At 45.4% G+C, this 56170-nt stretch carries 68 protein-coding genes and 1 pseudogene (2 of these 69 running past the window's edge); 5 read left to right on the forward strand and 64 right to left on the reverse strand.

Annotation, left to right across the window (positions count from 1 at the left end; translation table 11 throughout):
• From feoB to OF158_RS08640, 14 genes and pseudogenes are all read right to left on the reverse strand, one after another.
• Positions 1-1022: the 5' portion of a ferrous iron transport protein B gene (feoB, locus tag OF158_RS08575; protein WP_014098241.1), read on the reverse strand. 973 nt of this gene lie to the left of the window's left edge; only the first 1022 of its 1995 coding nucleotides appear in the window; the start codon lies at positions 1020-1022; its stop codon lies off the left edge, out of view.
• Entirely contained in the window at positions 1022-1249 is a 228-nt protein-coding gene (locus OF158_RS08580) for a FeoA family protein (protein WP_026104508.1), read from the reverse strand. The genes feoB and OF158_RS08580 overlap by 1 nt, the downstream gene beginning before the upstream one ends.
• 205 nt (positions 1250-1454) lie before the next feature.
• Positions 1455-2639, reverse strand: coding sequence for an LL-diaminopimelate aminotransferase (locus OF158_RS08585; RefSeq protein WP_014098239.1), 1185 nt, complete (start codon positions 2637-2639; stop codon positions 1455-1457).
• A gap of 238 nt (positions 2640-2877) precedes the next feature.
• The gene (gene argH, locus OF158_RS08590; RefSeq protein WP_026104509.1) at positions 2878-4260 is read right to left on the reverse strand and encodes an argininosuccinate lyase; all 1383 of its coding nucleotides are present in this window, start codon (positions 4258-4260) and stop codon (positions 2878-2880) included.
• Between the two features lie 186 nt (positions 4261-4446).
• Complete coding sequence (locus OF158_RS08595) at positions 4447-5661, reverse strand: argininosuccinate synthase (protein ID WP_014098237.1); 1215 nt, start codon at positions 5659-5661, stop codon at positions 4447-4449.
• A gap of 68 nt (positions 5662-5729) precedes the next feature.
• Positions 5730-6683, reverse strand: coding sequence for an ornithine carbamoyltransferase (argF, locus tag OF158_RS08600; RefSeq protein ID WP_014098236.1), 954 nt, complete (start codon positions 6681-6683; stop codon positions 5730-5732).
• A gap of 17 nt (positions 6684-6700) precedes the next feature.
• A pseudogene (gene carB, locus OF158_RS08605) lies at positions 6701-9905 on the reverse strand (carbamoyl-phosphate synthase (glutamine-hydrolyzing) large subunit).
• Positions 9892-10968 (reverse strand): carbamoyl phosphate synthase small subunit, encoded by a 1077-nt coding sequence (locus OF158_RS08610; RefSeq protein WP_014098234.1) that lies wholly within the window; start codon positions 10966-10968, stop codon positions 9892-9894. Before OF158_RS08610 ends, carB begins: the two are co-directional and overlap by 14 nt.
• A gap of 30 nt (positions 10969-10998) precedes the next feature.
• Positions 10999-12195: an acetylornithine transaminase gene (locus OF158_RS08615; protein ID WP_014098233.1), complete on the reverse strand. Its 1197-nt coding sequence runs from the start codon at positions 12193-12195 to the stop codon at positions 10999-11001.
• Positions 12188-12976, reverse strand: a complete 789-nt coding sequence (gene argB / locus OF158_RS08620) for an acetylglutamate kinase (protein ID WP_014098232.1) — start codon at positions 12974-12976, stop codon at positions 12188-12190. The genes OF158_RS08615 and argB overlap by 8 nt, the downstream gene beginning before the upstream one ends.
• 64 nt (positions 12977-13040) lie before the next feature.
• Positions 13041-14279 (reverse strand): bifunctional glutamate N-acetyltransferase/amino-acid acetyltransferase ArgJ, encoded by a 1239-nt coding sequence (gene argJ / locus OF158_RS08625; RefSeq protein ID WP_014098231.1) that lies wholly within the window; start codon positions 14277-14279, stop codon positions 13041-13043.
• Positions 14280-14318: 39 nt separating this feature from the next.
• Entirely contained in the window at positions 14319-15356 is a 1038-nt protein-coding gene (argC, locus tag OF158_RS08630) for an N-acetyl-gamma-glutamyl-phosphate reductase (RefSeq protein ID WP_014098230.1), read from the reverse strand.
• A 163-nt stretch (positions 15357-15519) separates the two neighbouring features.
• Positions 15520-15846, reverse strand: coding sequence for a P-loop NTPase family protein (locus OF158_RS08635; protein WP_014098229.1), 327 nt, complete (start codon positions 15844-15846; stop codon positions 15520-15522).
• Between the two features lie 15 nt (positions 15847-15861).
• Positions 15862-16323, reverse strand: coding sequence for a hypothetical protein (locus OF158_RS08640; protein ID WP_014098228.1), 462 nt, complete (start codon positions 16321-16323; stop codon positions 15862-15864).
• A gap of 155 nt (positions 16324-16478) precedes the next feature.
• Here OF158_RS08640 and OF158_RS08645 point away from each other — a divergent pair, with 155 nt between their 5' ends.
• Positions 16479-17303 (forward strand): manganese catalase, encoded by an 825-nt coding sequence (locus OF158_RS08645; RefSeq protein WP_014098227.1) that lies wholly within the window; start codon positions 16479-16481, stop codon positions 17301-17303.
• Between the two features lie 49 nt (positions 17304-17352).
• On the opposite strand, the gene OF158_RS08650 is transcribed toward OF158_RS08645, so the two are convergent.
• The 5 genes from OF158_RS08650 to dacB all read right to left on the reverse strand — a co-directional run bounded on the left by OF158_RS08650 (position 17353) and on the right by dacB (position 21354).
• Positions 17353-17820, reverse strand: coding sequence for a hypothetical protein (locus OF158_RS08650; protein WP_017550441.1), 468 nt, complete (start codon positions 17818-17820; stop codon positions 17353-17355).
• Between the two features lie 161 nt (positions 17821-17981).
• On the reverse strand, positions 17982-18182 hold the full coding sequence (locus OF158_RS08655; protein WP_013859436.1) for a cold-shock protein: 201 nt from the start codon (positions 18180-18182) through the stop codon (positions 17982-17984).
• 320 nt (positions 18183-18502) lie between these two features.
• A complete protein-coding gene (locus OF158_RS08660) occupies positions 18503-18748 on the reverse strand; it encodes a hypothetical protein (protein ID WP_014098225.1) in 246 nt (81 codons plus the stop codon).
• Positions 18749-18955: 207 nt separating this feature from the next.
• The gene (locus OF158_RS08665) at positions 18956-19870 is read right to left on the reverse strand and encodes a S66 peptidase family protein (RefSeq protein WP_014098224.1); all 915 of its coding nucleotides are present in this window, start codon (positions 19868-19870) and stop codon (positions 18956-18958) included.
• Complete coding sequence (gene dacB, locus OF158_RS08670; protein WP_014098223.1) at positions 19867-21354, reverse strand: D-alanyl-D-alanine carboxypeptidase/D-alanyl-D-alanine endopeptidase; 1488 nt, start codon at positions 21352-21354, stop codon at positions 19867-19869. The genes OF158_RS08665 and dacB overlap by 4 nt, the downstream gene beginning before the upstream one ends.
• A 190-nt stretch (positions 21355-21544) precedes the next feature.
• Here dacB and OF158_RS08675 point away from each other — a divergent pair, with 190 nt between their 5' ends.
• A complete protein-coding gene (locus tag OF158_RS08675; protein ID WP_014098222.1) occupies positions 21545-22129 on the forward strand; it encodes a lysophospholipid acyltransferase family protein in 585 nt (194 codons plus the stop codon).
• A 231-nt stretch (positions 22130-22360) separates the two neighbouring features.
• On the forward strand, positions 22361-22813 hold the full coding sequence (locus OF158_RS08680) for a DUF2621 domain-containing protein (protein ID WP_014098221.1): 453 nt from the start codon (positions 22361-22363) through the stop codon (positions 22811-22813).
• Positions 22814-22852: 39 nt separating this feature from the next.
• On the opposite strand, the gene OF158_RS08685 is transcribed toward OF158_RS08680, so the two are convergent.
• The 9 genes from OF158_RS08685 to OF158_RS08725 all read right to left on the reverse strand — a co-directional run bounded on the left by OF158_RS08685 (position 22853) and on the right by OF158_RS08725 (position 29235).
• Positions 22853-23332: a CcdC family protein gene (locus OF158_RS08685; RefSeq protein WP_014098220.1), complete on the reverse strand. Its 480-nt coding sequence runs from the start codon at positions 23330-23332 to the stop codon at positions 22853-22855.
• 141 nt (positions 23333-23473) lie between these two features.
• Entirely contained in the window at positions 23474-23833 is a 360-nt protein-coding gene (locus OF158_RS08690; protein WP_013859444.1) for a response regulator, read from the reverse strand.
• A 46-nt stretch (positions 23834-23879) separates the two neighbouring features.
• Positions 23880-24587: a cytochrome c biogenesis CcdA family protein gene (locus tag OF158_RS08695; RefSeq protein ID WP_014098219.1), complete on the reverse strand. Its 708-nt coding sequence runs from the start codon at positions 24585-24587 to the stop codon at positions 23880-23882.
• Positions 24588-24787: 200 nt separating this feature from the next.
• Positions 24788-25009, reverse strand: a complete 222-nt coding sequence (locus tag OF158_RS08700) for a YneF family protein (protein WP_161655518.1) — start codon at positions 25007-25009, stop codon at positions 24788-24790.
• Between the two features lie 64 nt (positions 25010-25073).
• A complete protein-coding gene (sirA, locus tag OF158_RS08705; RefSeq protein WP_014098218.1) occupies positions 25074-25511 on the reverse strand; it encodes a sporulation inhibitor of replication protein SirA in 438 nt (145 codons plus the stop codon).
• 286 nt (positions 25512-25797) lie between these two features.
• A complete protein-coding gene (tkt, locus tag OF158_RS08710; protein WP_035184798.1) occupies positions 25798-27804 on the reverse strand; it encodes a transketolase in 2007 nt (668 codons plus the stop codon).
• A gap of 118 nt (positions 27805-27922) precedes the next feature.
• Complete coding sequence (locus OF158_RS08715; protein WP_014098216.1) at positions 27923-28156, reverse strand: DUF896 domain-containing protein; 234 nt, start codon at positions 28154-28156, stop codon at positions 27923-27925.
• Positions 28157-28246: 90 nt separating this feature from the next.
• Positions 28247-28900, reverse strand: a complete 654-nt coding sequence (locus OF158_RS08720; protein WP_014098215.1) for a YneB family resolvase-like protein — start codon at positions 28898-28900, stop codon at positions 28247-28249.
• Positions 28897-29235, reverse strand: a complete 339-nt coding sequence (locus OF158_RS08725) for a cell division suppressor protein YneA (protein WP_014098214.1) — start codon at positions 29233-29235, stop codon at positions 28897-28899. The genes OF158_RS08720 and OF158_RS08725 overlap by 4 nt, the downstream gene beginning before the upstream one ends.
• Before the next feature lie 206 nt (positions 29236-29441).
• Here OF158_RS08725 and lexA point away from each other — a divergent pair, with 206 nt between their 5' ends.
• A complete protein-coding gene (gene lexA, locus OF158_RS08730) occupies positions 29442-30062 on the forward strand; it encodes a transcriptional repressor LexA (protein ID WP_014098213.1) in 621 nt (206 codons plus the stop codon).
• Between the two features lie 449 nt (positions 30063-30511).
• Entirely contained in the window at positions 30512-31228 is a 717-nt protein-coding gene (locus OF158_RS08735; protein WP_035184796.1) for a hypothetical protein, read from the forward strand.
• Between the two features lie 104 nt (positions 31229-31332).
• On the opposite strand, the gene OF158_RS08740 is transcribed toward OF158_RS08735, so the two are convergent.
• From OF158_RS08740 to OF158_RS08915, 36 genes are all read right to left on the reverse strand, one after another.
• On the reverse strand, positions 31333-32172 hold the full coding sequence (locus tag OF158_RS08740; RefSeq protein ID WP_052042174.1) for an N-acetylmuramoyl-L-alanine amidase: 840 nt from the start codon (positions 32170-32172) through the stop codon (positions 31333-31335).
• A gap of 54 nt (positions 32173-32226) precedes the next feature.
• Positions 32227-32466, reverse strand: a complete 240-nt coding sequence (locus tag OF158_RS08745; RefSeq protein ID WP_172653413.1) for a phage holin — start codon at positions 32464-32466, stop codon at positions 32227-32229.
• Positions 32467-32477: 11 nt separating this feature from the next.
• On the reverse strand, positions 32478-32753 hold the full coding sequence (locus tag OF158_RS08750; protein WP_052042172.1) for a hemolysin XhlA family protein: 276 nt from the start codon (positions 32751-32753) through the stop codon (positions 32478-32480).
• Positions 32754-32868: 115 nt separating this feature from the next.
• A complete protein-coding gene (locus OF158_RS08755) occupies positions 32869-33123 on the reverse strand; it encodes a hypothetical protein (protein ID WP_035184794.1) in 255 nt (84 codons plus the stop codon).
• Between the two features lie 70 nt (positions 33124-33193).
• Complete coding sequence (locus tag OF158_RS08760; RefSeq protein WP_164931350.1) at positions 33194-33361, reverse strand: hypothetical protein; 168 nt, start codon at positions 33359-33361, stop codon at positions 33194-33196.
• A gap of 2 nt (positions 33362-33363) precedes the next feature.
• Entirely contained in the window at positions 33364-33654 is a 291-nt protein-coding gene (locus tag OF158_RS08765) for a hypothetical protein (protein ID WP_035184791.1), read from the reverse strand.
• Between the two features lie 15 nt (positions 33655-33669).
• A complete protein-coding gene (locus OF158_RS08770) occupies positions 33670-34398 on the reverse strand; it encodes a hypothetical protein (RefSeq protein WP_035184789.1) in 729 nt (242 codons plus the stop codon).
• Positions 34399-34407: 9 nt separating this feature from the next.
• Positions 34408-35877, reverse strand: coding sequence for a metallophosphoesterase family protein (locus tag OF158_RS08775; protein WP_052042170.1), 1470 nt, complete (start codon positions 35875-35877; stop codon positions 34408-34410).
• Positions 35877-37283: a phage tail protein gene (locus tag OF158_RS08780; RefSeq protein ID WP_052042168.1), complete on the reverse strand. Its 1407-nt coding sequence runs from the start codon at positions 37281-37283 to the stop codon at positions 35877-35879. The genes OF158_RS08775 and OF158_RS08780 overlap by 1 nt, the downstream gene beginning before the upstream one ends.
• Positions 37284-37291: 8 nt before the next feature.
• Positions 37292-38116, reverse strand: coding sequence for a phage tail domain-containing protein (locus OF158_RS08785; RefSeq protein ID WP_035184787.1), 825 nt, complete (start codon positions 38114-38116; stop codon positions 37292-37294).
• A gap of 7 nt (positions 38117-38123) precedes the next feature.
• Positions 38124-42302 carry a phage tail tape measure protein gene (locus tag OF158_RS08790; protein WP_052498231.1) on the reverse strand — a complete coding sequence of 1393 codons (4179 nt, stop codon included), beginning with the start codon at positions 42300-42302 and terminating at the stop codon, positions 38124-38126.
• Between the two features lie 168 nt (positions 42303-42470).
• On the reverse strand, positions 42471-42797 hold the full coding sequence (locus OF158_RS08795) for a phage tail assembly chaperone G (RefSeq protein WP_035184785.1): 327 nt from the start codon (positions 42795-42797) through the stop codon (positions 42471-42473).
• A gap of 53 nt (positions 42798-42850) precedes the next feature.
• Complete coding sequence (locus OF158_RS08800; protein WP_035184783.1) at positions 42851-43459, reverse strand: major tail protein; 609 nt, start codon at positions 43457-43459, stop codon at positions 42851-42853.
• 12 nt (positions 43460-43471) lie between these two features.
• A complete protein-coding gene (locus OF158_RS08805) occupies positions 43472-43858 on the reverse strand; it encodes a hypothetical protein (protein WP_035184781.1) in 387 nt (128 codons plus the stop codon).
• Positions 43855-44286 (reverse strand): HK97-gp10 family putative phage morphogenesis protein, encoded by a 432-nt coding sequence (locus OF158_RS08810; protein WP_035184779.1) that lies wholly within the window; start codon positions 44284-44286, stop codon positions 43855-43857. The genes OF158_RS08805 and OF158_RS08810 overlap by 4 nt, the downstream gene beginning before the upstream one ends.
• A complete protein-coding gene (locus OF158_RS08815) occupies positions 44286-44618 on the reverse strand; it encodes a phage head closure protein (RefSeq protein WP_035184777.1) in 333 nt (110 codons plus the stop codon). The genes OF158_RS08810 and OF158_RS08815 overlap by 1 nt, the downstream gene beginning before the upstream one ends.
• A 2-nt stretch (positions 44619-44620) precedes the next feature.
• A complete protein-coding gene (locus OF158_RS08820; protein WP_035184775.1) occupies positions 44621-44905 on the reverse strand; it encodes a head-tail connector protein in 285 nt (94 codons plus the stop codon).
• A 13-nt stretch (positions 44906-44918) separates the two neighbouring features.
• Positions 44919-46067 (reverse strand): phage major capsid protein, encoded by a 1149-nt coding sequence (locus tag OF158_RS08825; protein ID WP_052042165.1) that lies wholly within the window; start codon positions 46065-46067, stop codon positions 44919-44921.
• A gap of 14 nt (positions 46068-46081) precedes the next feature.
• On the reverse strand, positions 46082-46798 hold the full coding sequence (locus tag OF158_RS08830) for a head maturation protease, ClpP-related (RefSeq protein ID WP_035184773.1): 717 nt from the start codon (positions 46796-46798) through the stop codon (positions 46082-46084).
• Positions 46785-48071: a phage portal protein gene (locus OF158_RS08835; RefSeq protein ID WP_035184772.1), complete on the reverse strand. Its 1287-nt coding sequence runs from the start codon at positions 48069-48071 to the stop codon at positions 46785-46787. Before OF158_RS08835 ends, OF158_RS08830 begins: the two co-directional genes overlap by 14 nt.
• Before the next feature lie 18 nt (positions 48072-48089).
• Complete coding sequence (locus OF158_RS08840) at positions 48090-49658, reverse strand: terminase large subunit (RefSeq protein ID WP_088775930.1); 1569 nt, start codon at positions 49656-49658, stop codon at positions 48090-48092.
• Positions 49648-50184, reverse strand: coding sequence for a hypothetical protein (locus OF158_RS08845; RefSeq protein ID WP_035184770.1), 537 nt, complete (start codon positions 50182-50184; stop codon positions 49648-49650). The genes OF158_RS08840 and OF158_RS08845 overlap by 11 nt, the downstream gene beginning before the upstream one ends.
• 107 nt (positions 50185-50291) lie before the next feature.
• A complete protein-coding gene (locus OF158_RS08850; RefSeq protein WP_035184768.1) occupies positions 50292-50663 on the reverse strand; it encodes an HNH endonuclease in 372 nt (123 codons plus the stop codon).
• A gap of 5 nt (positions 50664-50668) precedes the next feature.
• On the reverse strand, positions 50669-50887 hold the full coding sequence (locus tag OF158_RS08855) for a hypothetical protein (protein WP_035184766.1): 219 nt from the start codon (positions 50885-50887) through the stop codon (positions 50669-50671).
• A 323-nt stretch (positions 50888-51210) separates the two neighbouring features.
• Positions 51211-51510: a hypothetical protein gene (locus tag OF158_RS08860; RefSeq protein WP_035184764.1), complete on the reverse strand. Its 300-nt coding sequence runs from the start codon at positions 51508-51510 to the stop codon at positions 51211-51213.
• A 161-nt stretch (positions 51511-51671) separates the two neighbouring features.
• The gene (locus OF158_RS08865; RefSeq protein ID WP_035184762.1) at positions 51672-52214 is read right to left on the reverse strand and encodes a site-specific integrase; all 543 of its coding nucleotides are present in this window, start codon (positions 52212-52214) and stop codon (positions 51672-51674) included.
• Positions 52211-52666: an ArpU family phage packaging/lysis transcriptional regulator gene (locus tag OF158_RS08870; RefSeq protein ID WP_035184760.1), complete on the reverse strand. Its 456-nt coding sequence runs from the start codon at positions 52664-52666 to the stop codon at positions 52211-52213. Before OF158_RS08870 ends, OF158_RS08865 begins: the two co-directional genes overlap by 4 nt.
• Positions 52667-52768: 102 nt before the next feature.
• Positions 52769-53455 carry a phage antirepressor gene (locus OF158_RS08875; protein ID WP_035184757.1) on the reverse strand — a complete coding sequence of 229 codons (687 nt, stop codon included), beginning with the start codon at positions 53453-53455 and terminating at the stop codon, positions 52769-52771.
• Positions 53456-53517: 62 nt separating this feature from the next.
• Complete coding sequence (locus OF158_RS08880) at positions 53518-53757, reverse strand: hypothetical protein (protein WP_035184755.1); 240 nt, start codon at positions 53755-53757, stop codon at positions 53518-53520.
• Positions 53758-53774: 17 nt separating this feature from the next.
• Positions 53775-53975 carry a hypothetical protein gene (locus OF158_RS08885; protein WP_035184753.1) on the reverse strand — a complete coding sequence of 67 codons (201 nt, stop codon included), beginning with the start codon at positions 53973-53975 and terminating at the stop codon, positions 53775-53777.
• Positions 53976-53980: 5 nt separating this feature from the next.
• Positions 53981-54283 (reverse strand): hypothetical protein, encoded by a 303-nt coding sequence (locus OF158_RS08890; RefSeq protein ID WP_035184750.1) that lies wholly within the window; start codon positions 54281-54283, stop codon positions 53981-53983.
• A gap of 14 nt (positions 54284-54297) precedes the next feature.
• Positions 54298-54480, reverse strand: a complete 183-nt coding sequence (locus tag OF158_RS08895) for a hypothetical protein (protein ID WP_035184748.1) — start codon at positions 54478-54480, stop codon at positions 54298-54300.
• 268 nt (positions 54481-54748) lie between these two features.
• The gene (locus OF158_RS08900; RefSeq protein WP_035184746.1) at positions 54749-54937 is read right to left on the reverse strand and encodes a BH0509 family protein; all 189 of its coding nucleotides are present in this window, start codon (positions 54935-54937) and stop codon (positions 54749-54751) included.
• Positions 54938-55069: 132 nt separating this feature from the next.
• Complete coding sequence (locus tag OF158_RS08905) at positions 55070-55279, reverse strand: XtrA/YqaO family protein (RefSeq protein ID WP_035184744.1); 210 nt, start codon at positions 55277-55279, stop codon at positions 55070-55072.
• A 194-nt stretch (positions 55280-55473) separates the two neighbouring features.
• Positions 55474-55866, reverse strand: a complete 393-nt coding sequence (gene ssb / locus OF158_RS08910; protein ID WP_302469430.1) for a single-stranded DNA-binding protein — start codon at positions 55864-55866, stop codon at positions 55474-55476.
• A protein-coding gene (locus tag OF158_RS08915; protein WP_035184743.1) for a DnaD domain-containing protein crosses the window boundary here: on the reverse strand, positions 55863-56170 show its end. Its footprint extends 655 nt past the window's final position; 308 of the gene's 963 nt are visible here — the last part of the coding sequence; its start codon lies beyond the right edge, outside the window — the gene reads right to left on this strand; the stop codon is at positions 55863-55865. Before OF158_RS08915 ends, ssb begins: the two co-directional genes overlap by 4 nt.

The raw sequence follows: 56170 nt of genomic DNA on the forward strand, positions 1-56170 counted from the left end.
ATCCCGTTTAACACAAGATCACGGATAAACGGTGTTGCCCCCGCTTCTTTCAACCCTGCTTCAATCCAGGCGGTCAGCGGGCCTGAAAAAAACTTGTCAAGCCAATCCGATAAAGGGGTGCCGAGCCAGTTGAATGTAATGCAAAATACCAAATACATCATCACAAGAAAGATCGGCACGCCAAGGTATTTATTCGTGACGACGGCATCTATTTTCTCCGTCAGCGTTTTCTTTTCTGCCGCCGTTTTTTCAACAGCGGTTTCCATTAGCCTGTCAATAAATTGCTGCCGCTTTTTAAACATTTCCTGCTTAATGGAAGTATGCGGGTTGGCGGCACGGAGCCTGCGCTCCACACCCGCGCAAAAATCTTCGAGTTCCGGCTTTACATTCATAAACGCCGGAATTTGGCGAATCACTTCATTGCCTTCCAAAAACTGGAGCGCCAGCCATCGTTTGTTCAATGACCGGAAATCCGGCAGCCGGTCCATGAGATAGGTCGCCGCATGCTCCAATTCATCGCCGTAATCAATACGGAAATCGGGCACAACCGCCTTTTCTTGCATCTGCTCCGATATGGCCTTGCATCCTTTTCCTGTCCTTGCAATAATCGGCACGACTGGAATGCCGAGGGCTTCTGCAAGTGAACGATCGTTCACTTTCATGCCGCGCGATTTTGCAACATCTATCATATTCAGCCCGATCAAAACCGGCTTTCCGTACTCCATCAATTGGATGGTCAAATGCAGGTTCCGTGCAAGCTGGGAAGCGTCGACGATATTCAAAACGGATGTGAAGTCTTCCTCAATTAAGAATCTCGATGCCACCGCTTCATCTTTAGAAAGCGGGTTCAAGGCATAAATACCGGGCAAATCAATCAGCACCCCGGCATTTTCCTTCAGCTGGCCCACCTTTTTTTCAACGGTGACACCTGTCCAGTTTCCAACATATTCATATGATCCGGTAAGCTCATTAAAGAGTGATGTTTTTCCCGTATTGGGGTTTCCAAATAAAGCGACCTGCATTATAAACACTCCACTTGGATCCGCATTGCTTCTTTTTTGCGGATGCCGATGCACTGCCCGCTGACTTCAAGCATGCAAGGCCCGCCGAAAGGCAATCCGCATTTATAACAAACTTCCCGGCCTTCAAGCACACCCAAATCAAGAAGGCGCCTTTGAATACTTTGATCAATGCTTGATAAATCTGTAATAATCCCTTTGCTTCCGGGTTTCAGTTCGGTCAAGACCATGGTATGCCCCTCCCAGAGATAGAGAAATAGCGTCTGTTCATTGATAATGATTATCATTCTATATTCCTATCATACCGCATTTCATTGTGAGCGTCTATCTTATTTTCAGGGAACAAGGGAAACTTTCACATATTTATGTGAAATTATTCACATAATATGCATTGACAGCCGGCTTGGCCGCCCCAACATGCAAAAAGCGGGCCCCTTAAAGGAGTCCCGCTTTTTGCGGCAAATGCACGCCGCTTTTTTCAATGCGGCGGACAGCTTCCATAAGCCTTTCTTCATCCTGTACAAGCGCGATTCTGACATATCCTTCGCCGTGGGGACCAAAGGCGTTGCCAGGCGTAACCACAACACCGGCTTTGTCCATCAGTTCATATGTAAAAGCGAGGGACTTTTTGCCTTCCGGGATTTTGGCCCACAAAAACATCGTAGCATCAGACGGGCGGATTTCCCAGCCGATCCGCGATAATCCGGAAACAAACAAATCCCTTCTTTTCTCATACAGTGCAGCATTGTGGCGCGCGAATTCCTTGCCGTTTGCCAAAGCAGCGGCAGCCGCCCTTTGGACCGGTTCAAAAATGCCGTAATCCATATGCGATTTCATTTGGGCAAACAGCCGGATCACTTCCCGGTTCCCTGCCAGAAAACCGATCCGTGCCCCCGCCAGGTTAAAGCTTTTCGATAAGGAATTAAATTCAACCCCCACATCTTTTGCCCCGTCAACAGACAGGAAACTGATCGGCTTTTTCCCGTTAAAGACGAGTTCACAATAGGCAAAATCGTGGACGACGACGAGATCATATTGTTTTGCAAACCGGACGGCTTCTTCAAAAAACTTTTTCTCAGCAAGCACCGGGATTGGGTTGCCCGGAAAATTCAGCATCATCATTTTCGCTTTTTTTGCGATCTCTTCCGGGATTTTTGACAAATCCGGCATAAATCCGTTCTCTTCCAGAAGTGGCATCGGATAAGGTACGGCTTCCGCCAGTTTTACCCCTGATTCATAGGCTGTATAACCGGGATCCGGAACGAGAATGATATCGCCGGGGTTACAAAAGACGAGTGGAAGATGGATAATGCCATCCTGGGAACCCGCAAGCTGAATGATTTCGTGTTCAGGATCCAGTTTCACTCCGAACTGTTCGTAATACCGGGCCGCCGCCTCGTAGAAAGGTCCGATCCCGGAAATTGTATACCCGTATTGGCGTGGGTCAGCTGCATTTCGGGCCATTTCTTCCATTACAAAAGCAGGCGGTGCCTGATCCGGACTCCCGATGCTTAAGTCAATCATCCGGTTGCCTTCTTCTATTTTTTTCTTTTTGTACGCCAAAAGCTCATTGAATATCAACGTCGGTAACTGGTTCATGCGTCTTGCAGTGTCAACCAAAAGCTTTTCCTCCCAATTTCCCGGTCCTAGGGCTTTGTGTGCCTGTTCCAGGATGCATTAGCATAAGATTAAAAGGTTTATAATGATTTATTGTACCACACTTTCCGGCATCCTGGGAGCTGTTATCATACAGTTATAGTTGGAAGCGAAGGATCCGGCCTGATTAAAAGCCTGACGATTGCGTAAGAAGCCCGTTTCTTATGCTTTTGATTCCGTAGCCACGTTTGCATCCGCTTGTTCAATCCGGTTTGCGGAGTTGTTTTTCCGCCATCTGAAGCTGTGCCGCCACTTGTGCATGTCCTGTTCCCCCGGCGCTGTTCCGCATTTTTACAACATGTTCCGGTTTCAGCACTTCAAAAATATCGGCCTCAAAAAGCGGGCTGAACGACTGGTATTCATCCAGTGTCAGGTCAAGCAAATACTTGCCGTGCTGAATGCCATAAAGGACAATCTGCCCGATCACCGCATGCGCCTCACGGAACGGCAGCCCTTTTTTTGCCAAATAATCGGCAATATCGGTTGCATTCGCGTAATCGTTCGAGACAGCCCGGAACATCTTCTCCCGGTTCACTTTCATCGTTTCAATCATCGGCGCAAGCAGCTTAAGCGCCCCTTGAAGCGTATCAGCCGTATCAAAAATGCCTTCTTTATCTTCCTGCATGTCTTTATTATAGGCAAGCGGCAACCCTTTCAGGACGGTCAACAGCCCGATGAGGTTCCCGAACACCCTTCCCGTTTTCCCGCGCAAAAGTTCGGGGACATCGGGATTTTTCTTTTGTGGCATAATGCTTGACCCCGTGCAAAAAGAATCATCCAGCTCGATAAACTGGAATTCCTGGCTCGACCACAGCACCAGTTCTTCCGACAAACGGGAAATATGCGTCATCAATATAGCGGCATTTGCCAAAAATTCAAGCACAAAGTCGCGGTCGCTGACAGCATCCAGGCTGTTCGGATAAATGCGGGAAAATCCGAGCAGTTCGCGCGTCCGTTCCCTGTCAATCGGAAAAGTCGTCCCGGCAAGCGCCCCGGCACCGAGCGGCAGCCAGTCCGTCCGCTTTAAGCTGTCTGAAAATCTCTCTTTATCACGTTCCAGCATCCAAAAATAAGCGAGAAGATGGTGGGCAAACAACACCGGCTGCGCCCGTTGCAGATGGGTGTAACCGGGCATCATCGTTTCTTTGTTTTCTTTTGCTTTCGTCACGATGGCTTCCTGGACGAGCGCAATCAGGCGGATCATTTCTTTTGTCGTTTTCCGGACATACAGGTGCATATCGGTCGCAACCTGGTCATTCCGGCTCCGCCCTGTATGCAGCTTCCCGCCGGCAGGGCCGATTTCATCCATCAGCATTTTTTCGATATTCATATGGATATCTTCATTCTCAACTGTAAATGCTGCTTCCCCGTTTTTAATTTTTTCGGCAATTTTCCGAAGCCCTGCTTTGATCTGTTCCACATCGTTCTCAGGCAAAATGCCGCATTCGCCAAGCATTTGGACATGGGCAAGGCTCCCTTCAATATCTTCAAAAGCAAGCCTTTGGTCATATCCGATCGAAGCTGTATAGGTTTCAACAAGCTGATTCGTTTCCTTTGTAAAACGTCCGCCCCAAAGCTTTGACAATGTCATTTCCTCCTGCTGCAATAGAATTAAAAAATGAAGGCTGCACGGCAAACCGCCACAGCCTTCCGGATATTTTACCGTTTTCTCCCGGCCCGGTAAACAGGTGAAAAATACCTGAACGGGCCGGTTCCAACCTTGAAATTTGCCGTGCTTATGATTTAACATCAGAAACAACGGCCAAATGGCTTATTGATTTAACACTTTCCCGTTTTCCTGGATTTCGGCAAATACTTTTGTCGGCAGCCCCCACAGTTTGATGAAGCCGACTGCAGCATTATGGTCAAACGAATCGCCTTTCAAATAGGTCGCCAGTTCTTCATTATACAGGCTGTATGGGGATTTTCTTGCCACTACCGTGTGGGTGCCTTTAAACAGTTTCACGCGGACCGTGCCGGTGACCGTTTTCTGTGTTTCCTCGACAAACGCATCGAGCGCGGCCTTTAACGGCGAATACCAGAGCCCTTCATAAATGATTTTGGTCAACTGCTGTTCCACCGTTGTTTTAAATTGTGTCACTTCACGTGGCAGCGTTAAAAATTCCAGTTCTTTATGGGCATTGATCAGCACGACTGCAGCAGGGTTTTCGTATACTTCGCGCGATTTGATCCCGACAAGGCGGTTTTCAATATGGTCGATTCTGCCGATGCCATGTTTGCCGGCTGTCAGGTTCAGCTCTTCGATCATTTGGACGAGGCCCATCGCTTTGCCGTTTAAGGCAACCGGGACGCCTTTTTCAAACGTAATTTCAATATATTCTGGCTCATCCGGCGTCATTTCGATCGGCGCAGTCCAGTCGAATGCTGCTTCCGGCGCTTCGTTCCAAGGATTTTCAAGGACGCCGGCTTCGCACGCTCTTCCCCATATATTGGCATCAATCGAAAACGGATTATCTAAGTCTACCGGAATCGGAATATTGTTTTTCTCCGCATATGCAATTTCTTCATCGCGGGTCATGCCCCATTCACGGACAGGCGCAACGACTTTCAGGTTCGGGTTCAGCGCCTGAACGGACACTTCAAAACGGACCTGGTCGTTCCCTTTTCCGGTACAGCCGTGCGCCACGGCAACGGCGCCTTCCTGTTCCGCGACATCTACCAAAAGCTTTGAAATAAGCGGGCGGCTGATCGCAGAAGACAGCGGATATTTTCCTTCATAGAGCGCATTTGCCTTTAATGCCGGCAATATATAATCTTTTGCAAGCATTTCTTTCCCGTCTATGATCACAGCTTTGATTGCACCGACATTCAGCGCTTTCTGGCGGATTGCATTTAAATCTTTGCCTTCGCCGACGTCAATGCCAAGCGCAATAACATCATAGCCGTATTTTTCCTGAATCCATTTAATCGATACGGATGTATCCAAACCGCCTGAGTAGGCCAATACAATTTTTTCCTTTGCCATTTCTCTCTCCCTGCCTCTTTGTATAATTAATATTGAAGTTGAATTTTTATACACCCATTATATCGGATTCATTCAACATTTTCCAGTAGTTTTTTTAAAATGGCTTTATGGGCATGGAGCCGGTTCTCCGCCTCGTCAAAAACCGCGGAATGCGGGCCGTCAATGACCGCCTCCGTGACTTCTTCGCCGCGGTGGGCGGGCAGGCAATGGAGGAAAAGAAAATCTTTTTTTGCCAGTTTGCATAATGATTCATTTACCTGATAATCTTGTAAATCTTCGAGCCGTTTCTTCGTTTCGTCTTCCTGCCCCATGCTCGCCCACACATCGGTGATGACCACATCGGCATTCCGGATCATTTCTTCCGGGTTTTGGCCCATTTCAATACAGACCCCTTTTTTGGCCGCTTCTTTTTGAGCCCCGGCAAGAATGCCGGCATTCGGCAAATAGCCTTCCGGGGCAGCGACGGACATATGCATACCCGCCTTTGCCGCCCCCTCGAGCAATGAGTGGCACATATTGTTATTGCCGTCCCCGAGGTAGCAGATTTTGAGCCCGGCCAGTTGTCCTTTATATTCCTGAATGGTCAGCAAATCGGCCAAAACCTGGGTCGGATGGTGCAGATCGGTCAGCCCGTTGATCACAGGGACATCTGCGTGGCGCGCAAAAGATTCGATGGTTTCGTGCGCGAATGTGCGGATCATCAGGCAGTCGACATAACGCGACAACACTTTTGCCGTGTCATGGATCGTCTCACCGCGCCCGAGCTGAATATCCCTTGAACTGAGGAAAAGAGCGTGGCCGCCGAGCTGGAGCATGCCGGCTTCAAATGAAACCCGGGTGCGCGTGGATGATTTTTCAAAAATCATACCGAGCACTTTCCCTTTTAAGTACGGGGTCTCCTTCCCTTCTTTATGCGCTTTTTTTAAAGCGGCCGCTTCCTGGAGCAGATCGTTCAGCTCCTCTTCCTGCAGCGCGCCGATTGTTAAAAAATCTTTCTTTTTCGTACGGGCCAATGTCGCCATCTGTATCTTCCTTTCTGCTAAACTTCTGCTTTTATACGGTTAAAATCGTGAAGCGGGGCCACTTTTGGCGTTGTCCCTGTGGCATAGCGGGTAATGGCTTCCAATGTATCCAGACAGGTAAACAGCGGAATATGGAAACGCATCGCTGCTTCACGCAGCTTGCTGCCGCCCCTTCTTTGGTCCCGCCCTTTTGTCGGGATGACCACCGCAGCGGTCACGGGTTGCTGTTCGAAAAAGGCGGAGGCATCCTCAAGGCCTACTGTTTCCGCCGCCACGCCGTTTTTCGCCAGGAACCGGGCCGTATGTTCCGTTGCGGCAATCCGGTAGCCTCTGTCCGCCAATGTTTTCAATACCGGGAGCGCGGCTGCTTTTTCGCGGTCCGTCACCGAGCAAAATACAAATTGTTCTTCAAGCGGCGGCTCAAACACCGGATCTTGGACGGACAGAAGCGTTTTTTCGAGTGCTTCCCCGAATGTCCGGGCAAGGCCGAGCACTTCGCCTGTTGATTTCATTTCAGGCCCTAAAACAGGGTCGACATCTTTCAGTTTTATATAGGAAAATACCGGTGCCTTCACGGCGACAAGTTCCGGCGGTGCAGGAAGCCCTTTTTCTGCAAGCGGTTTTCCGAGTTGTATGGCAATGGCGAGATCAATCATCGGAATGCCGGTGACTTTGCTTAAAATTGGGACGGTTCTTGAAGCACGCGGATTCACTTCCAGCACATAAACGGTCCCTTCATAAATTAAAAACTGGATATTGGCAATGCCTTTGATTTTGCCCTTTAAACAGATTTTTTCGGCATACCGGATAAGCGTTTCCTGCACAGACGGGCTTAAATGCTGGGGCGGATAAACGGCCATGCTGTCGCCGGAGTGGACGCCCGCTTTTTCAATATGTTCAAAAATGCCCGGGATGAGCACCTTCTCCCCGTCACAAATGCAGTCGAGTTCGCATTCCGTACCCGGCAAATACTGGTCAATCATAAGCGGCCAGCTTTTTTCGCTTGCGTACTTCAACGCATCCGCATAAGCGTTGAGTTCGTCTTCGTGGTAAAAAATGAACATTGACTGTCCGCCAATAACATAGGACGGGCGGACAAGCACCGGAAACGACAGGTCTTTTGCCCCCCGTTTCAGTTCTTCTGCATCATAGGCGGTATGCCCTTTAATATGCGGAATGCCAAGCTCATCCAGCAGCTTGTAAAAAAGGTTGCGATCCTCAAGCTGGTCGATTTGTTCCACGTTCGTTCCAAACAGTTTCACGCCTTCAGCTTCAAGGCTCGATGCGACATTGATCGCGGTCTGGCCGCCGAATTGCGTGAAGACGCCTGCCACCTGCTCTTTTTCAATAATATGCAGCAAATCTTCCGGGCGCAGCGGGTCAAAATACAATTTATCCGCCATTGAAAAATCGGTGCTGACCGTTTCCGGATTGTTGTTTACAACAATCGTTTCATAGCCAAGTTGTTTGAGCGCCATAACGGCATGGACCGAGCAGTAATCAAATTCAATTCCCTGCCCAATGCGGATCGGTCCGGAACCGATGATCAGCACTTTCGGGCGGTTTGATACTTCCACTTCATCCCGGCCGCCCCAGGTGGAATAGTAGTACGGCGTTTGCGCCTCAAACTCGGCGGCACAGGTGTCCACAAGTTTATAAACCGGCATAAGCCCGAGCTGTTTTCTTTTTTCGCGCACCGCTTTTTCGCTGCATCCGCATAATGCCGAAAGACACTCATCACTGATGTTCATTTTTTTGGCTGCGCGCAGCAAAGCAGCCGGCATCGTATCGATCGTATATTGCTTGCATGTTTCTTCCATATCCACGATATTTTTTATTTTTTTCAAGAAACCAGCGGTCGATTTCCGTGTATTTTTCAATGTCATCCAGCGCCATGCCTTTACGCATCGCTTCCGCCACCGCAAACAGGCGGATATCGGTCGCTTCCGTTAAAAGTGGGACCAAATCATCCGGCTGTTTTTCAGCAAGCGCCGGATAGAACAGACCTGAAAGCCCGAGTTCAAGCGAACGGATTCCTTTGTTAAGCGCTCCTTCAAATGTGCGGTCGATCGCCATTGCTTCGCCGGTCGCCTTCATTTGCGTGCCAAGTTTCCGGTCCGCTTCCGTAAATTTGTCGAACGGAAAGCGCGGAATTTTCACGACAACATAATCAAGGGCCGGTTCGAAGGAAGCAAACGTGTTGCCGGTTACCGGGTTTAAAATTTCATCCAGATGATAGCCGATTGCGCATTTCGTGGCAATGCGGGCGATCGGGTAACCGGTTGCTTTCGAAGCCAAGGCGGATGACCGGCTGACGCGCGGATTGACTTCAATAATATTGTACTGGTCGGAGTGGGGATCGAGCGCAAATTGGATGTTGCACCCGCCGATCACCCCGAGCGCGCGAATCACTTTTAAAGAAGCGTCCCGGAGCAGCTGGTACTGCACATCCGATAAAGTCTGCGATGGCGCGACCACAATCGAGTCGCCCGTATGCACTCCGACCGGATCGATATTTTCCATATTGCAGACAATGATGCACGTGTCGTTTGCATCGCGCACGACTTCGTATTCAATTTCTTTCCAGCCTTTGATGCTTTTTTCAAGCAGCACCTGGTGGATCGGGCTCAGGTCAAGGCCGCGCTGGAGCACTTCCCGAAGTTCTTCATCATTGGCTGCAAATCCCCCGCCGGAGCCGCCAAGCGTATAAGCGGGGCGGATAATGACGGGGTAGCCGATTTTTTTCGCAAATGCCAGCCCGTCTTCCATATTTTCCACAATTTTTGACGGCGGGATCGGTTCCCCGATATCAAGCATCAACTGGCGGAACTTTTCGCGGTCTTCCCCCTTCTGGATCGAATCCACCGGTGTCCCGAGCAATTGTACCCCATACTTATCGAGAATCCCCGCTTCATAGAGCTGGACGGTGAGATTCAGGCCGGTTTGCCCGCCCAATGTCCCGATAATGCCGTCCGGACGCTCTTTTTGTAAAATCTGTTCTATCGACTCCACCGTCAGCGGGTCAAAATAAATCCGGTCGGCCATTTCTTCATCAGTCATGATCGTTGCCGGATTGCTGTTGACAAGCACGACTTCAATTCCTTCTTCTTTCAAGGCAAGGCAGCTCTGCGTACCCGCATAATCAAATTCGGCGGCCTGGCCGATAACAATCGGGCCGGAGCCGATCACAAGCACTTTTTTGATCGATTTATTGAATGGCATAAGACAAAACTCCCGCTCTTTGTTGTACTCGTTGTAAAAAGTGGTCAAAAATGTATTCGGAATCACGCGGCCCCGGATGTGCTTCCGGGTGGAACTGGACGGAATAGACCGGCAAGTCCGGATGGATGCAGCCTTCAACCGTGCCGTCATTCACATTCTTAAAGGAAAGCTCGAGTTCCGATCCGGCAAGTGATGCTTCATCGACAACATAGCCATGGTTTTGGGCTGTCATCAACACTTTTCCAGTCTTTAAATCTTTAACCGGATGGTTGCCGCCCCTGTGGCCGAACGGCAGCTTTTTCGTCTTTGCCCCGTAAGCGAGTGCCAATAGCTGGTGGCCGAGGCAAATGCCAAGCACCGGATAAGCGGCGCTTACTTTTTTGATTTCCGGCAGCCACTCGGCTAGTTTAGCAGGATCCCCAGGGCCGTTTGAAATGACAATGCCGTCAGGTGCAAGTTCCGCCATTTGTTTTGCCGTAAAATCAAAGGGCACGACGGTCACTTTGCAGTTGCGGTCAAGCAAGTATTGCAAAATGGATTTTTTGTAGCCGAAATCCATCAAAGCAATGTGCAAAGGGCCATCTCCATACGTTTCCGGTTGTTTTATGGCCACTTCGGCTACGAAAAATTCATCGCCGCCGCATGGCACTTTTTGATCGCGGGACGTTGAAACAAGGCCGCGCACAGTGCCGCGTTTTCTGATCGTTTTTACAAGCGCGCGCGTGTCCACTCCTGCAAGGCAAGGGACACCCGACTTTTCCAAAAAGGATAGGGCCGTCTTTTCCACTTTATAAAAACTCGGGCTTGCGCATATTTCACCGGTCACAACCGCGCGCGCCGAGATGCTTTTGCTTTCGTGATCATCGCCGTTTACGCCGTAATTGCCGATTAAAGGGTAACAAAACACCAGAATCTGCCCGGTGTACGACGGGTCGGTGAGCATTTCCTGGTACCCCGTCATGCCGGTGTTAAATACCACTTCTCCCGTTGTTTCAGCGGGGTTTCCCGCAAAAAAGCCTTCAAAAATTTCTCCCGTTTCAAGAATAAGATATCCGCTTGTCACGATGTCTGTCCTCCCTTGTCTCTTTGCCGGTTAAAGATTGTTTTGGCTTGCCTTAGTAAAAACAGTTTTCATTTTTTCTGCAAAAAGCGCCGTTTCCTTTTCCGTAATAACAAGCGGCGGCAACAGACGGACAACATGCGGGCCTGCTGTTAATACAAGCAAATGCTCAGCCAATGCCGCCCGGGTGATTTTTACAGCTTCCATTTCCGTTTCAAGGCCGGCCATCAGCCCTTTCCCGCGGATTTCTTTAATAAAAGAAAATTGCGTCTTCAAGTCTTCCAATTTTGTCCAAAAATCGATGCTTTGTTTTTGGACATGTTCGATGATATTTTCTTCCGCAAACGTTTCAAGCGTTGCCAGACCGGCTGTCGCAGATAGCGGGTTGCCGCCAAAAGTGCTGCCGTGCGTACCGGGCGTAAAGCTTTGCGCGATTTTTTCTTTCGCGAGCATGGCGCCAATCGGAATGCCGGACCCCAGCCCTTTTGCAAGCGTCATGATATCCGGTTCGAAGCCGTACTGTTCATAGGCAAACAGTGTACCGGTACGGCCCATGCCCGTCTGCACTTCATCTACAATGATTAAACAATCGTTCTTTCTGCACGTGCGGACAAGGGCATCCACCCAATCCTGTTCCGCAGGGATGACGCCGCCTTCCCCCTGAATCAGTTCAAACATGACGGCAATGGGCTTAAGCTTTTCGAGATCGCGGAGTGCCGTGATGTCGTTAAACGGCAAATAGGTGAATCCCGGCACAAGCGGTTCAAAGCCATGCTGGATTTTTTCCTGTGCCGTTGCCGACAATGTCCCGAGTGTCCGGCCGTGGAACGAAGCCTTGAAGGTGACGATGGGCCCCGATTTTCCGCGTTTTTTTGCATCAAGGCGGGCCAGTTTGATCGCCGCTTCATTGGCTTCCGCGCCGCTGTTTGCGAAAAACACCCGGTCAAATACGCTTTGTGCTGCTAGTTTTTCAGCCAGCTCTTCCTGCGGCCCGATTTCAAACAGATTGGAAGTATGCCAGATTTGGTCCAGCTGGCCGGTCACCTTGGTTTTTACCTTTTCGGGGACATGGCCGAGATTGCAAACGGCAATGCCTGAAGTAAAATCCAAATATTTTTCTCCATTTTCATCCCATACATAACTGCCTTTTCCTTTTACAAACTTTACCGGCGTCCGGCTGTACGTTTGCATAAGTGCTTGCTTTTTTACCGTTTGCGTCATCTTATCCATCGATCAAAACCCCGTTCCCTGTAAATTTCGTCCCGGTTTTTCCGCCGCCTGCCAAAAACAGGAGGCTGTCTTCTTCTGTCCCGTCCACAATCACCACTTCTTTTACGCCGGACCGGATGCATTCCGCTGCTGCCCGGACTTTCGGAATCATGCCACCGGTAATGACTTGTTTTTGGATGAGCCCGTCAACCTGTCCGGGGGTAAGATAAGGGAGCACTTTCCCTTCCATCATGACCCCGGGGACATCCGTCACCATCCAAACACGCGCGTTCATTTTCCGGGCAACCGCGGCTGCTGCCAAATCAGCATTGACATTCAGGCGCTGGCCGTTTTTATCCGTCGCAACCGGGGAAATGACTGGGATAAACTGCTGTCGCAATAAAGCAAGCAGCACCTGTTCGTTTACAGATTCGATTTCCCCGACATACCCGAGATTCGGTGTCTCAATCTTCCTGGCAGTTAAAAGCCGTGAGTCGGTTCCGCTGATGCCGACCGCTTTGGCCCCCGCCTGCGAGAGCCGGCGCGTAATCCATTTGTTGATGGAGCCGGAAAGCACCATCTCAACGACGTTTAACACCGGCTCGGTCGTAACGCGCAACCCGTTTTTAAATTGCGTTTTGATCTGCATTTTTTCCAACATGGCTGAGATCGCCGGTCCCCCGCCGTGAACGATGACAGGTTCAAGCCCGAATCGCGCTTTGATTTGCACCAGATTTTCAAAAAATGCATCCGGCAGCTGATGGAGAATGCTGCCGCCGCACTTGATGACAACGTATGCCAATTTGGCCAACCCCTTATAAATAGTTATTGAATTGTATAATTATGCAACAATGCGTGCACAAACATTATGAGCGATAAGTAGCATTGATTTTCACATAATCATAGGTCAGGTCGCATCCCCATGCAGTACCCTGGCAAGTTCCGGCACCAAGGTCGATGGCGATACAGATTTTATCATTTTCCTTTAAATAGGCATGTGCCTCGTCTTCGGAATAGGAAGCCGGCATGCCCTTTTCCACTACGGGAATCCCGCCGATGCGGATAGAAAGCGTTTGTTCATCCACTTGGACACCGCTGTATCCGATCGCATTGATAATCCTTCCCCAGTTCGCATCGGCGCCAAAGACAGCAGCTTTTACCAAATTTGAGCCGATAACGGTTTTTGCGACCGTTTGTGCCTCTTTTTCCGTTTCAGCCCCGGTTACACAGACTTCAACCAGTTTCGTCGCGCCTTCCCCGTCTCTTGCAATTTGTTTGGCAAGTTCCCGGGCAATATAGGCAAAGCTTTCTGCGAATTTCTTCCAATCCGGGTGTGCATAGGAAAGCGTATCGTTTCCGGCCAGCCCGTTTGCCATTACAACGACCATGTCATTTGTGCTTGTGTCGCCGTCCACCGTGATCATATTGAACGTTTCATCGACCGTTTGTTTCAGCAGGTTTTGCAATGCAGCGGCCTCAACTTTGGCGTCTGTCGTGATAAAAGCGAGCATCGTTGCCATGTTCGGATGGATCATCCCCGATCCTTTGGCGCAGCCGGCAACCGTGACCGTTTTCCCATCAATTTCAAGCGTTACGCAGGCGCGTTTTTGAAAGGTGTCCGTCGTAAGTATCGCTTTTTCAAAAAGGTCCGGATGGGATGTGCCCTCTTTCTCGATACGGCGAATGCCGGTTTCAATTTTTTCAACCGGTAAAAGCTCGCCAATGACACCTGTTGAGGCAACGCCGATCAGGCTTTCGTTTACGCCGATTTGAGCGGCGAACCATTCCCGCATCAGGCGGGCGTGGCGGAGGCCTTCATTGCCTGTAAAGGAGTTCGCGTTTCCCGAATTCACAATGATGCCGGACAGCTTCCCACTTTCCATAATGCTTTCTTTTGTAATCTGGATGGGTGCAGCTTGAAACTGATTCGTCGTGTAGACCGCAGCCGCTTGTGCCGGGACAGCGGAGTAAAGCCACCCAAGATCCGGACGTTTTCTTTTAATGCCGCAATGGAGCCCACCGGCAAAAAATCCTGCCGGGCTCGAGATGTTTCCGTCTGTTTTCGTAAAAAATGCAGTACTTTCTTTTTCATATAATTGATTCATTGCCATCCTCCATATATAAACGGTATGTTTAAGATTGCCTTATGGATAAACCGGAACATGGTCGAGCCCTGTATCTTCTTCCAGCCCGAAAAGCAGATTCATATTTTGGATTGCCTGCCCGCTTGCACCTTTTACAAGATTGTCAATGGCAGAAATGACCACGAGCCTCCCCGTCCGTTCATCCACATGGACGCCTATATCACAGTAATTTGAGGCGTATACTTCCTTTGTAGATGGAAAAGAACCAGCCGGCCTGATCCGGATAAATTTCCGGCCTTTATACACTTTCCTATAATATTGGCGGACATCTTCGGTGGTGACTTTTTTTGCTAAAGGCGCGTATATCGTGCAAAGAATCCCCCTCGTCATCGGAATAAGATGGGGCGTAAATGAAATTTTCGCTTCTTTTCCGGCAAACGCCTTGATGAACCGCTCGATTTCCGGTGTATGCTGGTGGCTTCCGACTTTGTACGCACCGGTATTTTCATTTACTTCAGTAAACAAGTTGCCTAGAGAAGGGGTTCTTCCCGCACCGGAAACACCGGTTTTACCATCAATCACAATAAAGGAAGTATCGATGAACCCCCCTTGAACAGGCGGGAGAAGTCCTAAAAGCGCTGCGGTCGGGAAGCAGCCGGGATTGGCGATCAGTTGAGCCTCTTTTATCCTGTCCGCATTCATTTCTGAAAGGCCGTAGATAGCTTTATCCAGCTCTTTTTGCGGGGCGGGTTCGCGTTTATACCATTGCCTGTACGCTTCCCCATCCAGCCTGAAATCCCCGGACAGGTCGATACACTTTAAACCTTTATCAACAAACCGTGGTACCCAGTTTTTGGCTACCCCAGACGGCGTTGCGAAAAACAATAGTTCTACCCTGCCTGCGATTTCATCCGGAACCATGTCTTCCAATCCGGCTTCTATGATTTGCTGGAAATGCGGGTAATGTGCGGTCAGCATCGTGCCTTTTGTGCGGTGCGATATCAACATTTCCAGTTGTGCGCGGGGATGGCGGGCAAGAAGTCTGACAAGTTCCGCACCGCTGTATCCGTTTGCCCCGACAATCCCTATTTTCAACATTTTCATCTCCCTATTGTTATGTATGTGCATTATTATAATTCATTATGTATGATTATACAAGGTTAAAAATATAAAAAAATAGAAACTTTTCGCTTTCAAGCATAACAAAAAAGATCAAGGCCTGCATCCGGCAGGGCTTGATCTTTTTCGTCTGCAAGGAAAATTAGTCGTGTGCCAATACGACGATTTTTCCGTTTGCCGCCGCACCGACATACCGGGTGGCAATTTCAAGCGGAATTCCGAGCTCAAGGACCTTTTCCAATATTTTTTCCGGGTATGTTTTTCTTTTGACCAGTGCTTTCAGTTCATTCATGAGATCCACATCCGTATGAAGGCATATTCCGTTTACACCTTTTCCGGCTTCGCGGCCGACTTCACGGATGGCCGCAGCATTGTTGGCGATGACAGTAATGCGCCCATTTTCTCTATGATGATGTAAAATGGCTTCCGCTGCTTCCCCGGGTCCGGCAAAAATTCCAATTAACTGCATATGCGTGTCCCCATATTAATCACCAAAAGAAATGACGAGTTTTTCCAGTTCCGCCGCGCTGGGTTCCGTCATCGTAAAGCCGAGTCTTTTCATTTCTTCAGCTACTGCCGCTGCATGGCTTTGATCCGTAACAATAAAGGTGCGGTCGCGCTGAATGGTGTCTTTCACTTTCGCCAAAAAGGAAAACAAAGCAGCGGTTTTCGGTTCTTGAATTTCACGCATAAAATGGGAAGATTTCTCGGTTACCGGCAAAATCCAAATCTCACATGCATATGGCATTTTTAAAATTTCATAGAAAGCATCTGTTTTTTCGAGCGGCGTACGCAGCGTATAATCGAAAAACTCATACACTTTCCGGCTGGAAAAAGGGAAGTTTGCAAACGGGCGAGAATCTTCCTTGTCGAACACGTGAATGTCCACTTTCGATTTATTTTTTTCAAAATAATTGTCTTCTGTTTTTGCAACGATATTTTGCATCGTTATGTTCCCCCTTGTATGTAAATCAGATTTCTTTTTATATTGCCTTTTTGCCCCGTTCTTAAACACCGGCGTTCGTTTTTTTCGAATGTTTAACCCGTTTTTCCTAGGGTAGACAGGAATTGAAGATCAAAACCGGAACAGGAGTGGAGCAGATGTTTTTACACAAAAAAGAGTTGCAGTTTGAAGCAAAACCTGAAAGGCCGGATCCGGTTTTCGCCAATAAAGTGCAGGAAGTGCTCGGCGGGCAATACGGGGAAATCTCTGTGATGATGCAGTATCTTCTCCAAGGATGGAACTGCCGGGCAGATGAAAAATACCGGGATATGCTGCTTGATATCGGGACAGAAGAAATCGGCCATGTGGAAATGCTCGCCACATTAATCGCCCGCCTGCTCGATAAGGCACCGGTCAAAATGCAGGAAGAAGCGGTTGCGAAAGACCCTGCCATTGCAGCTGTCATGGGCGGGATGAATCCGCAACACGCCATTGTCGGCGGGCTCGGCGCGTTGCCGGTCAACAGTGCGGGTGTTCCGTGGAGCGGCAGTTATATCGTATCAAGCGGGAATTTAATCGCTGACTTCCGCGCCAATCTCAACGCTGAATCGCAGGGGCGACTTCAAGTCGTCCGCTTATATGAAATGACGGACGATCCGGGCGTGAAAAAAACACTATCGTTTTTGATCGCGCGGGACACGATGCATCAGAACCAGTGGCTGGCCGCCCTGCGTGAACTGGAAGAACAGGAAGGTGTTGTCGTGCCGAGCACATTCCCTCCTGAACAGGAGCCTGAAGAATTTACCCATCTCTTTATCAATCATTCGGAAGGCAAAGAAAGTGCCAAGGGAAGATGGGCGAGCGGCGAAAGCATTGATGGAAAAGGTGAATTTAAATTTGTCGAACCTTTTGCATCCCATGACCGTGTCGGACAACAACCGGCACCGCCCTATGTGCACGGAACACTGCCAATCGTTAAATAAAGCAAAAACCGAAAGAAGACTTTCCTTCTTCCGGTTTTTTTGCCATTTCTTAATATGCACCCGCCATCACCGGTTGGCGGTAGGCAGATAGCGACTCATCCATGATTTTTTGAAAAAGCGGCTCAAGATGTGCGGGGATCAGCTGGCCGGCAAAATCCCACGCATTTTGCTCAATCGTAAGTGCCAGTGCTTGCTTTTCCGGTAAATGCCCGGACTCTTCAAAGGCGGCGGACAATAGAGGCAGATTTTCATCCATCGCATGGCCGATTTCATGTGCAAGCACAATCGTGGCGTAAGGCAAAAACCATTCGCAGCTTCCAAACAATAGCTCGCACTGCCGCCGGATTGTCTCTATATACAGCGTAATCGTATCGGTGTGCGGATGGTATTTGCCGCCAACAAGGCGCCCGCCGGGGAACTGTTTCTTTATTTTCAAATGGGCGGTGCACCCGGCGTTTTTTAGTAATTCTGTTGCCATTTCTCTGATTTGCAAAATTCCCCTGTCTCCTTTATCCATATTGGCATTGCTCTTATCATATATTATGAAAGATCGCGATTGCAATATGTATCTATTTTTTATCCGAAGCGGCCGGATTAAAAGGATATTTTTTTTCCTAGCAAAGGGACGTGTGAACCTGATTCCCAAGGCAAAAAAAACAGGCCATAAAGGCCTGTTTTTTATAATTTCGAAACGTTTGCAGCTTGTGGTCCGCGGTTGCCTTCTTCAATATCAAAAGATACGGATTGGCCTTCTTCCAAAGTTTTAAAACCTTCGCCCTGAATCGCTGAGAAGTGAACAAATACATCGCTGCCGCCTTCACGTTCGATAAATCCGTAGCCTTTTTCCGAATTAAACCATTTTACTTTACCTTGTTCCATTTTGTTTCCTCCTAATGTGTTTGAACACAAAATTACTATCCTTGCTCAAGTGATTTCAGGGGGTCAGTTTTAAAACTTTTTCCTTCCTTACCATACCGAACAAAAATAATTCTTTATTATAATAGCAGATTATAAATGTGGTGTCAAGACGAATTGATTATTTTTTTCTTTATTTTTTTCTTTATTTTTTTCTCCACTAATGCCGTGATTTTTTCGGATGAAAACCTTTCATGGCTGCCGAATCCATCCGCCTGGAAAAATGCTGCTGCAAAAATGGGAAAAAGATGCCTGCACGCAGGCATCTTTTTCGGTAAAGCGTTTTATTTTTCTTCCCTGTACCCGTGGCCCGGAAAATTCCCGTATCCGCTGTGGCCGTAATGCCCGGAATGGTAATGATGATGGTGGCCGTGCGGGTAACCATAACCATGTGAGTGGCCGTACGAGTGGCCGTACGAATGCCCGTACGGATAACCGCCGTAACCACCGTATCCTCCATAATGGTGGTGGTGCCCATACGGCATATAATGGCCCGGATAGCCGCCATAATACTGCCTGGATTCTGCCAAATTTGTCACTCCTTTATCCATTGCTGCTTTTACAATATGGCAGTTGGAAGCGCATCGTTTGTGCATCCGCCTGCAAGCGGGAAAACAGGCGCCAATTTAAACGGCCGGATGTGCGTCTGCATTGTAAACCCCTTGCTAGGCCAGCCTGCTTCCGGACATACCGTACGGGCAATAAGTATGCGGTTATGATGAGAACGATATGCAAGCTTATTCAACGACAATGGTTTCGCAAAAATGCAGGCGTTGGCCTACCGTATCCAGTGTGACCGGGATGCCGAGCGGAAGCGCCAGATTCGGGGTACCGTGCCCGGACTGTATGCCGGCAAGCACCGGCTTACCGCTCCCGTAAAAAAACTTTTTCAGGACATCCTGTGCCGTAAACCCATCCGCGTATGCTTCCGGCTCACAGTCCGTCCATTGCCCGAGCACAAACCCGGAGGCGTCATCCAGTTTTCCGGAAAGCTGAAGCTGGGTCAGCATCCGGTCGATCGCATATGGCTCTTCATGCACTTCTTCAAGAAAAAGAATTTTTCCGCTTGTATCGATTTCAAACGGCGTTCCCATCAGTGCGCAGATTAATGACAGATTCCCGCCTGTAAGCGGCGCTGTCATGACCCCTTCACCCCACGCTTCCCCCGTGTAACTGCCGGTAGGAACACCGGTTGACGCCAGCTTGAGCAATGATTGTACCGAAAGCGCATCGTCTGTGATAAATTCGACAGCCGCCATCGGGCCATGGATCGTGGCGAGGCCGCATTTTTGCTGGAAAACGATGTGTAGTGCTGTAATATCGCTGTAACCGATAAATAATTTCGGATTCTCCCGGATCCATTCAACGTCGAGATACGGTAAAATTTGCGGTGTCCCGTACCCGCCGCGCAAACAAAGAATTGCCCGCACGTCATCGTCTGCAAACATCGCATGCAGATCGGCTGCCCGTTCAAGCGGCGTACCGGCCATATACCCACCGTATACTTTCTCCGCATTTTCTCGCACTTTTACCCGGAAACCGAGCCGCCGCAATTTCGCAACAGCAGTTTGAAGCCTTTCGATTGAGACCGGGCTTGCAGGCGCGACCAGCCCGATCGTATCTCCCGCCTGTAATCGTTTCCCTTTTCTCATCCTTCTCCCCCCTGGTTGATGAATTGCAGTACAATTTGCTCTTCCGCTTGATGTACTGCTTCTTCATCCAGTACATTATTGATCAAAATGGAAAAAATCAGCTTTTCCCCGGATGTTGCCTGCATATAGCCGGAAAGTGTGCTGACGCCTGTAATCGACCCAGTTTTGGCAAACACCTGTCCTCGAGCAGCCGTCCCCTTAAACCGGTTTCTGAGGGTTCCGCCTTCCAACCTGTTTTCAGCCCCCGCAACAGGCAGCGCATCGAAAAAGCACGGAAACCAGTCTTTTTCCTGTATCCGGTATAAAAGCGCCGTCAAATCATTTGCCCGGACCAAATCGGCGTGAGATATGCCCGAACCATCACGGAGCATCATCTGGTCAGGGTCCATGCCAAAGTTACCTGCAACGCTGCGAATGACTTCAAGCCCTTTTTCCCAGCTTCCTTCCCCTTTTTCCGTTTTCCCCATTTCTTTTACAAGCATTTCGGCGATGGTATTATTGCTGAATTTTAAAAACGGCACCATGATGCTTGATAAAGGCGGCGATTGCGAAAAGAGAACCGGAACTGCTGCATCCTTCACCCTGCCCGTTTTGATTGTGCCTTGAACGGTGATCCCGTTTTCCTCTAACGTTTTTTTGAAAACAGACAGCACCCATTTCGCCGGGTCCCAGACCGCTTTCCATTGCCGGACTGCGGCGGAATCGGCTGTAATCGTCCCGCTTGCCGTAAACGTATTCCCGCCATGTGCCCGGCTGATGACGATATCGTCCTCCTGCTGCTCACCGTCTCGCACGGTTCGGACATGGTTGACCAGTTTAACCATCCCGCTTTCCGGAACCATTTTGATTCGCGCTTTCATGCCGGGTTTTTTTGCCGGAACAACTTCAAAAATGGCCGTCCCTGCATCATAATCCCGGTTAGGCGATAAAGTTAAAGCCGAAATTTGTGCGCCGTAATATTCCTGTTCATCGCTCCATGGCAAGTCAAGTGAATACCGGGTATCATCATAGCGCGAATCATCCCCGACCAGGTCCCCCTGAATACGCCGGATTCCCTGCTTCTTTAATTCAGCCGCCCAGTCCGCTAAATCGGATTTCAATAAAGCAGGATCTCCTCCCCCTTGTATGTATATATCACCGTAAAGCGTACCGTTTTGGATCGCGCCTGTCCGGTACACGCCCGTTTTAAAACGGGTATTTTTCCCGAGCGTTTCAAGCGCGGCGGCTGCGGTCAGCAGTTTCATATTGGATGCAGGGCGCAGCAGCGTATTGCCATTTTGTTCGTAGAGCAGTTTCCCGCTATCAGCCGAACGGACGCTGATCGCAACGATCCCGCCTTTTAAAGGGGCGGCCTCAAGAATACCGGCAATCTTTGCGTCTGTTTCTTTTTTCCCGCAGCCTTCCCTGTCCCCTGCTGCATAAGGCCCAGTTCCCTGAATAAATAGAAATGCCATCGTCCATATCACGACCCATCTTTTATGCAATCCGTTTCCCTCCGTATGAAATTCTGCCTTGCTTTATCATATTCCTTCTTTATTTTAATCTTTCCGTAAACGCTGTTTTGGCTGCTATCTTCTTTTTTCCAATGATTCATTTCGCGTTTTTAAATATTTTTTTCCAAATTAGTAGAACAAGCATGCCTGTATAGTATAAAATGCTTGTGGGGGTGTAATCATGTACCGGTTTGGCTATTATGTTGTTGCCGGCATTTTTTGGCTGCTTGGCGGCAAAATCAAAAAAGAAAACAAAGAGAAAATCCCTGCGGCTCCGTTTGTGGTCGTTTGTACCCACCAAACATGGCTGGATATTATTTACCTGGCGATTGCCATCTGGCCTGTCCAAATTCATTATATGGCGAAACAGGAACTTTTCTCTAAAAAATGGTCAAAATGGCTATTCACGAAGTTGCACGCTTTTCCCGTCAATCGTGAAAATCCGGGCCCGAGCTCGATTAAAATTCCAATGAAACTTTTAAAAGAAGGGAAGGTCGTCGGCATTTTCCCTTCCGGAACACGCAAAAGCGAACATGTTTCTTTAAAACGCGGTGCCGTGACGATTGCTTTAAAAGCAAATGTGCCGCTTGTCCCGGCCATTTACGAAGGGCCGAAAACGTTCAAAGAAGTCCTCGCGAGAAAGCCGAAACGCGTGCGCTTTGGCGACCCGATCAGGCTGGCAGACGAAAAAAAAGGAACAAAAGAAGAAATTGAAAAAACGATTGTTCTGCTGCAAGACACTTTTGAAGCGCTGAAAAAACAGTAAAAATGCTTTCTGCTTGCCCGAAGCAGATGAAAAAGCACAAAAGAAATCAAAAAAACGGCGAGGCACCGCATTCAAAGTGCCTCACCGTTTTTTTCATGGACAAATAAAGATAAAACATCCCTTTTTCTCTGTCCCCTGCCGGCCGGCGAAAGGGTTTTTCCTTTTTTAATTGAAAAAACAGTCCATCTTTTCTTATAATAAAAGCGAGTACTTGCCAAGGAGGAGAGCGTCATGCTGAGTGGATGGTTTTCTGCCTTTATTTTAATATGGATCCTCTGTCTCGTTTTTCTCTTTTCAGTTGGCGGCTATTTTATGTTCCGGAAATTTTTGAAAAGGCTTCCGAAAGAAGACGGAAAATCAATACTTGACCGGCAGGAGGAGACAATCCTTAAAACGCGGCACCTCTGGACGCCGGAGTACAGGGAACTGCTTGAAGAACTGGTAAGCCCTGTCCCGGAATTGTTCCGCGATGTGGCCAGGAAAAAGATCGCAGCAAAAATCGGGGATGTGGCGCTTTCCAAAAATACAAAAAAAATGACACTGGACAATATCATTCAGGGCTATATTCTCGCTACGCCGAAACGCGACCATAAATTCCTCCGAAAAAAATTGAAGCAGCTGAACATCGACGACAGCCGATATGAGCAATTGTTTGCGCAGGAAAAAACAAAATCGGCCCAATAAATGAAAAAACATCATTCGGCAAAAGCGAATGATGTTTTTTCAAGCACGGACCCCTTCATCCAGTTCCTGCATGAGCCGCCTGTACTGAATATACATGGCGACGCGCCACGGCAGAATCATGCCGAATGCGAGCAGAAAAAACATGCCGCTCAGCTGCCCGATTTGAATCGAAGAACTAAGCACCACCTTCATCAGCAACCGGATGAGAAGAAGCCCGATCAAAATAAACGGAAAAGCTTTCGATCGTTTTAAATATACGTTTCCGTCACGGACTTCGAAACGGGAAGTTTTAATTAAAAATATGGAAAAGAACATTCCGACCACAAATGCTTCCAATACTTCGGCAGGTGTCACACGAAAATACGGGACGACAAACATCAATGCCCCGGTACTCATAAAGACCGGCGGCAACAATATTTTTTTTGTGGAAACGGGCTTGTTCTGCCCTTTTAAACGGACAAAAATGACCAAAGACCCCATCAAAATCGCAACAATGAACGAGATGATAATGCCTTCCATGTCTCAACCCTCTTTAGTAACAGATTTTTAACAAAAGAAATGTAGATACGATAAATATATGTTTCCTATGGTAATATTCAACCATAAAAGCGGGGTTGATGTCCAGCCGGAATGCCTGCCTCCCTTTTTTTGTGGCGCCTGTCAGTTCAAAACGCGTTCAACCGCTTCTAAAACACGCGTTTCATCAAAAGGCTTGACGATAAAATCCTTTGCGCCGGATTCAATTGCTTCGACGACCAGTTTTTGCTGGCCAAGCGCGGAGCAAATAATAATTTTTGCGTCCGGGAATTCGCGCACGATCTTTTTTACCGCTTCAATGCCGGTCATCTCCGGCATAGTAATGTCCATCGTCACAACATCCGGCCTGACTTCACGGTATAATTCAATCGCCCGCTGCCCGTTCTCCGCTTCGCCTACAACGGTATGGCCGCCGTTTTCCAGCATTTTCGCCAAAGTCATCCTCATAAATTTTGCATCATCCACAATTAACACATTTGCCATCGATCGAATTTCTCCTCCTCATTGATCCGTTAAAATGCAACCCGGATTAAAATCCCTGGAATCCCCCGAACAGTGCACTCATATAACCGGAAATGACAGGCATCCAGTCAAAAAAGAGCAGGATTCCGGCGACTATCATCACAACACCGCTCCATTTTAAAAGTTTTACGCTGTATTTTTGCATCCACCCCAACCGTCCGATAAAAAAAGCAAGGACAAAAAAAGGTATGGAAAAGCCAAGTACATATGCAGCCATATAGACCGACGCAGAAGCCGGATGGGCCACTGCCATTGCCAATACCGAGGCAAGAATCGGCCCGGTGCAGGGCGTCCAGCCGGCAGCAAACACTAGCCCGACGAGAAAAGAACCCAAAAATCCCGCCGGCTGCTTTTTTATATCGATTCGGTACACCTTCATAAAGATCCCCGGATGAAAAATGCCCGCTGCAAGCAGCCCAAAAAAAATGAGCGCGACTGCACCGAGCTGCCGGATGACATCCTGGTAACGGATAAAAAAACTCCCGATCCAGGAAGCACCAAACCCCAATGCAATAAAAACAGTGGAAAATCCCGCGAGAAACCAAACGGTATGCAGGATACTTTTCCACTCCCGCATGCCGCCCCCGCTTTTTAACCGGCTGACAGAAGCGCCTGTTATATAAGAAACAAAAGCAGGATAAAGCGGCAGGCAGCAAGGCGATATAAAGCTCATGAAACCTGCCCCGAAAGACAGCCATACAGTTACATCAGCCATCGGTTCACTCCCCATCCCGGCTCATTTTCATTTTAACATAAACTGATTGAAAGAGAAAAAACATCGTAAAAAGCATAAAAATGGAACATGAAATCAAAAACCACCTTTTCTGTGCAGAAAATTGGCAGAAAAAGTGGTTTACAGAATCGTGAGAAGCTTAACAATGGTGATGGATATACCACAAAAGCCGGTCGCCCAGCTTAAGATTTCATTTGTTTGTTCATGGCATTCATCATTTGATTGATTTTCTTTTGAGACGGCTTCATACCCATTTGCATCATCATCATTCTCAGCATTTGTTCATTAATCGGCGGATTTTTCTTCAGGTAATTCATCATATATTTACGGGCGATGAAAAACCCGATTGCTGCGCCTGCCAAAAGAGCAATTAGGGCTACAAGAACGAACACCCAAATCATAATATACCTCCTTCACTCACATACAGTGTACTAAATCCATTTGAATTATACAATACTTGTTTTCTTCTCACACGAATTTTCTTTCTTTAACCGGTTTTATCCAGCCGAATCGTTTATGGTCATAATCGATTGCAAGCAAATCTCCTTTAAAGTTCCTCAGAATTTCAAAAACGGCGGTTTCTGTATCATAACTCCCGTATACGTTCAGCTGGAGCATTCTTTCTTCTATGGTCACTTCCAGCACCTGCCCCTCTTTCTTTGAAAGAAGTTGGCAAGCGCCTGTTTTCGTCATGTTGCTGGTGTCAGAAAATAACGGCTGCAAGACATGATGGACAGACAAGAGCGGAATCGGCTTTGTAATATAATGGATCTGTCTGCTGAGGACATTTTTCAAACTTCCGGAAACGTGCGCATACTGGTGAAAAAGATTAAAAAACATTCGTTCCCTGCCGTAATAATATTGTGCAAACTCCTCTTTTATCAGATAGATAGAATAGGACCGCATATGATCTCACTCCCGCAACTTTGTTACCTTCACTATAATGGACGGGCCTCAAAAAAGTTGTCGTTTGTTGTAACAAAATTTAAAAAATGAATTTGAAACATTTGATTGCATGTACAGACAAGAAAATAAGCGTAAATACATCAACGCGCTGCCGATTATGCGGTAGCATCCAAGGGAAAAGCCATTCAGCTCAGCCCCCGCACTTTTAGTCCCCCTTTTCTTATACCCTTCCTGCATAAAAAATGAGCCTGCTTTCGCGAATACCGCAAAAGCAGGCCCGGAACGATTACATGCCCAATAATTTTTTTACACGTGCCACAACATTTTCAACGGTAAATCCGTATTTTTCCATAACGGTTTTACCGTTTCCGCTGGCGCCAAACGTATTAACCGACAAAATATCGCCTTCATCCCCGGTATACCTTTCCCAGCCGAATGGTGAAGCCATTTCAATGGCAAGGCGTTTTTTCACCTGTGCCGGCAATACGGATTCTTTGTATGCTTTGCTTTGCTGTTCAAAACGGTCCCATGACGGCATGCTGACAACAGCAGCATCAATCTTTTGTTCCGCCAATTGCTGTTGCGCGAGCACAGCCAGATGGACTTCCGACCCGCTGGCAAGAAGGAGAACGTCAGCCGTTTCTTTTTGTGCAGGGGACACGACATAGGCACCTTTTGAAACGCCTTCCAACGCTTTTTCAGACGTCCCTTTCAAGGTTGGCAGCCCTTGGCGCGTCAAAACAAGCGCTGTCGGATGGTTTTCAGATGACAGAGCAAGGCGCCAGGCAGCCGCCGTTTCATTGCCGTCCGCGGGGCGGATGACCGACAAGCCCGGCATCGCTCTTAAAGAAGGAAGCTGTTCAACCGGTTCATGTGTCGGACCGTCTTCCCCGACAGCGATACTGTCATGCGTAAAGACGTACGTTACCGGAAGGCCCATAAGAGCAGCTAGGCGGATGGCAGGACGCAAATAATCCGAGAAAACAAAGAACGTGCCGCCGTATACATGGACACCACCATGAAGCGCCATACCGTTCATGGCTGCGCCCATCGCAAATTCGCGGACACCGAACCAAATATTGCGCCCTTCATAGGCATCCGGCATATAGTCCTTGTCTTCTTTCAGCCGCGTATTGTTGGATCCGGCAAGGTCTGCAGATCCCCCGAACAAAGACGGCAAATGTTTGGAGACGGCATTTAGCACTTCCCCGCTTGCCGCACGGCTGGCAAGGGTTTTGCCTTCTTCATAGACCGGAATGTCCTTGTCCCATCCATCCGGCAGCCCGCCTTTTATCGCCTGTTTTAGTTCAGCCGCAAGCTGCGGGTATTGTTTTTCATAGGCCTCAAACAGGGACGCCCACTCCTGTTCCTTTTTCACGCCATTTTCCACAACCAATTCACGGAACCGTGCGTAAACTTCATCCGGAACATAGAAGTCTTCTTCAAATGTCCATTTATACGCTTCTTTCGTTAGTTTCAGTTCATCTTCTCCGAGCGGGGCGCCGTGGGCAGCCGATTTCCCGGATTTGTTTGGAGAACCGTAACCGATGATCGTTTTCACTTCAATGAGTGTCGGCCGACTTGTATCCGCCTTTGCTTCCTCGATCGCTTTTGCGACCTGTGCCATATCATTCCCGTCTTCAACCCGCAAATACTGCCAGCCGTATGCTTTAAACCGGTCGGCAACACTTTCGGAAAAGGCCTTATTTAAGTCGCCGTCAAGGGAAATGTCATTGGAATCGTACAATACAATGAGACGTCCCAATTTTAAGTGTCCCGCCAATGAAGCAGCTTCGGCAGATACGCCTTCCATTAAGTCGCCATCTCCGCATAAAGCATATGTATAATGGTCAATGACAGGGAAATTTTCTTTATTGTATACAGCCGCCAGATGCCGTTCTACCATCGCCATTCCGACTGACATGGCAATCCCCTGCCCGAGCGGACCGGTCGTTGCTTCCACGCCTTCCGTATGCCCGTATTCCGGATGACCCGGGGTTTTGCTGCCATATTGCCGGAAATTTTTAATATCATCCATGCTTAATGCATAACCGGATAAATGGAGCAGGCTATAGAGCAGCATGGAACCATGCCCTGCGGATAATACGAAACGGTCCCGGTTAAACCAGTGCGGGTTTTCCGGATTATGGTTCAAATATCTTGTCCAGAGGGTGTATGCCATTGGTGCAGCCCCCATCGGAAGCCCCGGATGACCGGATTTTGCTTTTTCGATGGCGTCAATGGACAATGTTCGGATTGTTGTGACTGCCAGTTCGTCCGTTTTATCAAACATCTGTTAACATCCTTTCTTCATGGGTTACAACTCTATATTAAGGCAAGTGAAACCCATAACACAACTCTTTTACCATTTTGTATGGATTTTGTAAGAAAAAAGCAGGATGGTTTCCTTTTTAGTGCAGCTTTCTTTTTGTTTGAATTTGCTTAATTTTTTCCGGGGTAACGTCCTGGCCAGCCGGGTCAAGCACACGGACATTTTCAATCGTTTTTCTGAATGAAGAGCGGAACGCCTGCAAATACTCGCTTCGCAATTTTGACTGTTCCTTTGCTTCTTCACTTGTCAGGGCGCCGGTTTTCGCTTTTTTCGCCAATTCGTTAATCCTTGCCATTTTTTCTTTTGAAAGCATATTTTCTCTCCTTTTATCCGTAATTGATGCCATCTTACTAAAATATGGACCCGCCTGCAACGAAAGCGCACCCGTGAAACGGTTTTGATACTATTTATCATGCCCCGTTTCCTCCATATATTCCCTGTAACGCCGGTGGACGGTTGCTTTTGAAACTTGGTAGCCGAAACCGCGCATAGTCGCAGCAATTTCTTGAAAAGTCAAGCCGTTATCCCGCAGGCGGATAATTTCTTCAACCGGCACTTCCTTTCGCTCCCTGCCGTCCGGATTCCGCTTCCCTTTTAAATTTTTTTCCGGACGGTAGCCGTTTTTGACTGCACGCTCCATTCCCCTTTTAATTTTTAAGTTATGCAGCTTTCGCTGATACTCTTCAACCATGCTGACAATTTTCAGCACCATTGAATCAGATTCCGAAAGCTCCAATTCTCCGTTTTGCGCATAACAATATACTTTAATCCCTTTTTTATATAAAAAATGAAGCAATGCAATTTTTGCATTTCCTCTTCCGATCCGTGTTTCATCCTGCACCAGTACGGCGTCAATCTTTTCATTTTCAATCGTATCAAGAAGATCAAGGATGCCGGGCCTGTCCAGGTCATAGCCGCTTGCCCGGTCACAGATCACCCCGGCCACTTGAAAACCGTGGGAATCCGAAAGCTTCTCCAGCTCTTCCCGCTGCCTCGCCAAGGAAGTTTCCTGGCTTTCTTTTTCCGTGCTTACTCTGCAATATAAAACAACTTTCATTTTTTCGTCTCCCGTTGTGATTTCATCGCAAGTTCCCTATTATCATCGCTGAATTCATTTTTTTCTATTGGAATGACAATTTTTTCGCCGGCTTTGATCATGTTGCCGTCAATATCATTATGACGCTCAACCCAGCTGATAAATGCTTCCCTCGACATTTTGCCCTTTTCCGCATACTGCCCGGCGATGTTCCAAAGCGTATCGCCCTCTGTGACGCTGATTTTGATATAGTGTGGGGATGGATCCCGCAGACTTCCAATCATGAAAAATCCGAAAACAAGCGTAAGCCCTGCTAAAATCATAACATAGTTATACTTTTTCCATAATCGTGACATCTCCATCTTCCTCCCGCGAATATTCGTTCGTCCAATCACCAGTTCTATTATAAAACGAACGCCTGTTTTTCGTCAACATTTTTTCGAACTTACGTTTGTTTTATCTGCTGCAATGTGATATAATAATAGCAAATAATGGCATTCCTCCCGTAAACGTCCCCATACGCAGCGCGGGTGCCAAACAAAACTGTGACGAGGTGAATAGAATGGCAAAACTATCAAAACGGCAACAGGCGATACTTGATTTCATCAAGCATGAAGTAAAAACAAAAGGTTATCCCCCTTCCGTGCGGGAAATCGGCCAGGCAGTCGGACTTGCTTCCAGTTCAACTGTCCATGGCCATCTCGCAAGGCTTGAAAGCAAGGGGTTGATCAGGCGCGACCCTACAAAGCCGAGAGCGATTGAAATTTTGGACCATGATGAAGAAATACCGGCCCAAAATGTTGTCAATGTGCCTGTTGTCGGAAAAGTAACAGCAGGCATACCGATTACCGCTGTAGAAAATATTGAAGAGTATTTTCCGCTTCCGGAACATCTTGTCCCGTCTGACGAGTCCGTCTACATGCTGGAAATTGAAGGGGACAGCATGGTGGATGCCGGGATTTTAAACGGCGATTATGTGATTGTCCGCTCCCAGCAGACGGCAAACAACGGAGATATCGTGGTCGCTATGACAGATGAAAATGAAGCGACAGTAAAAAGATTTTTCAAGGAAAAAGACTACTTCCGGCTGCAACCTGAAAACCAGACAATGGAACCGATCATATTGAAAAACGTCACCATTCTCGGCGTTGTCATCGGGCTGTACAGGCAAATGGTGCACTGATCAAAAAGAAGCAGTTTCGGCTGCTTCTTTTTTAATAGAGCATATGCGAGTTTGATGGCAAAAATGCCTGTGACACTTGAGGATTTCTGGGCTTCCAATCTATTTTCGAAGGAAAAATCGGGGCAATTAATGGGCATTTTGTTTTTCTGGGCGTTCGACGCAAAAATGCCCGATAAACAAAAACCCCTCAAAGCCTTACGCTTCAAGGGGTTTCTTGCTTAATACATTTCGATATACTGGTCGCGTTCCCATTGGTGGACTTGTGTGCGGAACATGTATTTTACATTTTTTTACTTTCATCATTTTTGATAATCCATATAAATAAGGAAGTTTTTAGATTCCACTTTCAAAATCAATCAATACTTTTCAAATGATTTTGGTCATTTTTTGGTCATGATTTTGGTCATGACCTTGAAAATTTAAAAATAAAAATACGAGGAGGAAGAAGAATGAAGAAGGCATTAATTTTTGGAATTACAGGGTTATTAACATTTGGCTTGGGAGCCTGCGGGGGAAACGCAACACAATCAAATTCAACATCCAAAGAGGAATCTAAAGCCAAGACCGCAGAAACAGAAAAAAAGCCAGTAGCTAAAACGACATCCGACATATTGGTTGCTGCCAAAAAAAACACTACCTTTGTAGATGAAAATTCAGGGGAGTATAAGATTAACGGGGAGTATTTAAATGGGCCCACTAATGACGGCATGTATCAGATTATTTTTGGGGAGAGCAAGGATAAAGCTTTCATTCTTAATTACGCAGTAAAGCTTGCAACAAATCCGGATGGTGAAAAAGGGCTTCTTTTTCTTGAAAAGGGAGATAACACCAAAAGTGGTAAATTCATTGACTATTCGGGGACAAAGATTGATATCATAACTGATACAGCTGAAGAAATTGGGGATGATATCGACCACATGACCAATGAGGAAAATAAGGCGGGAGTTACTTATGGCGGCCCGGTCATTAACAAAGGATTCATATTTATCAAGTTCGAGAATCAGGATAAAACACCGCAAAAAGTGAACATTGATTTTGAAGCCCCTGATTTATTACAGAAAAATGATAATGGAGAATTTGAAACAGTTCCTGGCGACAGCAATACCGGGACACAAAGATTAGGGAAAAACGAGCATGTGACACTTAAACTATCTAAATTAGATTAAATACGCAGGATAACCTCTTTTCATTTTTCATATTGGATGCCAGTCGTACAAATTTGCCCCCGCAAACGCGAGGGCTTTTGATTTGTCTTTAATGGGACCTTCTATTATTTCAATTTAATTTTTTTCCCCGGATGAATTAGGTCACCGGAAATGTGATTGAGTTTTTTAAGCTTTTCTACAGTAGTATTGTGATCTTTAGCTATCCGCCAAAGCGAATCACCACGTTTGACTGTATAGGTATTCGGTGCTGCAGAATATACTTTATTGCCTTTTTCATCGTATACGCTATATCCGTATTTTTTAGCGCAAGCAATAGCATTGGATTTGTCCCCAAACGCACCTTTTTGGCTTTTTGCATCGTTAGCCGACTTGCGCACCCTATATATTTCCTCCGCTGTTGTCTTAGATTTTGAAGGATTTTTTGATGCCATGATCGATCTATTCAAAATACCTTCTGCAATCGCTTTGCCGATAGCATCCGTTTTGTTAGATACGACATCGGCATCCTCTTTTGTATCGACAAAACCAACCTCAATTAGGATTGCTTGAGGTTTTGTGTTTCTTAGCACGTATAGACCCGGAGACTTTTTAAGCCCGCGAGATCGCAACCCTGTGACTTTGCAGATGCCTTTTAAGATGCGATTTGCGACTGCATCCGTTTGGCTGTTATATTGGTGTACCTCGATACCCGTACCGCCCCCTGCGTTGAGGTGAATGCTGACCGATAGACTAACAGAGTGCGAGTTGATTTTTCGCACGATATTTGCAAGGTTTTGAGACTGTGTTTTACCTGATTCATCTGTGTCATCATATACTTTTTGTCCTGCTGCTTTTAAATATTTAATTGTCGCATCCTTGATTTGACGATCGACAACTTCCTCTTTTATAAATCCATGTGCGCCAGTTACGTGGAAGTTGTGTCCAGCATGAATACTGTATGCCATGTTTGTCCATCTCCTTAAATTTTTTTATAAATAAGAGCAGCCATGTGGCCGCCCTTATTTTGATAACCCTTGCCGCTTTAATGCTTCGCGCTGTGCTTTGCCACGGGCTGTAACGTAATTGTTTTTAAACCATGACCATACGGCCGTAATAAGTGTAAACAGTGTGGACAATACTTCCGTCTGCTGCTCCGCGGTGCCTGGGATTTTATAAAGCCCACACGATACTAAAATTTGATTCAATAGTGCAATTGCTAGCACGATTGTGCGGATTAATGTACCTCTGTCAATTTTCATTTTCAATCCTCCTAATCAAAATTTTGAATGGCAGCAAAGAAAATGGCTACGGCCCCGCCAATAAGCGCAACAATAAGCGCATTTGTAATGGCATGCCGTAACCATTTTGTGTCCTCTTTAATCTCTTTCAAATCCTCTTTTATGCTGTCAATCTGCTGATCCTGCATAAGTTCTTTGTCTTGCAGGCGCCGAATGTCGCTTTTCATATTTACCTGCTCGGTCTTTATGGCTTCTAGGTCTTTTTGCAGTGTCTCCCGCCAGATATCCACCTGCTGATCCGCCTCCAATGGACCCACACCCCCAATCTGTCTTTACTTCCTGCCGATTTTTGATCCGCCTCCTTGTTTGGGTATTAAAAAAGAGCCCTATAACAAGGACTCCTTCACATCACTGTTAATCATATTATTTGTTGTCATCCCCGCCTAATGCTTCCATCATCTCTTCGGTTTCAGATGAAAGATTCCCATCCACCTTTATCAAAAGCTCTGCAAACAGTTTCCTTAAAGTTTGCACATTATGCGGTATAGGACCGTCCATTTTTGCCCCGGTATTTTCGTAATATCTCCCGTTCTCAAGATTCTTGAGAATATAAGTAATATCGCTAATCTCCTGGCTGTATCTTTGTACAAAATCAGGAATTTTTTCCTCTTTGCTCACATCACACACCTCCTCTCTATGGATTATTCGATAAGTAGGAGGGTGTTTCCTTTATCCTCATAGATATTTGTTACGTCACAGTATGATCCTGCTGTGTACCTGTATTTGTAATAAGATTGGCCTGGCCATGCTCAGTTAAATAAGCATCGATACCCTCTTTTAAGTCAGCACGCTTATTAATAACAAAGTCGTAAGTGTATGCCTTGTCTATAATGCGCTGCCCCATATAAGCCGCCATTATCAACCACCTCCTAAAATCATGTCATCGATTGCTTGCTGCATTAAGCCTAACTTTTCTTGCAAAATTTCCATCTCTGATTTTTCAACTCCGAGCACTGGCTGTTTCGCTAGCCATTCTTCACCGGTAATATCCGTCCATTCGTTTTTTTCTTTATTAAATTTTGGAGCGTAACACGGTTGTGGGGGTTCAACAGTTGTATAGTTTTCAAATTCATTCTTTACCTGATCTTCGCTCTCATAATAACAATCTTGTATATAATGACCATCAGAGTCTAATATAATGTATTTCATTTTTTATCACTCCTGTTATCTTATAAAAGTAGTATGCCCTAATACACGAGCGATAGAGCTATCCTGATCTGTTCGAAACAGGGTTAAATCTTTAGTGCCGGATATAACAAACCCGACCGTAGTTAGTGCTGTTGAATTAGTAACGAATGCTAAGTGTGTTTCATATAGCGGTTTTTCTTGTGTTAATGTGTATCCTGCTGGTAGCGTTGCTATAACTGTATCAGCAGTAATATTGTTAGATCTTTGCACATCATATCGTATGTCTACGATTACGCCATCTCCACAGCGTGTACGTTTTGCGATTGCGTACCCTGAAAAACCGCTTAGCAAAGTTAAATTAACCCAGCCCTCATCTAACCAACCACTGTCAATATCGGAATAGATATATCTGTTATACTGTTTACCTGCTGAGAGCCACGTAAACTTGATTTCCTTGTATAAACCTTGTCCAGCACCAGTTACCTCAATTAAGCATAGGCTGTCATCTACTCCATTAGGTGCATTTTTAAAACTCCTCGAAATGTAAATCCCCGCACCCAAAGTTAAACAATTCCCTGTCCCATTATCTAGTGTCTGTGCATAACGACACTTCATGTCAATATGCCCTTTATCCTCTGCACTTAAAAACCCGGCTCTTTCAAAAGTGGCTGGCAAATGTGCATCACCAGAATTACCGATGTGGGCATCCACTCTATAAATTAGTTTACGTAAGCTCTCGAATATTGATTTAATAGTAGTATCCATGTTACCACCTCAATATGTCCAATTTCTATCAGAACCAAATCCAAAACGTTTAGCTCTAATTGTTCTTAAATTTGGATTAATACTTAATACATCCCAACAGTCTTCAGTTTCAGTATTGACAACCCTACCCGTTGCACCAGAATAACATAGAGATGCATCTACACTAATACACAAAATTCCATTATAAATTGTAGAATCATCACGATGTAAATGCCCATTTATTATTGCAATCAGCGTTCCTGGTTCAGAAAAGCTTGTATTAATTGATACTGGAAAGAGCCTAGATTTATCATCAATTGTATAATCTTGTCCATTTTTAAATGCTTTTAAAATGTTAAGTAATACATCAGAATTATACTGTGTTGAATTATCAAACGCTCCAGGTAAAGGAGCATGCGTAAAAATTAACGCGTGATAATCTAACGGAATTTGCAATGCTACATTTGCCAACCAATTAAGTTGTTCATTTTGGTAGCACCCATAATGTAAGTTATCGTAGGTCAGTGTTCCATCGGAATTAATATCATTTGGAAAATCAAAAGAATTTAGCATAATCACTCTAATCTTTTTATCAGCATAATCTTTATAGCAATAAATACTATCTCCATTTCTTACTTCGCCAAATACTGTGTTTCTTGTTTGGTATATCACCTTTAACTCTTCGTTTGTAATAATGTCTTCAAGTTTATTTTTACCGTTTTGAAAAGCGCCATTGTCGTGATTACCATGCAAAAAATATACATCTGTATCGGCTTTAACGCGATTAAACAATGCAGACGCGGCACTTTTTAGCTCTGATAATATTTGCGATTTTGAATACCATCCATTCGCGTTATCGCCACCAGAAACAACTGCATCTAGGTGGGTCAAACGACTCAATAAAGCAATATACTCATAATGTTTAAGTGACTTTGGTGCATAACCAGAATACTGGTTATGATTATCTGTAATAAAACCTATATTCAATTCCGATTTATCAATAGATTTAACAATCTCATTTATTTTTGTTTTGTAATAACTAGGAACCTCAATTTCCATATCACTTTCAGCATCGATGAAATTAAGTAAATTATCTACTTTGCTAACATTAATCTTATCAGCCGTTTCCGCCAACTGCGCGGTAAGCCGGCTATCCACCTCGTTAATTACACTCGGATCGATATCCTGTATCTCTTGCCATTCTCCGTCCGCCATCTTGCGGTATACTTTACCGCTGTCCCGGCACATTGCAGTTTTGCCTTCGACTGCATCAGGATAGGTAATCGCCAAATCATCAAATGTGTTAACTGGTGGCAACCAATCAATTTTTGCGGCATCAACTACTTTGTTAAAGGCTTTTTCTGATACCGTTTCAACTGCATTATCAAGGTTCGTTTTCATTTCTTGCATATCGGCAGCAATATCGCCGTGGATTTTATTTAGTAAATTACGAAACGTCCTGGTCGTCACAACTCCAATGTTTGCATATGGCCACCGCATCAAGCACCACCTCCATTTTCCAATGCTGCAATTCTGTTGCCATGGTCCTGCAATGTTTGCAAAACTGTTTGCAGATCGATTGTGCTCGAACCCGAAAAAAGGATCCTGCCGAGCTTGGCAAAATCCTCTTTGCTCATTAATCCATCTTGATTAGCTGTTGCAAGTAAGATGTTTACTACTACATTTCCGTTACTGTCCACAATAACCAAATCTAATTTTTGCTTATCCGCTGCGCTCATTAACCCATCTGACGTAGGCGTGGCCAGCGAATACTTTGGTATATCTAGTTGTGTCGGGTCGTAGCCGGGTGAAAAGCTTGTTCCCGGTCCAACAGAAACCTTATTATCAGGGAGCTTGGTGATCGCCGACGTTTTTACATTGCCGCTCTTATCAATTGCCGAACTGACTATTTTCCCCACTCGATTAAAACTGGATAAGATGCCGGTCATGTCCTTCGCGTCGTTGCTAAAAGTAACTTCTGGCGGCTTGTATTGTGAAAATGGATATTTCTTATAACCGATAACCTCAACGTCTGTATCAAAATTCATGGGCTCGTAGATAAGTATCCAATGATCGCCCTTATTAATTTCTTCTTTTCGTTTTACCGTTATGGACAGCGTGACGGCTGGTTTGTCTTGCAATTGCGTTTTTAAGTAGGCAAGCATAGACTCTGCTTTAGTAAACCGATCATCCCGGATAGGATCCGCATGCCGCTCCCCCCATTGTGTAACATATGGACTTTTATAAGTCACAAAAGGAAAAGCATAGGTTCCATCATCATTCTGTTTTCCATAGCCGCGAATAACAGTCTTGAGTTCTGTCGTATCTATTTGACAATTGACGGTATCCGTATTGTAAAGATATCTGAATTGGTTATTAGTTATCTGTCCCCAACTGTCCGGAGCGTAAAAAATAAGATGCTTGTTATCTGCATCTAAAACGGCGTTAAAACTACTTATAATGGTTTCAACCATGCTAAGAGCATTCGCATCACCGAAATTGTCCATTTGTACCTTTTCAAAATGCCCTACAACTTCCCATGTAAAGCCGAGTTTATTACCGTCAAATGTCCAATGCAGCGCATCCTCAATACTCCATGTCTGCGATTTTTGTTCATATCGGCGATGGTCCTGGCATATAAAATAAATATGATTAGCAGTAATGGACTTGCTAAGCACCTTTCCATTCGCTGTTGGCTCAAGCTGCTTTATTACAAACCATTGCCCATCAAGACAGATCATTGCTTCTTGCTGCAACATATCGAATGCGTAGGCGTTTCTTTTCGTTTTCGTAACGCTAAAATTTACTGACCATGTGCTATTCTTCTGCCATTCTTCCGCAAAATCATCCGCATTGAAATCGACCAGGATTTCCTCATCTATGCCATTATTAACGATTAAATCCATGCAATCACCTACTTGTACAAAAATCTAAATCCAAAAGATGACACCGGATTACTAAGCCCGGTCAGCTGGATTTTATTCCACCCTGGCAATAGAGTTACGAGTCCATGGTTCGTATCTCTGCCACAATGGGCGCCGTTAAGTAAAGGGTAGACCCCGTCAATCGTTAGCGTATCGCCGCTATCCAAAGTTTTTTTGTAAATAAATGAGTCACCGGTCGTAAGGTTTTTCAAAATCGGAGTGCCGATCCCTTGTATGCTAATGGTCAAATCGTGCTTACGTGGATCAATTGTGATATCTCCAGCGTTAAATATTTTTAAACTACTTCCATGGATATCGGTATAAACCAAATCCTCGTCCAACACAAACCCTTGTCCGACCATTTGCCACATTTCACTATCCATATCAATTGGATCTTCATCTGTTCTGCCAACGCTCTCTCCAAATCCTTTGAAAGCTTCAAATTCAATATCAAAGGTTCCGGACATTTGGCTTATACTGGCGAATTCAAACGGTTTTATATGAACTAAAAACCTTATTCCAGGCATTCGCGACCAGGTGATGTAATATGGATCATGATCAAATAACGCTTGCCAAGTTTCCCTCTGGGCAAGCGTATAGTCGATGTAATCTTTCGCATCCATATAAAATTTTGCAGTGATGATTCTTGTACCAAATGCAGTTCCGTTATCAATATTTCCATCGGACCCAGCGATTTGTTCATATGTGGTTGCCGGCTGCGGACCGCTATCGATCACATCAAGCAAATATGCACCATTTATTTCGCTTACAGTTTGTTTTGTTCCATCCAGTTTTGTGATTGTTAATTCTTCCATCAATCAATCACCCCATCATATAGGCAGCGTTATTGTAATTTGCAGCTTGCCGCTTGCTTACATTTTTTTCCAGTGCATCTGCATCAATTTTAATCACATTATTTTTCTGTAATATTTTCATAAGTAAATCAATCGTTTGCTGCATCAAAGATATTTGCTGGTCCTGACGCTGGATTAAAGCAGATAAATCCGCAGCTGATGAGTTGCTTTGGCTTTGCGAACCAACTCCCAAAGCTTTTTGAGTTTGTGATAATAGCTGTAATGCTCTAGTTCTTTTAAGTCTATCAAGTGGTATGATTGCTTCCGGTTTGTTTCCCTCCGCAACCCGGGCAAGCTGCTCTGTAAAGACAAACCCGCCATTTGCATATCCGTGCCCTTCGCCAAGGCCGGATAAATTTTTGCCATGACGATGCTTTGCATAGTTAAGCGCAGCCAGCAAATTATCAAAGCCATTAAAAATATCATTATGGCCGGGAAATTTATATGCGTTGAAGGTTGCACTTATAGTTTGCATTAACCCCTTTGCCAAATCTCCCGTTATCGCGTTTATATCCGTGTAACCGTGCTGTACGGCCTTCGGGTTCCCACCGCTTTCCGTCTTGATTTGCCGCAACACTTTTTCCACCATAGCTTTGCTCGTGGATAGGCCATTCATCTCGAGCGCTTTTACAACATACGACCGCCATCGTTCCACACCGGATCCTCCGGGATTATCGCCGCCGCCCATAAGGCTCTTAATCCAATTTTTAGCGCCTTTTTTAGCCATTGATACCGCACCGCTAACCATCCCGAGAGTAGGCTGTGCCAATCCAGATAGGTTAGTAAATGCACTAACCGCTTTACTAATCAACTTGCTTGGGTGTGTAGCGTAATCCCATACGGTCTTTACGCCGCCAAGAATGCTTTTTCCAACATTTTTAGCACCAGATACGGCTTTAGACGCGGCCGACTTTGTTACGTCCCATGCCTTCTCCAACCAACCTGTTCCGTTTGCGTATTTTGGCATGATGGACAGCAGTTGATTAGTCGCATTGGCATTCAGCACGCTTGTGCCTTTCGGTAGGTTCATTATGGTCTCGCGTACTGGAGACAAGAAACTTTCTCCGGTTGGCAAAGTGACAAGCTCTTGCTTATGTTTTCCTTTTCCATCCGAAAGCAATGCAAACCCGCCAGGATGGTTATCGGTGCCTTTTGCGTACTGTGGTACATTCCATTTTGGAATCCGCAGTTTCTTAGGAGCGTGGACTTTTTCAAGAATCCAGTTGATTCCATTTCGGACGCCATTTACTCCTTTGCCAAGTCCTTTAATCATGGCATTTCCGACGGATATCATGGCACTTTTTAATTTTCCTGCGCCATTCTTTAATCCATTTGCCATTCTCCCAGGGAGCCCTTTAATTGTGGACACCATTGAACTCCAAATTTTAGAAGCCCCATTTTTCATGGATGAAAAAATTCCAATGGCCTTATTTTTCATGCCATTAAAGCCATTTTTAACTATATTTCCAATCCATTTTATTGGCGCTGAAAAAATTGATTTCATTGCGCCCCACAATCCGGAAAAAATTGATTTGAACGGCCCGACAAATCCGCGTGCAACTCTCAACATTTTGCCAATAAAATTGAGCTGAATCCAGTTGATTAAAACCTTAAAAGTGCCGGAAAAAATGTTTTTTATTCCTTGCCACATCTTTTTCCAGTTTCCGGTAAACAAGCCAGAGAAAACCTGAATGATCCCCTCTATAACCTGGAGCGATCCAGATATAATGCCCTTTATATTTCCCCAAACGGATTTGATGATTGTGACAAAAACTCCAAATCCAATTTTAAAAATAGGAGTTAGAATCGCTAGAGCCGCCTTAATAATTACGGCTAAAAATGAAAATATATTTTTTGTTGCCTGAATTATTGATGCACCGTTTGCATCCCAAAAGATCTTGAGTTCAGTGATTTTACTCATCACAAATGATCCAACTGCACTTAACGCCTGTTGCAAATATCCTTTTAATATATTAAAGGTATTCTGTATTGCTGTTACGATATTAATAGTCTTTTGTACCGCGCTGTCAGATAGGCCGATCTTGCTTAATATGTCTGCCCCACCGGCCCAATTGCCTTGAAACATTTGCATGATGCCTACGGTAAATTGCTTCACAAAACCAAATGCTTTCATCAGGGACGCCCCGATGCCATTTATAAAATCGTGGAACGGTTTGGATTTGTTATAAGCGATCACAAATACCGCTGCCAAGGCGGCAATGGCCGCTATGGTTAGCGTAACCGGAGAGGTTAATAGACTGATTGCACCGGCCAATATTCCGGTGCTCGCCCCAGCAGCCGTTGCAGCTGCCCCTTCTGCCGCGATAACTCCTGTCGTTGCGGCCATGCCGCCGGCCAGAGTACCATAGGCAATAACCAAGCTGGATATACCAGATGTCAGAAACCCAAACCCGGTTACAAGGGTTAAAATAACGGCTAACAACGCTGCTGAAATGGCAGCCGCATGCTGGACCGGTTTCGGCAAGGCATTAAACTTGTCCACGATATTTTGAACAAATTCAGCTGTTTTTTTAATGGCTGGTGTTAATGCCTGGCCAACCGATATTCCGGCCGTCTCCAAACTTCCTTTTAATTGTTCAATGGAGCCTTTTAGATTGTCCATTTTCTTTTTGGCAACATCAGCAGCTTTAATTTTATTCATGGCGCCGTTCATGTCTTCGATTCCCTTGGCGCCTTCTTTATACAAAATATTGGCTGCCCTGATAGCATCCGTTCCAAACATTGTTTTTAATGCATATTGCCGCTGTTCTTCCGAAAGGTTTTTGAGCCTGTCATGAAGCAGACCAGAAATTTTGGAAAGAGATTTTAGCTTTCCATTTTGGTCGTAAAAAGCGCTTGATGCAAAACCGGAGTTTTTCGCAAGTTCCTGATATTCATTTTTTACTTTACTTGCAGAAGCTCCAGCACCTGCCTGAATTTTCGCAAGACGTTGCAAAGAAGCTTCTATGTCATTTGCAGAATGTGAGGCTGGTTTAATCCCCCTATCAACTAACCAATTGTATGCAGAAGATGTATTTCGCGCTGCCAGCCCGAGCGAATCCATCATATCGGCAGCAGATTTTGTAGAAGGGGAAAGGTTTAATAACATAGTTTTTAAAGATGTCCCAGCGTCCTGACCTTTAAGACCATTCTGCGCAAATGCCGCAAGCGCCGTAGTAGTATCTTCAAAGCTTAAACCGACTCCACTGGCTACAGCTGAAACAGCAGATAACCCATATTTTAATTCTTCAACATCCGTTGCGCTTGCGTTGGCAGCACCAGCCAGCAGATCTGCAGCGCGGGTTACGGAAATATTGTCTTTCCGGAAAGCATTCAACGCAGTTGACGCGATCTCGGCAGCATCTTTCAGGTCCAGTTCACCGGCAGTCGCAAGATTTAGAGCCCCTGAGAGCCCGCCATGGATGATATCTGTTGTTTTCACGCCGGCTTTGACAAGTTCTTCAATCCCCTGCGCGGCCTCAGTGGCACTGTATTTTGTCTTGGCCCCCATAGTTACAGCAAGATCCTCTAACGCGCCCCCATACTTTTTTACCTCGTCCGGCGCCATGACAGACTTTACCGCGCTCATTTGACTTTCAAAATCCATGGCCTGCTTCGCTGCAGCACCAAGACCGGCTCCAATTGCAATGGTAGCCGGTGCAAAAGTTTGTGTAATCCCGTCAGACATTTCTTTTACTTTTCCGCCAACGCTTTTGGCCCGCTCAGAGATGTCATTCAGCCGAGATGAAAACTTGCTAATTGGGCTATCCATCCCCGATAGTTTAGATTTTGCTTGATCCAGCTGTCTGCTCCAGGCTGACTGCTTGGCAACCGCATTATTCACTTGGGAAGCTAATTTGGAAACTTGCTCGGAGCCTTCGCCGTAAGTTTTAATGGCTTCCCGGTGCTTTTTACGGAGCATATCAATTTCGCGCTGGTTAACCGCCATTACTTCATTCAGACTCTTTACTTTTGCACGGAGCGTTTCATACTTATCGCCGGCGCCACTAATTACTGTCAAATTGGCTTTCATTGCGCTCTGAGCTTGGCGCACCTGCCCCCGTATTTCTTTCAAGGTATTTGCGAACTGAGTACCCTCCATGCTGACGCCGATCACCATATTGCCAAGGGGTTGGTCTCCTGCCATGTTTCCTCACCTCCCGTCAAATTGAGTTATAGAAGGCTTCTATATCGTCATACTGTTTGCTGTCCGGCCCGTTCATGACATTCAGAAATCCATATATGTCCATTTCTTCAATATCTCTGAACGTCCATCCATTTTTCATTAACTCCGAATACATTTTGTGCAGATTATTTATGCTTTCTTTGATGGTGGTCGATTTTTCCCCAGCTTTTTTTTAGCTTCACCGCCCATAATGTCGGTCATAATGCGTTCCATTTCATCACTCAATTTGTCTGCTGGGATTCCGTCATAGATCGCATCAAAGGTCACCCGATCATCCCGAAAAAAGCTTGCAATCATGGAAACCATTTCATCCAACGTCTCAAGCTCACTGGGTTTTTCTCTTTCCTGCTTATCCGCGAATTCCAGCACTTTCCGCAATGTTCTTGCTGGCACGAATCCTTCGGTAAAGATTTCAGTTCTTTCAGTTTCCGGATTATAAAGTTCAATTTTTAACATTTCCAGCATCTCCTTTTATGCAAAATAAAAAGCCGGGCCTAAGAGCCCAGCTATCAGCCAGCAGTTTGTTGAGTTGCCGTTTGCGTATTTTCATTGTATCCATTAAAAACGAGGGACCGAAATGTCTGCAAATCAAAGTCTGTATTCGAAGAACGAGTTTTGAAATAGGTAAAGCCATCTAATTTCCGGTTTACAAATTGTCCGGTCAGTGCACTGTCAGTTGTATCGGCTTCCTTGCCTTTGTCATCACCCGTTTTCAAATCGACACCATCCGGATGCCCGAATTTTCCTTTAAGCAGTGCGATATAGATGCTGTCGTTTTTAATGCCATCCGCTTCTAGCAGTACAGAAACATATGGTGCCTTCGCATCTTTTCCGAGTTTCAAAATGCCATTTTCGTATACAGCGCCTGAAAGGGACGCAGCGATTTCTTCACTCAAGTCCGCTGCTGTGAATTCCAATTGTGGCGTTCCCGTACCGCTTGCATCTACAAAAAACGGTACATTAGACGCATATAAAGCATTGATTTGCGCACCAAGACCGCTTAATTTTGCTTCAATTGTGCCACCTTCATTGGCATCTAATTTATAAATTTTCTTAACAATTTCCGTGTCCCCGTCATGGATCCCAAATTCGACACTTTTAAAACCTAAAGTCGCCATTTTCTCATCTCCCTAATTAAAGTGAATCACCTGAACAGCCCGATACCTCCGAGCCATGCGATACAGATCAATATCCGGATCTTTGTCAATCACGCCTGTATATTGACCCCACTCGTTTTCTGTCATGATCTTGTCCAGCACGTCTCTAAAAACAGCTAATTGTTCAATCGTGGCGGCCCAGACATCAATCTGGACGCTAAAAGAAACAGAAAACGGTTTGTTTGAAGCAAATCCATCCTGATAGTCGTTGATTTCATTTATTCGAATGATAGGTGCGTTCAGAACTTGCTGATCATCTTCCGGAACATCGATCATAAAAATCATGTCCCTATTCATCATGTTCGCAATCTCCGGACTGCCCATAAGAATATCGTAGACTGCTTTTGCAGGCAGTGTCATAAGCCCAGACCCCTTTTAAACTCCTTTACCATGATGGCCATAACTTTCCGGCGCATTTCTTCTTCCGTTCGCTGGATAAACGCCTGTGGTTTCTGTTTAATCGTACCCATTTCGGTAAAATGGACACGCCAATAGGTTTCTTTTCCAAATCCAACAAAGACTTCACCAAATTGGTTCATATTTGAAATTTTGATGTCATCCCGCAAATGCGCAAAGTCGCCATTATTTGACCCTGTTTCTTTCTCGAATTGACGCTGTGCTTTCCATTTCCCGTCGCGTTTGCCATCATAATAAGGCGTGTTTTCACGCAACCGGTCAGCAATTGCTTCTGCCGCCTTTTTTAACCCAGCCCTCTGCACCTTTTTTTCCTTCGCAGCTAGCCGCCTCAAACCCGCTTCAATTCCGGAAATATCCACTTCAACTCTCATCATGTCACCTCTTTGCAGATGATCGTGTCAAATTTTTTATATTCGACATCTGGGTTAATTTTGATAATTTCATAAACGCTGTTCCTGTATTTTACAGATAAATCGTTTGTAATTTCTTTGTCATGCTGATGCCGGATCACAAATGTAAGAGTATCTTCCAAGACAGTGCCAATGCTTGCCTGGATGTCACTTAAAAACTGTGTCTTCACGGCGGCCCAGCATTCCAAATATTTTTCTTCATCTTTTACTTTGTCTCCGTAATCATTCTTTTTGACAACTTCTTTATAAAACGTAATTCTTTCATTCATTTTTCCAGGACTGGTGATCGGCATTTTTATGTCACCTCATCTTCACAATAGGTCAGCTGCAGCAGCATGCTCTGAATAATCGGCCGCATTTGCTGGCTCGGTTCAGTGCCAGATAAACCTGTATTGTCGTACCAATCCGTCAGTAGAGTCAGGCAAAAAAGACGGGCAAGTTCATTTGTGCTGTCAAATGTTTTCCCCGTCGCATTGGTTAAATATTGTTCGGCCGCTGCCATCAATGAAGTGATCCTGGCATCGTCATTTTCCGTGTCAACTCTCAGCCAATCTTTCGCTTCATTTAGTTCTATAATCATTTACATCACCTGATCAGCTTTCAGGTAAAGCAATCTGGCCAAACTGATAAGCATCCGAATCGGTTTTGATGACATCATATCGTTCGATAACCCGGACTGCAGTCGCATTTTTGACGAAATATGCTTCTGTGGAAATGCTTAATTCATATGTGCCACGGTCGACAAAACGGCATCCTGATTTCATATCGCCGAAAAAGATTGGTGCAACATTGTTGTCCGTATCAGATGTAAGCTCCGTGTTTGAGAACATATGGACGACTTTACCCAAGAATAGCATCTCTGTCGGATTTTGTGGGTTTGGCTGCAGAACAGGCCGGCCAAAACCGTCGAGTGCGCTGTCTAAAACATCAAATCCGTCCTGGTTTGTGCAGAAATATCCGTTTGCTGCAATTAATGGATCTAGCATCCTATTATAATTTGATTTCAAAGCTTTCCAATCTGGAAGAGTAACCGGTGTTTTTCCGGTTTTCAACACACTGAAAATATCGGCATTTTCCGTACGAATGGCCTTCTTGGCAAACCAGCCGGCAATATACGCAATTAAGTTCGCGTCCTCATCCTGCAGCAACGTATTTGGGATTGGAAGAATTGCGCCCATATCTTTTACAGCATACTGAACAGACCGGAATTTCGGCTGTGAAGAGCTATCCAGGTCTGTCATTTCCGTCATATTGACAAGGGGCGTTAGTGTTGACAAGTCTTCCCACACAAACGAACCGGTTTTGGTGGAAGTCGTGTAAACTTCCGTGCAGCACATTTTTGCGCTTTTATATTGCCGCTTCAAATTGTTAATTTGTGTATTAATATCTTGTGGAATCAAATATCCACCGTCAGATCCGGTGTTGGAGCTCAACGTATTCTTCATTTCTTCGGTCAACGGCTTCTTCCGCAAGTAATTCAGAAATGCTTTTGTGTGCAGTTCGCGGTACTCCTTGCTGTTTTTGTCAGGTTCAATTACCGATACGACCGGTTTACCACCTACTGGTATCGCTGTTTCTTCATCGATTAGCTTCTGTGCTTCGATTTTTGCCTTTAATTCAGTAATTTCTGCAGTCGCAGCTTCAATTTCTTCCGACGTCACACCCTCTTTAGTCATTAAAGCCTTTGCTGCTGCCTTTTTATTATTCAATTTGTTCAACAATTCCCTGAGTTCTTTACTCATTTTCCTGCCTCCCATCAAATTAAAAGAGCCATCTCAAGCGCCAGTTTGGCTTTCGACAGCTCCAATTCCTTGTTCTTATTCTGTTTTTCGCCTTTATTTTTTGCCTTCTTCTGCAAGTCTAAAGGCATATTTTTATAGAAATTGAGAAATCTGCTGTTCAAACTTGCCGCATAGTCTTTTGCATCCTCAATTTCGTCCGCAAATCCGTAATCAACTGCTTCCCGTGCAGACAGCCACGTTTCAGCATCCATCAATTCCGTCAATTTCGCTTCATTAATTTTTGCCTTTGATAAATAGGTTGATTTGATGGTTTCATTGATTTTATCCAGACGGTCGGCAACTTCCCGCAAATCTGCCGCATTACCGGCCGTAACAGTCCACGGATTATGAATCATGATCATGGCATTTTCGGGGATGATGATCTTGTCACCTGCCATTGCGATTACGGAGGCAATGCTTGCCGCCAGACCGTCAACATAAACATGAACTGTAGCAGAATGCCGTTTAAGCATCGAATGAATGGCCTGTCCTGCAAATACATCGCCCCCCGGGGAATTGATATAGACGTTTAACGTGCTGATATCGCCAAGCGCGTCAAGATCTGCTTTAAAATCTTTCGGCGTGACTTCATCACCCCACCATGAAGTGTCGGAAATTTCGCCATACAGCTGCAGTTCACCTGTATTTTCCGCTTCATTCTTTATAAAATTCCAAAATTTATGTTTGCCCATTTGTATTATCACCACCTTTTTTATATTGCTCGCCCACCATCGACAACGGAATATAATTCCCGTTCATGACCAGCTGATCACCGCCCGGCATCGGCTCTCTTTCTTCAAGTGCCCTTGCTTCATTTGGCGTGAGCAGGCCGTTCTGTACACCGGTTGCTGCCGCATCAATGCGTGATTTGAAATCTCCACGTAGGATGGCATCTGCGTTGAACATAACGTAAAATCCGTTTACCAGTTCACTATCCAAAAACAGCTTATACGTCAATTCCTGTTCATACATGGTCAAAATCGGCATGAGTGTATCTACGTAAAATTCCCGGTTCGCTTCACTTGTGCTTGCATAGCTGGCTTTGACTAGATCATTGAGTTGGTGTGCTTTAATGCCGAATGCACTCGCAATCTGCCGGTATGTCAGCTGCGTGTTTTCAAGAAACTGAGCATCCGTTAATTTAAGAGAAAGAGGCTGGTAGGTATAGCCAATAGGCATTAAGCTAACACGATTAGCATTTTTCAGCCCGCTTGACATTTCCTCAAATTTTTCCCTGAACTTTTTCTTGGCATTTTCGTTCAGATCTCCGGTATAATGTATGATCCCAGTCGTTTGCATCCCGTTTTTATAGCTGTTATTCAGGAATTTTTCAGCTGAAGCAGCATTTTCAACCATATTTCTGAGCGTATAGATCGGGCTGAGACCGACGATCCCGTCAGTCGTCATGGCTTTAAAATGCAGCAAATCAGTTGATTGAAGCTTGTACTGCACCCCTGCATTGTCTGTATAGACGTACCAGATGGAGTTTTTTGAGCTAATTAAGCCGGAATCATCCACCCATACCTGCATTTGCTGGGCATCCAGCAAGTAAAGTGCCTGGACCTTGCCGGCATTCCGGCCGCGGTTTGCATATTCAATCCAAACATAGCTGTTCCCATATATATTCCGCTGCACCTCAACACCTTTCCAAAAATCTGATGCAGACATGTACGGATTCGGCCTTAACCGCAAAATCGGATTCAGGTAATGCCCGGCCACTTTCTTAATGCCCCCGTTGTCCTGGTAAATCTTGACCGGCAGCTTTGAAATATTTTCAGATAAAATTTTGATACATACATACACCGTAATTTCTTTCAGCGCCCGTTTTCCCCGGACGTCCACATCAGACGGGTCCAGGCTAACCCCTAAAAAATCAGCCAGTGTCTGCCATTCTGATAACCAATTCGGATCATCAATATGATAGTTTTTGACCCTTTGCCTTTTAAATCTGCTGAGTAAACTCATTCAATCCCACTCACCTCCTTAGCTCCACAGTTTGTCAAGAAAGTCTTCATTTGCAAATTCTGAAACGTCCAGGCTGACTTCTTCAAACAGCATAGCCGTCGCCATAGCGATAATCATGGCCACAATGACATCAATCCGGTCCTGTGATTTATTTTTCATTGGCTTGATATTCTCATTTCCGTCAACCGCAATAGCGACATTTCCCCAGCACCATCGGGCCAATGGGTTTACTTCGTGGCTCAGCAGGCCTTTTTTCATCAACTGTTCAATCATTTTCATGGCGGGGCTCAACTGCGCCATGGTTTGCTGGATCTCCACGACATTCACGTCTTCTCTCATCAGCCCTTGCGTCAGCATCCGGCTGTTCCATGGGTCTGCGCCCAAGACGGAAAGGTCATACTGTTTGCTTGCGTATACAATTTTTGCTTGGACAAAATCATAATCCACAACATTCCCGGGCGTGGCCGTCAAATATTTCTGGTTCACCCACCTGTCATAAGGCACATGGTCACGGGCAACACGTTCTTTCATATTGTCTTCCGGTATCCAGGCATCATAAAGTGCACGCCATTCCGGGATCCCGTCCTGTGGCGGAAACAAATAGCATGCTGCAGTAATATCCGTCGTACTAGAAAGATCAAGTCCGACATAACATTTTTTGCCAACAAGATCGGATAGGTTCCAATTCCCTTCCGTCTTGTCCCACAAGCTTAACGGCTGCCACCCGGTCCGCTTTAAGGAAATCCATTGGTTCAACCGCAGCCACCTAAAAAGCCGCTCGGATGCTTCGCTGTTACGCGCCGCCAACGCTTCCTGGCGAACAGATTCAATGCTGATCGTTTGGCCAAGTGAAGGGTTCGCTTTGTACCAGGTCTTCTCATCAAAGATGTCGTCATCTTCATCAGCACCATACATTCTGACATACCAGGTCGGATCCGACAGTTCTCCATCCCGTATTTTCCTGGCATGCTCATGGATTTCCCAGCCGATTGATTTCCGGTCCGGGTCGTCGCCGGCCGTTGTGATGATCCACCATAACGGTTCTTTACGGGCCGCACCGGCGCCGAAAGTCATGATATCCCACAAATCACGGTTTGGCTGTGCATGCAGCTCATCGAAAATGACGACCGTTGGGTTAATGCCATGTTTGGTGTATGCTTCCGCTGACAGAACCTTTAAGATGGTGCCTGTCTCGACATTTACAATTTCTTTCCGGCTCTCCGTCACCTTCAGCAGCTTTTTCAGTTCGTCATCCTGGTCAATCATGCTGACAGCCGCTTTATAAACCAGACTGGCCTGGGAACGGTCGGCTGCGCAGCAATAAATTTGCCCTTGGGGACCGTCGCATGTTAAGTGATAAACCCCGAGGCCGGCGATTAACGTCGTTTTTGCATTCTTCTTTGGAATTTCCAAATAAGCGTACCGATACTGCCTATATCCCTCATCATTCACTGTGCCATAAACATCCCAGATCGTTTCATACTGCCAGTCCATTAAAACAAAAGGCTGACCGTAAAAGTCGTCAACCAGTTTCAGCATTTGAATGAACTCAATGGGCTCCATGGCTCTTGCTTTATCAATCCGCACGGCTACCACCCGCGCGTTTCTTTAAAAATTCAGCCATTGGAGATTGCTTCTCTTCTTCAGGAGGTTTCTTTGGAATGGCTCTGATGCGGGCAGTCGGATTCAGAAAAAGACGGTCCTCAATCTTCAATATCAAGTCCCGCTTTTTGGTTAGCTTGGTATCGCAGCTGTTGAGCAGTTTGTAAATCTCAATCTTTTCTTTTGGATCTTCTTCCTCTTCAAGAAGTGCATGCAAAGAATCGGCCTGCTTCTGAAGTGCCCGCTCCTCACTTATCAGCATGCAATACCGGTTAACGATCTGCTCATCCAAGCCGTCAATGTACTGGATGCTCTTATAAAGTTTTTTCAGCCGTAAAAATTCTTTGTGGGCAACAGGATCAGATTTGACGGCGGGCGACTCTTTGATCTTTGTTCCAGTATAAAGGGACTTTTCATAACTTTCTCGGTGCTCAAGTTCTGCTTTCGTCCGGCGATCCTTGTTCCCCTCCATTTTGATCAGCTGTACTGGTTTTGACGGCCTGCCCGCCATTCCAATCACCCCCTTAAAAAATTTTCATTTTGCGAAAAAAATTCACGCGAAAGTGGACGCCGTTCGGCAGACGGCCCACCCCGTACTTTTTTAGGGGCCCCCGGCCCTCATGCAAGGTTTCCGTACTTTCGTTTGTCTTCCGCTGTTTTGGCATTATGGCATGAAACGCAAAGCGACTGAAGATTGCTTTTATTAAGCCGCAAACTCCAATTAACCCGTACCGGAATGATATGGTCAACAAGCGATGCTGGTACGATTTTTCTATGTTTGAGACACATCTGGCATAGACCATGGTCTCTAACAAGCACCAACTTCCTTGTCATTTCCCATTGCCTCGACTTATAGAAGCGCGTGACCCGCTCGTCTCGTGTCAGATTGTATTCACGATTAGTATCTTTCCTATGCTCATCACAGTAGCCGTTCGTGGTAAGATTGCGGCAGCCGGACTTTGCACATGGCCGCAGTGGTTTGCCTGGCATGCTGATCACCCAAAAGGAATCTTTCTTCTTTTCTTTAAAGGCCTAAATAATTTATTGCCTTCAGCACCAATATTCGGAAGTCCCTCAAATGTTCGTACTTCATTTATTGTCAATAAACCATTATTAAAAAGATAGTTGTATCGTTCTGGTTCAAGATCTTTAATATTAGCCTTCATATCATAAATTCTTTCCGGTCTAATCCTGGCACTTGGAAAGTCAGCCATTTCTTTTTTATCGCTCCCCCACCTTCTTATATGTGTCCATATGTCTCTTTATTAGTTATTGAAGGTCACTTCCTGCGAACTGCACCATGATGTCGGCCATACCTGTCACGATGGATCCCCATCAGGTATTCTAATTCTTTACGCCGCAGTTTCTTTTGCTTCTTCTCTCTGGATTTAGATTTCATGGTCAACACCTTCAATCGATAAAATAAAAAGGAACCGACTGTGTGTCGATTCCTTCGCTTACTTGTCATGGTATTAATGTAACACAGGCAAAAGAAAATGCTCTGCCTTTATCCTGCCAAAATCCTGCCATTATTTTTTCAACACCAACCCCTTTTTCCAGCTTTTTTCTTATTGTATTTAAACATATCGTGAGCGATTTGATGCAGCTCATCATCAGGTTTAGAACGAATAATATCAGATACGTCCTTACCTGAAACTTTCCTTTTACCTATTCTAAATCCTTTCTCATTCAATACTGCCGCTGTCTTATTAACACTTTCAATTAACACATACGTCTTGATCGCTTCCTGCTCAAATGACTGCGGTCGATAGCTTTCTACTAAACTGATAAACCTTTCAATCCTTTTAATCTCTTCCCTTGCTTCCTCTATCCTCATACATATCCCTCTTAAATAATGGCATTGAGTACACTATAATACATAGACTGTTGCACTCGGGCAAACGTTGAAACCCTTGAAATAACAGCCTTCATTCAATATATAAATATGAGTGCACGCCTCGTATTTTTATGATGTAGTGATGCCCAAAAAGAAAAGGACTATATCCTGAATTTGTCCATTGCCTTATCTAACGTATCCTGATTAATTCCGATATACCGTAGCGTAATATCCGGTCTCGAATGATTTAGTAGTTCTTGCAGCAGGGCCACATTCTTTGTTTGCATGTAAAAATGATAGCCAAATGTTTTTCTTAATGTATGCGTACCGATGTCTGTCAGCCCAACATGCTTAGCAGCATCACGCAGTATCCTATAAGCTGTTGAACGGTCAATTGGCCTGTTTGCTCCCTGCCGGCTTTTAATAAGGTAATCGCCGTCTGCAAGTGTTTTGGCGTAAGGTATGATCTCCTTTTTAATGTAACCGGGGATTTTTACCCTTTTGTTTTTCTTTGTTTTCGTTTCCTTAATATCAATATGGCTTCTTAATATATCTTCTTTCTTCAATTTTAAAATGTCGGATATCCTAAGTCCGACGCTTATTCCCAACATAAAAAGAATATAATTCCTTTCACTCTTTGATTTCAAATAGTTCTTCATCTTCTCTATCTTAACGGGATCGCGAATCGGTTGGACGACATTCATACACTCATCTCCTTCTCTTTATAGACTTCAACTTTCAACGCAAATGCCAGCTTATAAAATGCCCGAGATTTTATTCTGTGATAAGTCCGCTCGCTCATGTTCAGTTCGTTGTACACTTCATAATCAAATACATCATCCTCCGTCATATACCGGCGGATGAGGATTGCCCGCTCCTTAAACCCGAGACGGTTTACGGACATGGAAACTTTACGGATATAATCGCTCCGCTCGCGTTCATAGTCCACATTCTTTACTGCAGCTTCTTCAGTTGAGGAGTGAAACTGGTTGGTGTTGCTTGGTGGAACCAATGAATAGCTTGAGGTTACTTTTGGCACCTGGTCCAGTTCCTGCGTTAGCAACAAAACCCTATACTTTTCCAATGCACCTTCCACCCGCTTCCTTGTCTCTTCCCGGTCAATCTCTGCCAGCTGAAAACTCAATTGTTCCATCATTGTTCCTCCTTCCAATAAAAAAACGGACACCAACCATCAGCAACAAATGCTGAAAGTCAGTGTCCGCACGCTTCTCCGTTACTTGGACATATTCTACTTCTATTATACAATTATTGATCGTTCTTTCAATAATTTGTCAATATAATGGATACCTTTTGCCGTGACATAGGTCTGGGGCTTATTAATGACGTGGCTGCCCATCTGTATCGGCTTTTCTTTCACAACGAAATACCCGCGGTTGATAAACTCCTGATAAGGTGTATTATCTCTCATTAAAATCTTCATCTCCCGAAGCAGCTTGAAAAAGTTATTTCGGCCATATCCTAATATTTTCGCAACATCCCCCATTTTTTGATAGTTTTTTCCGGAAATGAAGCGATCAAATGACTCAATTTTAGGTTTTGCCTTTTCAATTTCCTCCTGCAGATCTGCCGCCAGCCTCAAGGCTTCGCTGAATGTTTGCGGAACCTGTGTTGAGTAACTTCCCGTCTTCCGGATTTGCGGAATAACATCATGTGTAATCCATCTTTTAAATGCACGCGCTTCTGGTTTTCGGCTAGACATGATCAGTGAATATAGACCCGGTTCATTCACTAAATTGGTTGCCCCCTGACGACCTATGTTTAACATAGTCCGTTCATCATCTTCAAGTCTAGCGATTGCCTGTGTAGTGTTTCTTACTTCCAGAATATCGCATACATCTTTGGCAACAAACCAAACATCACTATCTATTAACACAGTTCGTAGTTGGCTCATTCCATAACCAAATACTTGCTGAATCTGGTTCATTTAATCACCTCATGTTTTCATTTCACACAATATACCCGTACTACGACATAGTCTATGATGGTTTAATATATTGGTCTAAAACTACTTTTCGCTTGAGAGCCTATAGCTTTTTTTACTGACATTTCAGCTCTTCCTTTTGCATTTAAAGGTGAATCGTAGCCAAGAATTATTTTTGTCCCAACGACATGATCAATTTGCATTTCTGTAAAACCATCCGTTGCAGCATTTAAAACTTTCTGCAGTTCTTCAGCACTTTGTCCGTCCGTTTCCACGACTTTATATAACCTAAATGATTCACTCATAAAATTCATTTCTCCTTTCAATCCTTCATCAAGTACAAGCTTCCTATACCGCCAATTCGCATACTTTCATTCACCACAAACCAGCGTTTGCCACCGATCTGCTGTATTGTCCCTTCATAATGGACCCCATTGCTACTAAATAGTGTTGCCTTTTCGCCAATCCATACTTTTCTGCCGAGATAATCATGCGTTGGTATCCGTTGACTTTGATGTCTCAAATAGATCACCTTTTACGCGCAGGCACATACAGATAACCGATATTCTCATCAAATTCATTAAAAACCGAAAAGCAAAGCTCACAATACGTAATTAAATCGGACGGTCGTCTGCACTTTACAACGCGGTTATCTTTCCAAACGAGCAGAGATCCGCCATCAAATGCAATGCACAGCCCGTTTCCTAAATTCACAGCTTCTTTAATCCAAGCGCTAATTTTAATCCCGTTTTCGGAAAAATGAAATTTAAACTTTGAAGGTTCGTCTAAAATATTGATCATCAGTTCTTCAAATTCCAAAACATTTTGCATGTTATCCCACCTCCTCACAGAATGTAAGCGATCGTTGTAATCATCCTGCCAAATGCCCTTTCTTCTAGGACATTGATGGCTTCAACAATTGCCAGACAGTCTCTCATTGGTTCAACATCCATGCCGCCTTTCCACTTTTCTCCCGCAGCAATGAGCTGTTCTTTAAGGAAATTAATACTGTTTTCCAATTCATTCACGTCAAAACATCCCTTTCCTAAGAGAACGGAATCAGTGTCCCGTTCTCTTTTTAATCTTGCGGTTTTCCCCAGATGTTCCACCTCATTTTTTAAATTTCGGTATTCTGTCACCGCCAAATTTTTTGCAATCATACCCTAAACGGGTTGAACATCGTTTGTGCTGCTTGCAGAACGTTTGACAAACGTATTTTCTATCTTCCTCCACCATCCACTTCTTCCGGCTGTCTTTGATGATAATTTTGGCCTCCATAGCATTTCACCAACCAATTCATCTTACAAACTCATCTTCCATCTGGTTCATTTCAAGATTGGACTCATATAAACGGATAATTTCTGCATCGCTCTTTTCTTTCCAAAACGACCGGGTGAAACCGGTGATTACATATAGCCATTCAATCAGCAAAAGCCGTTCTTTTTGGCTTAATATTTTTCTGTCGACAGGTTTTTTCCGTAGCAAATTTCAACACCAACCCTTTGCTGCAAGATCCCGGTCCTGACCCTGCAGCGTATTTTTGTACCGCGATTTCTCTGTTATTGGTACATGCAAAATATCATAATAGGTTTAAACAAAAGCTAAATCGGCTATGAATTAGGTAAGATAGGACTCTATAAACGTAATTTTTTTCGATTTCCCATTCACTGTCTCGATGATCGTGCTACCATGCTCAACTGCTTCACATTTGCGGGCAATTCCGCGCTTCCCGTCCAAGACAACGATGATCACTTTATCCGGTTCAATGGCTTGTTTAATCGTCAAGTCTTCCAAAAGCTCTATTTCTCCAATTCGCTTTTCAGCCAATATCGACACGCCCCTTTTGTGTATGCTATAATGATTGCGTCGATATGGTTTTTCGCCGGGCTGAAAATGCCTGGCTTTTTTATTTTTCAACCTTTTTTACAGGCTGTTCATCCGTTTTCCTGTAATCATGCATTTCTTCACGGATTACCTGCTTTTGCCATTCAATTTGCTTTTCCTGCATGCTTTTTCACCCCTTAAAACGGCAAATTGTCGTCGCTAAACGGCGGCAGATCCTGACTTCCTTGTGGTTCATTTGCAAGCCTATTTTTCTTTGTTTCGAGAAAACACACATGTTCTGAGACCACTTCCGTAACGAATACCCGCTTGCCATTATTGTCTTCATAACTGCGTGTCTGCAGCCGTCCGTCCACGCCGATCAGGTTGCCTTTTGATAAATAATTTGCGATATTCTCAGCTATCTTCCGCCAGGCAATCACGCTGACAAAGTCCGCTTCCTTTTTGCCACTCTGGACGGAAAATGTTCGGTTCACCGCAAGCGTAAATGTCGTAACAGCAACGCCGCTTGGTGTATAACGCAAGACCGGATCTGCAGTCAGCCTACCGGTTAAAACCACAGGATTTATCATTCCTTATCCCTCTCTGTTTTTCGATACTGTTCCCGGATCTTCTCCAATCGCTTCCGCTTTGCCTCAAGATCTTCTTGGGATTCTTGCTCAGCAATACTGCTACTGCTTTGGTTATTTCCAAACCAGTCAGGCACCCTCTCCGTTCTCCCGGATCTGCTTCCATAACGCTTTTGCCTGGATCGCTCTTCCTTGTATTTCAGCTGCAATGCACGAGCCTGCTCAACGGTCTGTATGCCTTTGCTTGCCCAGTCCTTTAGGATGGCTTCGCAATACTTCCAGCCTGTTGCACCGCGCTCCACTGCAT

Source organism: Weizmannia sp. WK01 (assembly GCF_025905465.1).
Taxonomy (GTDB): Bacteria; Bacillota; Bacilli; order Bacillales; family Bacillaceae_C; genus Weizmannia; species Weizmannia faecalis.

Excerpts from the sequence above, each read along its gene's own strand:
- OF158_RS08580 (WP_026104508.1), bottom strand. The coding sequence starts at position 1,249 with ATGGTCTTGACCGAACTGAAACCCGGAAGCAAAGGGATTATTACAGAT.
- OF158_RS08595 (WP_014098237.1), bottom strand. The coding sequence starts at position 5,661 with ATGGCAAAGGAAAAAATTGTATTGGCCTACTCAGGCGGTTTGGATACA.
- argF (WP_014098236.1), bottom strand. The coding sequence starts at position 6,683 with ATGGCGACATTGGCCCGTACGAAAAAGAAAGATTTTTTAACAATCGGC.
- OF158_RS08615 (WP_014098233.1), bottom strand. The coding sequence starts at position 12,195 with ATGGATAAGATGACGCAAACGGTAAAAAAGCAAGCACTTATGCAAACG.
- argJ (WP_014098231.1), bottom strand. The coding sequence starts at position 14,279 with ATGAATCAATTATATGAAAAAGAAAGTACTGCATTTTTTACGAAAACA.
- argC (WP_014098230.1), bottom strand. The coding sequence starts at position 15,356 with ATGTTGAAAATAGGGATTGTCGGGGCAAACGGATACAGCGGTGCGGAA.
- OF158_RS08635 (WP_014098229.1), bottom strand. The coding sequence starts at position 15,846 with ATGCAGTTAATTGGAATTTTTGCCGGACCCGGGGAAGCAGCGGAAGCC.
- OF158_RS08640 (WP_014098228.1), bottom strand. The coding sequence starts at position 16,323 with ATGCAAAATATCGTTGCAAAAACAGAAGACAATTATTTTGAAAAAAAT.
- OF158_RS08645 (WP_014098227.1), top strand. The coding sequence starts at position 16,479 with ATGTTTTTACACAAAAAAGAGTTGCAGTTTGAAGCAAAACCTGAAAGG.
- OF158_RS08650 (WP_017550441.1), bottom strand. The coding sequence starts at position 17,820 with ATGGATAAAGGAGACAGGGGAATTTTGCAAATCAGAGAAATGGCAACA.
- OF158_RS08655 (WP_013859436.1), bottom strand. The coding sequence starts at position 18,182 with ATGGAACAAGGTAAAGTAAAATGGTTTAATTCGGAAAAAGGCTACGGA.
- OF158_RS08665 (WP_014098224.1), bottom strand. The coding sequence starts at position 19,870 with ATGAGAAAAGGGAAACGATTACAGGCGGGAGATACGATCGGGCTGGTC.
- OF158_RS08675 (WP_014098222.1), top strand. The coding sequence starts at position 21,545 with ATGTACCGGTTTGGCTATTATGTTGTTGCCGGCATTTTTTGGCTGCTT.
- OF158_RS08680 (WP_014098221.1), top strand. The coding sequence starts at position 22,361 with ATGCTGAGTGGATGGTTTTCTGCCTTTATTTTAATATGGATCCTCTGT.
- OF158_RS08685 (WP_014098220.1), bottom strand. The coding sequence starts at position 23,332 with ATGGAAGGCATTATCATCTCGTTCATTGTTGCGATTTTGATGGGGTCT.
- OF158_RS08690 (WP_013859444.1), bottom strand. The coding sequence starts at position 23,833 with ATGGCAAATGTGTTAATTGTGGATGATGCAAAATTTATGAGGATGACT.
- OF158_RS08695 (WP_014098219.1), bottom strand. The coding sequence starts at position 24,587 with ATGGCTGATGTAACTGTATGGCTGTCTTTCGGGGCAGGTTTCATGAGC.
- sirA (WP_014098218.1), bottom strand. The coding sequence starts at position 25,511 with ATGCGGTCCTATTCTATCTATCTGATAAAAGAGGAGTTTGCACAATAT.
- tkt (WP_035184798.1), bottom strand. The coding sequence starts at position 27,804 with ATGTTTGATAAAACGGACGAACTGGCAGTCACAACAATCCGAACATTG.
- OF158_RS08715 (WP_014098216.1), bottom strand. The coding sequence starts at position 28,156 with ATGCTTTCAAAAGAAAAAATGGCAAGGATTAACGAATTGGCGAAAAAA.
- OF158_RS08720 (WP_014098215.1), bottom strand. The coding sequence starts at position 28,900 with ATGAAAGTTGTTTTATATTGCAGAGTAAGCACGGAAAAAGAAAGCCAG.
- OF158_RS08725 (WP_014098214.1), bottom strand. The coding sequence starts at position 29,235 with ATGTCACGATTATGGAAAAAGTATAACTATGTTATGATTTTAGCAGGG.
- lexA (WP_014098213.1), top strand. The coding sequence starts at position 29,442 with ATGGCAAAACTATCAAAACGGCAACAGGCGATACTTGATTTCATCAAG.
- OF158_RS08735 (WP_035184796.1), top strand. The coding sequence starts at position 30,512 with ATGAAGAAGGCATTAATTTTTGGAATTACAGGGTTATTAACATTTGGC.
- OF158_RS08740 (WP_052042174.1), bottom strand. The coding sequence starts at position 32,172 with ATGGCATACAGTATTCATGCTGGACACAACTTCCACGTAACTGGCGCA.
- OF158_RS08745 (WP_172653413.1), bottom strand. The coding sequence starts at position 32,466 with ATGAAAATTGACAGAGGTACATTAATCCGCACAATCGTGCTAGCAATT.
- OF158_RS08760 (WP_164931350.1), bottom strand. The coding sequence starts at position 33,361 with ATGGCGGCTTATATGGGGCAGCGCATTATAGACAAGGCATACACTTAC.
- OF158_RS08765 (WP_035184791.1), bottom strand. The coding sequence starts at position 33,654 with ATGAAATACATTATATTAGACTCTGATGGTCATTATATACAAGATTGT.
- OF158_RS08770 (WP_035184789.1), bottom strand. The coding sequence starts at position 34,398 with ATGGATACTACTATTAAATCAATATTCGAGAGCTTACGTAAACTAATT.
- OF158_RS08775 (WP_052042170.1), bottom strand. The coding sequence starts at position 35,877 with ATGCGGTGGCCATATGCAAACATTGGAGTTGTGACGACCAGGACGTTT.
- OF158_RS08780 (WP_052042168.1), bottom strand. The coding sequence starts at position 37,283 with ATGGATTTAATCGTTAATAATGGCATAGATGAGGAAATCCTGGTCGAT.
- OF158_RS08785 (WP_035184787.1), bottom strand. The coding sequence starts at position 38,116 with ATGGAAGAATTAACAATCACAAAACTGGATGGAACAAAACAAACTGTA.
- OF158_RS08790 (WP_052498231.1), bottom strand. The coding sequence starts at position 42,302 with ATGGCAGGAGACCAACCCCTTGGCAATATGGTGATCGGCGTCAGCATG.
- OF158_RS08795 (WP_035184785.1), bottom strand. The coding sequence starts at position 42,797 with ATGTTAAAAATTGAACTTTATAATCCGGAAACTGAAAGAACTGAAATC.
- OF158_RS08800 (WP_035184783.1), bottom strand. The coding sequence starts at position 43,459 with ATGGCGACTTTAGGTTTTAAAAGTGTCGAATTTGGGATCCATGACGGG.
- OF158_RS08805 (WP_035184781.1), bottom strand. The coding sequence starts at position 43,858 with ATGACACTGCCTGCAAAAGCAGTCTACGATATTCTTATGGGCAGTCCG.
- OF158_RS08810 (WP_035184779.1), bottom strand. The coding sequence starts at position 44,286 with ATGAGAGTTGAAGTGGATATTTCCGGAATTGAAGCGGGTTTGAGGCGG.
- OF158_RS08815 (WP_035184777.1), bottom strand. The coding sequence starts at position 44,618 with ATGCCGATCACCAGTCCTGGAAAAATGAATGAAAGAATTACGTTTTAT.
- OF158_RS08820 (WP_035184775.1), bottom strand. The coding sequence starts at position 44,905 with ATGATTATAGAACTAAATGAAGCGAAAGATTGGCTGAGAGTTGACACG.
- OF158_RS08825 (WP_052042165.1), bottom strand. The coding sequence starts at position 46,067 with ATGAGTAAAGAACTCAGGGAATTGTTGAACAAATTGAATAATAAAAAG.
- OF158_RS08830 (WP_035184773.1), bottom strand. The coding sequence starts at position 46,798 with ATGGGCAAACATAAATTTTGGAATTTTATAAAGAATGAAGCGGAAAAT.
- OF158_RS08835 (WP_035184772.1), bottom strand. The coding sequence starts at position 48,071 with ATGAGTTTACTCAGCAGATTTAAAAGGCAAAGGGTCAAAAACTATCAT.
- OF158_RS08845 (WP_035184770.1), bottom strand. The coding sequence starts at position 50,184 with ATGGCGGGCAGGCCGTCAAAACCAGTACAGCTGATCAAAATGGAGGGG.
- OF158_RS08850 (WP_035184768.1), bottom strand. The coding sequence starts at position 50,663 with ATGCCAGGCAAACCACTGCGGCCATGTGCAAAGTCCGGCTGCCGCAAT.
- OF158_RS08855 (WP_035184766.1), bottom strand. The coding sequence starts at position 50,887 with ATGGCTGACTTTCCAAGTGCCAGGATTAGACCGGAAAGAATTTATGAT.
- OF158_RS08860 (WP_035184764.1), bottom strand. The coding sequence starts at position 51,510 with ATGAGGATAGAGGAAGCAAGGGAAGAGATTAAAAGGATTGAAAGGTTT.
- OF158_RS08865 (WP_035184762.1), bottom strand. The coding sequence starts at position 52,214 with ATGAATGTCGTCCAACCGATTCGCGATCCCGTTAAGATAGAGAAGATG.
- OF158_RS08870 (WP_035184760.1), bottom strand. The coding sequence starts at position 52,666 with ATGATGGAACAATTGAGTTTTCAGCTGGCAGAGATTGACCGGGAAGAG.
- OF158_RS08875 (WP_035184757.1), bottom strand. The coding sequence starts at position 53,455 with ATGAACCAGATTCAGCAAGTATTTGGTTATGGAATGAGCCAACTACGA.
- OF158_RS08880 (WP_035184755.1), bottom strand. The coding sequence starts at position 53,757 with ATGAGTGAATCATTTAGGTTATATAAAGTCGTGGAAACGGACGGACAA.
- OF158_RS08890 (WP_035184750.1), bottom strand. The coding sequence starts at position 54,283 with ATGCAAAATGTTTTGGAATTTGAAGAACTGATGATCAATATTTTAGAC.
- ssb (WP_302469430.1), bottom strand. The coding sequence starts at position 55,866 with ATGATAAATCCTGTGGTTTTAACCGGTAGGCTGACTGCAGATCCGGTC.